At 69.7% G+C, this 43884-nt stretch carries 41 protein-coding genes; 22 read left to right on the forward strand and 19 right to left on the reverse strand.

All coding sequences use genetic code 11. The features are described 5' to 3' along the window. Window positions 1–187: 187 nt before the first annotated feature. The gene (locus tag GEV10_15645; GenBank protein MQA79890.1) at window positions 188–1237 is read left to right on the forward strand and encodes a hypothetical protein; all 1050 of its coding nucleotides are present in this window, start codon (window positions 188–190) and stop codon (window positions 1235–1237) included. 202 nt (window positions 1238–1439) lie between these two features. Here GEV10_15645 and GEV10_15650 read toward each other — a convergent pair whose 3' ends face one another. Beyond that, window positions 1440–2360, reverse strand: a complete 921-nt coding sequence (locus tag GEV10_15650; protein MQA79891.1) for a zinc-binding dehydrogenase — start codon at window positions 2358–2360, stop codon at window positions 1440–1442. 181 nt (window positions 2361–2541) lie between these two features. Here GEV10_15650 and GEV10_15655 point away from each other — a divergent pair, with 181 nt between their 5' ends. The 13 genes from GEV10_15655 (at window position 2542) to GEV10_15715 (ending at window position 14875) form a co-directional block, all read left to right on the forward strand. Continuing rightward, window positions 2542–4245: a histidinol-phosphatase gene (locus GEV10_15655; GenBank protein MQA79892.1), complete on the forward strand. Its 1704-nt coding sequence runs from the start codon at window positions 2542–2544 to the stop codon at window positions 4243–4245. Then, the gene (locus GEV10_15660; protein MQA79893.1) at window positions 4242–4850 is read left to right on the forward strand and encodes a hypothetical protein; all 609 of its coding nucleotides are present in this window, start codon (window positions 4242–4244) and stop codon (window positions 4848–4850) included. Before GEV10_15655 ends, GEV10_15660 begins: the two co-directional genes overlap by 4 nt. Window positions 4851–4906: 56 nt before the next feature. Further along, window positions 4907–5209 carry an urease subunit gamma gene (locus GEV10_15665; protein ID MQA79894.1) on the forward strand — a complete coding sequence of 101 codons (303 nt, stop codon included), beginning with the start codon at window positions 4907–4909 and terminating at the stop codon, window positions 5207–5209. Window positions 5210–5220: 11 nt separating this feature from the next. Continuing rightward, window positions 5221–5535 carry an urease subunit beta gene (locus GEV10_15670; protein ID MQA79895.1) on the forward strand — a complete coding sequence of 105 codons (315 nt, stop codon included), beginning with the start codon at window positions 5221–5223 and terminating at the stop codon, window positions 5533–5535. After that, window positions 5525–7246 (forward strand): urease subunit alpha, encoded by a 1722-nt coding sequence (locus GEV10_15675; protein ID MQA79896.1) that lies wholly within the window; start codon window positions 5525–5527, stop codon window positions 7244–7246. Before GEV10_15670 ends, GEV10_15675 begins: the two co-directional genes overlap by 11 nt. 2 nt (window positions 7247–7248) lie before the next feature. Next, complete coding sequence (locus tag GEV10_15680; GenBank protein ID MQA79897.1) at window positions 7249–7935, forward strand: urease accessory protein UreF; 687 nt, start codon at window positions 7249–7251, stop codon at window positions 7933–7935. After that, window positions 7932–8609 carry an urease accessory protein UreG gene (gene ureG / locus GEV10_15685; protein MQA79898.1) on the forward strand — a complete coding sequence of 226 codons (678 nt, stop codon included), beginning with the start codon at window positions 7932–7934 and terminating at the stop codon, window positions 8607–8609. The genes GEV10_15680 and ureG overlap by 4 nt, the downstream gene beginning before the upstream one ends. Next, window positions 8606–9352: an urease accessory protein UreD gene (locus GEV10_15690; GenBank protein ID MQA79899.1), complete on the forward strand. Its 747-nt coding sequence runs from the start codon at window positions 8606–8608 to the stop codon at window positions 9350–9352. The genes ureG and GEV10_15690 overlap by 4 nt, the downstream gene beginning before the upstream one ends. Window positions 9353–9495: 143 nt before the next feature. Further along, window positions 9496–10152, forward strand: a complete 657-nt coding sequence (locus tag GEV10_15695) for a hypothetical protein (GenBank protein MQA79900.1) — start codon at window positions 9496–9498, stop codon at window positions 10150–10152. Between the two features lie 32 nt (window positions 10153–10184). Continuing rightward, window positions 10185–11357 (forward strand): hypothetical protein, encoded by a 1173-nt coding sequence (locus tag GEV10_15700; protein MQA79901.1) that lies wholly within the window; start codon window positions 10185–10187, stop codon window positions 11355–11357. Window positions 11358–11409: 52 nt separating this feature from the next. Further along, window positions 11410–12750 (forward strand): MFS transporter, encoded by a 1341-nt coding sequence (locus tag GEV10_15705; GenBank protein ID MQA79902.1) that lies wholly within the window; start codon window positions 11410–11412, stop codon window positions 12748–12750. A gap of 119 nt (window positions 12751–12869) precedes the next feature. Beyond that, the gene (locus tag GEV10_15710) at window positions 12870–13574 is read left to right on the forward strand and encodes a biliverdin-producing heme oxygenase (GenBank protein MQA79903.1); all 705 of its coding nucleotides are present in this window, start codon (window positions 12870–12872) and stop codon (window positions 13572–13574) included. Next, window positions 13418–14875: an alcohol dehydrogenase catalytic domain-containing protein gene (locus tag GEV10_15715; protein MQA79904.1), complete on the forward strand. Its 1458-nt coding sequence runs from the start codon at window positions 13418–13420 to the stop codon at window positions 14873–14875. The genes GEV10_15710 and GEV10_15715 overlap by 157 nt, the downstream gene beginning before the upstream one ends. Here the strand turns inward: GEV10_15715 and GEV10_15720 are convergent. The 7 genes from GEV10_15720 to GEV10_15750 all read right to left on the reverse strand — a co-directional run bounded on the left by GEV10_15720 (window position 14641) and on the right by GEV10_15750 (window position 21317). Then, window positions 14641–15531, reverse strand: coding sequence for a cupin domain-containing protein (locus GEV10_15720; protein ID MQA79905.1), 891 nt, complete (start codon window positions 15529–15531; stop codon window positions 14641–14643). The two genes, GEV10_15715 and GEV10_15720, sit on opposite strands and share 235 nt — an antisense overlap. A gap of 24 nt (window positions 15532–15555) precedes the next feature. After that, window positions 15556–16602, reverse strand: coding sequence for a hypothetical protein (locus GEV10_15725; GenBank protein MQA79906.1), 1047 nt, complete (start codon window positions 16600–16602; stop codon window positions 15556–15558). 7 nt (window positions 16603–16609) lie between these two features. Beyond that, a complete protein-coding gene (locus GEV10_15730) occupies window positions 16610–17482 on the reverse strand; it encodes a hypothetical protein (protein ID MQA79907.1) in 873 nt (290 codons plus the stop codon). After that, the gene (locus GEV10_15735) at window positions 17479–18261 is read right to left on the reverse strand and encodes an ATP-binding cassette domain-containing protein (protein ID MQA79908.1); all 783 of its coding nucleotides are present in this window, start codon (window positions 18259–18261) and stop codon (window positions 17479–17481) included. The genes GEV10_15730 and GEV10_15735 overlap by 4 nt, the downstream gene beginning before the upstream one ends. Beyond that, a complete protein-coding gene (locus GEV10_15740; protein ID MQA79909.1) occupies window positions 18258–18995 on the reverse strand; it encodes an ATP-binding cassette domain-containing protein in 738 nt (245 codons plus the stop codon). The genes GEV10_15735 and GEV10_15740 overlap by 4 nt, the downstream gene beginning before the upstream one ends. A 23-nt stretch (window positions 18996–19018) precedes the next feature. Further along, complete coding sequence (locus tag GEV10_15745) at window positions 19019–20248, reverse strand: ABC transporter substrate-binding protein (protein ID MQA79910.1); 1230 nt, start codon at window positions 20246–20248, stop codon at window positions 19019–19021. Between the two features lie 268 nt (window positions 20249–20516). Further along, window positions 20517–21317, reverse strand: coding sequence for an FCD domain-containing protein (locus GEV10_15750; GenBank protein ID MQA79911.1), 801 nt, complete (start codon window positions 21315–21317; stop codon window positions 20517–20519). Between the two features lie 218 nt (window positions 21318–21535). Between GEV10_15750 and GEV10_15755 the strand changes: the two genes are divergently transcribed. The 3 genes from GEV10_15755 to GEV10_15765 all read left to right on the forward strand — a co-directional run bounded on the left by GEV10_15755 (window position 21536) and on the right by GEV10_15765 (window position 24627). Then, window positions 21536–22279, forward strand: coding sequence for a transketolase (locus tag GEV10_15755; protein ID MQA79912.1), 744 nt, complete (start codon window positions 21536–21538; stop codon window positions 22277–22279). Beyond that, window positions 22276–23289, forward strand: a complete 1014-nt coding sequence (locus GEV10_15760) for a transketolase (protein MQA79913.1) — start codon at window positions 22276–22278, stop codon at window positions 23287–23289. The genes GEV10_15755 and GEV10_15760 overlap by 4 nt, the downstream gene beginning before the upstream one ends. An 81-nt stretch (window positions 23290–23370) precedes the next feature. Then, entirely contained in the window at window positions 23371–24627 is a 1257-nt protein-coding gene (locus tag GEV10_15765) for a M24 family metallopeptidase (protein ID MQA79914.1), read from the forward strand. Window positions 24628–24718: 91 nt separating this feature from the next. Here GEV10_15765 and GEV10_15770 read toward each other — a convergent pair whose 3' ends face one another. Then, entirely contained in the window at window positions 24719–26299 is a 1581-nt protein-coding gene (locus tag GEV10_15770; protein MQA79915.1) for a cytosine permease, read from the reverse strand. A 104-nt stretch (window positions 26300–26403) separates the two neighbouring features. Here GEV10_15770 and GEV10_15775 point away from each other — a divergent pair, with 104 nt between their 5' ends. The 4 genes from GEV10_15775 to katG all read left to right on the forward strand — a co-directional run bounded on the left by GEV10_15775 (window position 26404) and on the right by katG (window position 30430). Further along, window positions 26404–27072: a cyclase family protein gene (locus GEV10_15775; protein ID MQA79916.1), complete on the forward strand. Its 669-nt coding sequence runs from the start codon at window positions 26404–26406 to the stop codon at window positions 27070–27072. 1 nt (window position 27073) lies between these two features. Next, window positions 27074–27640, forward strand: coding sequence for a cupin domain-containing protein (locus GEV10_15780; protein ID MQA79917.1), 567 nt, complete (start codon window positions 27074–27076; stop codon window positions 27638–27640). Between the two features lie 95 nt (window positions 27641–27735). Continuing rightward, window positions 27736–28179 (forward strand): transcriptional repressor, encoded by a 444-nt coding sequence (locus GEV10_15785; GenBank protein MQA79918.1) that lies wholly within the window; start codon window positions 27736–27738, stop codon window positions 28177–28179. A 16-nt stretch (window positions 28180–28195) separates the two neighbouring features. Continuing rightward, window positions 28196–30430 (forward strand): catalase/peroxidase HPI, encoded by a 2235-nt coding sequence (gene katG, locus GEV10_15790; GenBank protein ID MQA79919.1) that lies wholly within the window; start codon window positions 28196–28198, stop codon window positions 30428–30430. A 61-nt stretch (window positions 30431–30491) separates the two neighbouring features. Here katG and GEV10_15795 read toward each other — a convergent pair whose 3' ends face one another. From GEV10_15795 to GEV10_15820, 6 genes are read right to left on the reverse strand one after another with little or no spacing between them, the layout of a single operon-like run. Continuing rightward, entirely contained in the window at window positions 30492–31391 is a 900-nt protein-coding gene (locus tag GEV10_15795; GenBank protein MQA79920.1) for a DUF2510 domain-containing protein, read from the reverse strand. Between the two features lie 55 nt (window positions 31392–31446). Further along, the gene (locus GEV10_15800; protein MQA79921.1) at window positions 31447–32910 is read right to left on the reverse strand and encodes an aldehyde dehydrogenase family protein; all 1464 of its coding nucleotides are present in this window, start codon (window positions 32908–32910) and stop codon (window positions 31447–31449) included. Window positions 32911–32939: 29 nt separating this feature from the next. Further along, a complete protein-coding gene (locus GEV10_15805; protein ID MQA79922.1) occupies window positions 32940–33266 on the reverse strand; it encodes a ferredoxin in 327 nt (108 codons plus the stop codon). 54 nt (window positions 33267–33320) lie between these two features. Then, on the reverse strand, window positions 33321–34667 hold the full coding sequence (locus tag GEV10_15810) for an NADP oxidoreductase (protein MQA79923.1): 1347 nt from the start codon (window positions 34665–34667) through the stop codon (window positions 33321–33323). After that, window positions 34664–35755: an LLM class flavin-dependent oxidoreductase gene (locus tag GEV10_15815; protein MQA79924.1), complete on the reverse strand. Its 1092-nt coding sequence runs from the start codon at window positions 35753–35755 to the stop codon at window positions 34664–34666. The genes GEV10_15810 and GEV10_15815 overlap by 4 nt, the downstream gene beginning before the upstream one ends. Further along, window positions 35685–36485, reverse strand: coding sequence for a hypothetical protein (locus GEV10_15820; GenBank protein ID MQA79925.1), 801 nt, complete (start codon window positions 36483–36485; stop codon window positions 35685–35687). Before GEV10_15820 ends, GEV10_15815 begins: the two co-directional genes overlap by 71 nt. A gap of 568 nt (window positions 36486–37053) precedes the next feature. Here GEV10_15820 and GEV10_15825 point away from each other — a divergent pair. Beyond that, entirely contained in the window at window positions 37054–37935 is an 882-nt protein-coding gene (locus GEV10_15825) for a hypothetical protein (protein ID MQA79926.1), read from the forward strand. 481 nt (window positions 37936–38416) lie between these two features. Here GEV10_15825 and GEV10_15830 read toward each other — a convergent pair whose 3' ends face one another. The 4 genes from GEV10_15830 to GEV10_15845 form a co-directional block, all read right to left on the reverse strand. Next, complete coding sequence (locus GEV10_15830; protein MQA79927.1) at window positions 38417–39691, reverse strand: MFS transporter; 1275 nt, start codon at window positions 39689–39691, stop codon at window positions 38417–38419. Beyond that, a complete protein-coding gene (locus GEV10_15835; GenBank protein ID MQA79928.1) occupies window positions 39688–40905 on the reverse strand; it encodes a phospho-2-dehydro-3-deoxyheptonate aldolase in 1218 nt (405 codons plus the stop codon). The genes GEV10_15830 and GEV10_15835 overlap by 4 nt, the downstream gene beginning before the upstream one ends. 66 nt (window positions 40906–40971) lie before the next feature. Beyond that, the gene (locus GEV10_15840) at window positions 40972–42951 is read right to left on the reverse strand and encodes a phenazine-specific anthranilate synthase component I (GenBank protein MQA79929.1); all 1980 of its coding nucleotides are present in this window, start codon (window positions 42949–42951) and stop codon (window positions 40972–40974) included. Window positions 42952–43201: 250 nt separating this feature from the next. Next, entirely contained in the window at window positions 43202–43687 is a 486-nt protein-coding gene (locus tag GEV10_15845) for a DUF488 family protein (protein ID MQA79930.1), read from the reverse strand. Window positions 43688–43884 lie beyond the last annotated feature (197 nt).

Genomic DNA, 43884 nt, shown 5'->3' on the forward strand with positions numbered 1-43884 from the left:
ACTTCGCCCGCCGAGACCAGCCGATCAGTTGCTCCCGCTCGGCACCGGTCAACACCAACTCCGCCTTCGGACGCCCAGTTCTCGGCATGCCACCACCATACCGACTTAACCTACGAATTTCCGGCGGGCGACACTAGCGCGCCAGCATGCTGAGATCGAGCGCTTCAAGCAAGACTTCCATGCGGGAGTGCCAGCCGCGGTCACGCAGTACCTTGCCGATGTTCTGGAACTCAGCCAGTATCCAGAAGACTTCCCACAGAGGTTCCGTCTCGCCTACATGCCAGAGTCGCGCCAGCTCGTCGTCAAATATTACCTTCCACCATACGATCGCATTCCCACTGTCGCCGAACATAAGTATATACGTACCGGCGACAAGATTACGGAGAAATTGCGACCCGCGCGTGAGCGACAGGAGATGTACAAGACGTTGGTCGCGAAAGTGACCGTTCGCACATTGCACGAGATCTTCGAGGCGGACCGAGCGGCCATCGTCGATACAATAGCCTTCAACGGACACGTTGACACGATCAACGCCGCCACCGGCCGAGCCGAGGAGCCCTGCCTGATCACGCTACTCGCTACTCGAGACAGCTTCATGAACCGCGACTTTAGCCGCGTCGATGCTCTCGCCTGCTTGCTTGACCTCTCGGCAAGTGTGTCCAAGACACCGTCGGAACTGACTCCTGTCAGGCCGATCATCGACTTTGACATGGTGGATCCAAGGTTCGTCGAGGAGGCCGATGTTCTATCCGGCCTAGATCAGCGGCCGAACCTTATGGAACTAAAGTTCAGCGAATTCGAGTCGTTGATCACCAACCTCTTCACCCGCATGGGCCTCGAGACCCGCCAGACAAGGCCCTCACGTGATGGCGGTGTCGACTGTGTCGCCTTCGACAGCCGCCCCGTGTTCGGCGGCAAGGTTGTAATCCAAGCGAAGCTCTACAAGAACACCGTCCCCGTCAGTGCGGTGCGCGACCTGTTCGGCAGCGTCCACAACGAAGGCGCATCGAAAGGCATCCTCGTCACAACCTCCGGCTATGGCAGAGCTTCGTTCGACTTCGCCAAGAACAAGCCGCTCGAACTGCTTTCTGGGAGCAATTTGTTGTATTTACTGAAAACGCACGCGGACATTGATGCGAGAATCGAACCTCCTGATCATTGGGTGGAGCCGCCTGCGGACAGTGGGCCGCCACATTGGGACGAGCCGCCATCACAGGAACTGTCTCCTGCTCGGTGACGGGCGACGCCCAGTAGCACTCCGGAGGATCTTGACGGTCCTGAATCGTCAATAGGCTCGCCGCCCGCGCCGGTTGATCACGTTCCTTCGAAATGCGGCGGCGACCAGGCACCCCGTGAGCGGCACCCTCACCGCGTCGGGGCACGGTGAGGGTGCCGTTCACGTGCTGCGGCCGCGAGGTGACCGGCTGCCTTCCCGGAGATCAGGTCCGGCGCAGCACGGCCTTGCCGACGATCTCGCGGTGCGCGAGGGCCGCGAGGACGTCTGTGGTGCGGGTCCAGTCGTCGACGCGGCCGAGGCGTGGGTCGAGTGTCCGGTTCTGGATCTGGGTCACCAGGGTCGCCAGGTCGGCACCCTTCTGGTCCTCGGGAACGTAGTGGAAAAGGCCCATGAGCCTGGCGTTGGGTGCGGTGGCGAAGTCGCGGAGCCCGATGGTGGCTGGTCCGCCGAGGGCCCCGTAGGTCACGGCAGTGGCACCGGGCTCGAGGTGGTGGATCGCGGCGGTCAGGGTGTCGCCGCCGATGCCGTCGGCGACGAAGGCGAACGGTTCGAGGCCGTCGTCGTCCAGGTCGCAGATCACGCGGTGGGCACCCAGGGTGCGGGCCTCGTCGCGTCGGTGTGGTCCGCTGACGAGAGCGGTGACGTGGGCGCCGGCGGCCCGTGCGAGCTGGACGGCGAACTGCCCGACGCCGCCGGTGGCGCCGGTCACCAGGACACGGCGGCCCAACAGGGAACCGGCCTGGCGCAGCGCTCGCAGTGCGGTGAGGCCGGCGATGGGCAACGCCGCGGCCTGCTCGGTCTCGACACCGTCGGGGAGCCTCGCGCAGTGCGCCGCCGCGACCGCGACGCGTTCGGCCCAGCCGCCGCCCTGTGCGATCGCCACCACGCGCTCACCTGCCACCGGACCGGTGCCGTCGGCCGCGGCCGCGTGCACGACTCCGGCGACGTCCTGTCCTGGTTGCCAGCCCTCCGGGCGAGCCGGGATCAACGCGAGCTCGCCGCGGTTGACCGCGTAGGCACGGACGTCGACGACGAGCTCACCGTCGGCCGGGACCGGCTCGGGCAGATCCTCGGCCAGGCGCAGACCGCCTGGGTGGTCGGGGTCGGTGATGAATCCACGCATGCCCTCGACGGTAGCGCGGGCGACGGCCCGCGCGCCGCGAGGATGCGGTCGACCCGTCACGGCTGGTCACGACATCGAGTGGACACGCGGCGGTAGCTCGGCATTCCCGTCCGGTTCAGCCCCGGGGTCGACGCTCTGTCTCGCCATGACCGTCTGCCCGGGGGTTGGGAACGAGGCTGGGATGGGTCACCACGACCACGCGCACCACCATCACCACGGCGACCACCACGACCCCGGTGACACGGACGTGCCGCCCGTCCTGGACCTCGACGTCGCTGACGAGGAGCTGAGCCCCGACGAGCTGTCCAGGCGGTCACTGCTTCGCCGGGCCGGGCTGCTCGGCGCCGGACTGGCGGGCGGGACCGTTCTCGGCCACTCCGGCGCCGCCGCGGCGGCGCCCCTCGCCAAGGCGGGTGGCGACGTGCCGAGGCGTGGCTACCAGTGGCTCGCCGGCGACCACCACATCCACACCCAGTACAGCCCGGACGCGGTGTACCGGGTGATCGACCAGGTCCGGCACGCGAACGCGTACGGCCTCGACTGGATGGTGATCACCGACCACGGCAGCGAGCAGCACGCGAAGATCGGTGTGGAGAAGGTGAACCCCGACATCGTCGCCGCCCGGTCCGCCGTCCGCGACACCCTCGTCTTCCAGGGCCTGGAGTGGAACATTCCGGCGGCCGAGCACGGCACGGTGTTCGTGCACCCCGGCAGGAGAGAGGTCGGCGTCCTCAAGGAGTTCGAGAACTCCTTCGACGGGTCCGTGAAGGGCGCCGGCGCCAACACGCCAGCGAACGAGGCGCTCGCCATCGCCGGGGTGAACTTCCTCGCCGACGCCGTCAGGCGACGCAAGGTCACCGACGCCTTGTTCCTCGCCAACCACCCGGCCCGCAAGGGCCTCGACTCCCCGCACGAGATCCGTGCCTGGCGGGATGCGAACCCCCGCATCGCCGTGGGCATGGAGGGCGCGCCGGGTCACCAGGCCGCCGGCATCGCGAAGCCGAACGGTCCCGGCTCGGGTCGGGGCGCCTACGACAGCAGTCCAAGCGCGGACTCGTTCCCCGCCTATCCGCTGGAGAGCTACCGCACGTTCGGTGGCTACGACTGGATGACGGCAACGGTCGGCGGGCTGTGGGACAGCCTGCTCGCGGAGGGCAAGCCGTGGTGGATCAGCGCCAACTCCGACGCCCACTGGGTGTACACCGACACCGTGGCGCGCGGACCCGGCAGTGACTTCCCCGCCAACGGGTACTACGAGGACCCCGTGTACGGCGGTCAGCTCGGGCTGACCAACAGTGACTTCTGGCCCGGCTACTACAGCCGCACCCATGTCGGTGCGGCCGGCTTCGGCTACGCCGCGGTGATGGACGGCATCCGCGCCGGCCGCGTGTGGGTCGACCACGGCGGGCTCGTCAGCGGCCTCGACGTCCGGCTGCGGACCCGCAGTGGCCGTGACGACGTCACCCTGGGCGGGATGCTGCGGGTGCGCCGCGGCACGAAGGTCGACCTCGTCGTCACGATCGACCTGGCCAACGGCCCGAACTGGGCGCAGTTCGTGCCGACGCTCGCCCGGGTCGACGTCATCCAGGGCGACGTCACGGGAGAGGTGTCCGACCGCGATGCGTTCGCCGCACCGAAGACCAGGGTCGTGAAGTCCTTCGAGGTCGGTAGGTCGACCGGCACCGTACGGCTCACCTATCCGCTCGGCGAGGTCGGCACGCCGGTGTACGTCCGGTTGCGCGGCACCGACGGCAAGCGCACGGCCGTCGGCCTGCGCGGCGCCGCCGTCGACCCCACGGGACCGGCGATGGACGTGGTCGGCGACGCGGATCCGTGGCAGGACCTGTGGTTCTACACCAACCCGATGTGGGTGCTGCCCTCGTGACCGAGCCGGCACGAGCGTCGTCCACGGTGGTCGGCGTCGACGCCGGCACGCGAGGTCTCCGGGAGGCCGATCACCTGGTTCGCGACCTCGCGGACCGGCTCGGCCTCCCCGACGACACCCTCGCGTGCACGCACCTGATCCGCACCGAGGACGAACCGCACGTCGCACTCTCGTTCGGGCTGCCGCCGGACGCCGGCGACGCGACCGCCTGGACGACATGGAGCGACCTGGCCCGCGCCGACGGCGTCGGCGTCGCGGCGGGCGCGCGCCGCCTCGGCCCCGGCCACCGAAGCGACGCCGCCGCGGAGGCGGCGGCACGTCACGCGGCGGGGCGCAGCGGTCGGGCCGTGCTCTACGTCGGCGTCGCGACGCTGACCGGCACGGTCACCGTGGGCGACATGCTCGCCCGCACGGCGATCGACGCCATCTCCGTCCTCGCGCATCCGATCGAGCCGGTCGAGAGCGATCTCGTGGAGACGCGCGACCACGTACGGCCGGAGTGGCGCGATGGCGTGCTCACGTTGACCACCACCGCCGTGGCGAGGGACCGCTACGCGCCGTTCGAGATACCCGACCCCACTCCCTGCTGCGCCGACCACGACTGAGCCGTGCCCTGCTCCCGCCGCTGGCACGCCGGTCGGCGGAAGGGCAGACTTGGGCGATGCGACTGACGCCGCACGAACAGGAACGGCTGCTGATCCACGTCGCGGCGCGGCTCGCCGAGGAGCGCCGTGCCCGCGGGCTCCGGCTCAACCATCCCGAGGCGACCGCCGTGATCACCTCCTTCCTCCTCGAGGGCGCCCGCGACGGCAGGTCGGTGGCCGACCTGATGTCCGACGGGCGCACCGTGCTCGGCCGCGACGACGTCATGGACGGCGTACCCGAGATGCTCGACGAGGTGCAGGTGGAGGCCACCTTCCCCGACGGCACGAAGCTGATCACCGTGCATCGGCCGATCCCGTGACGGGCGGCCCGATTCCCGGGGAGGTGCTCGTCGGCACCGAGCCGATCCTGCTCAACGAGGGCCGGCCGACGGTGACGATGGTCGTGAACAACGCCGGTGACCGTCCCGTCCAGGTGGGCTCGCACTTCCACTTCGCGCAGGTCAACACCGCCCTGCTGTTCGACCGCGCCGCGGCCGCGGGGCACCGGCTCGACATCCCCGCGGGCACCGCCGTCAGGTTCGAGCCCGGCCTGAGCCGGGAGGTGACCCTGGTGCCGCTCGCCGGGCGGCGGCACGTACCTAGCCTGCAGGTCGACCGCGGCGAGGAGCCCGCCGATGAGTCATGAACTCGACCGTGAGCGGTACGCGACGCTGTACGGGCCCACGACGGGCGACCGGATCAGGCTTGCCGACACCGACCTGCTGATCGAGGTCGAGGACGACCTCGCCCGCGGTCCCGTACCGGGCGACGAGGTCGTGTTCGGTGGCGGCAAGGTGATCCGCGAGTCGATGGGACAGGCCACGGCGACCCGCGCGGAGGGGGCGCCCGACCTGGTGATCACCGGCGCGATCGTGCTCGACCACTGGGGCGTGGTCAAGGCCGACGTCGGCGTCCGCGACGGTCGCATCGTCGCGCTCGGCAAGGCGGGCAACCCCGACACGATGTCCGGCGTCCACCCCGACCTCGTCATCGGCCCGTCCACCGAGATCCTGGCCGGCAACGGCAAGATTCTCACCGCGGGTGCGGTCGACTGCCACGTCCACCTGATCTGCCCTCAGCTGGTCGACGAGGCGCTCGGCGCCGGCGTCACCACACTCGTCGGCGGCGGTACGGGCCCCGCCGAAGGCACCAGGGCGACGACCGTCACGCCGGGCGCCTGGCACCTCGCGCGCATGCTCGAGGCCATGGACGCGCTGCCGGTCAACGTAGCGTTGCTCGGCAAGGGCAACACGGTGTCCGCGGCCGCCATGTGGGAGCAGCTGCACGCCGGTGCCGCGGGGTTCAAGCTGCACGAGGACTGGGGCTCGACACCGGCGGCGATCGACGCCTGTCTTCGCGTCTGTGACGCCGCGGGCGTCCAGGCAGCGCTGCACAGCGACACCCTCAACGAGGCGGGCTTCGTCGAGAGCACCCTCGCGGCGATCGCCGGCCGCACGATCCACGCGTACCACACGGAGGGCGCGGGTGGCGGCCACGCACCCGACATCATCACCGTCGCGTCGCAGCCGAACGTGCTGCCGTCCTCGACGAACCCGACCCGGCCGCACACGGTGAACACCCTGGACGAGCATCTCGACATGCTGATGGTGTGCCATCACCTCAACCCCGCGGTCCCCGAGGACCTCGCGTTCGCCGAGAGCCGCATCCGCCCGTCCACCATCGCGGCCGAGGACGTCCTGCACGACGTCGGCGCGATCTCGATGATCGGCTCGGACTCCCAGGCGATGGGACGCATCGGCGAGGTCGTGATCCGTACGTGGCAGACCGCGCACGCCATGAAGGTCCGACGCGGCTCGCTGCCGGGAGACGACGCCGCCGACAACCACAGGGCCAGGCGCTACGTCGCGAAGTACACGATCTGTCCCGCCGTCGCGCACGGGCTGCAGGACGAGATCGGCTCCGTCGAGGCCGGCAAGCTCGCCGACCTCGTGCTGTGGGAGCCGGCGTTCTTCGGGATCCGTCCACATGTCGTGCTCAAGGGCGGCATGGCCGCGTGGGCGGCGATGGGTGACGCGAACGCGTCGATCCCGACACCGCAACCCGTGCTTCCGCGCCCGATGTGGGGAGCGACGCCGACCGTCGCGGCGCGCACCTCGGTGTCGTTCGTCGCACCCGCGGCGATCGAGGCCGGCCTGCCGGAACGTCTCGGGCTTGCCAGGCGTCTCGCTCCGGTCACCGACGTCCGTCGGGTGACGAAGGCCGACCTGCCGGAGAACGTCGCGCTGCCGCGGATCGAGGTCGAGCCCGACACGTTCACCGTCCGCATCGACGGCGACGTCGTCGAACCCGCGCCGGCCGCCGAGCTGCCGATGGCGCAGCGCTACTTCCTCTTCTGACCATGGACGCATCCGCCGTCGCGCTGCTGATGCTCGCGGACTCGCGGCTGCCCTCGGGCGGACACGCCCATTCGGGCGGCGTCGAGCCCGCGATGACGACCGGGACCGTGCGCGACCTCGACGACCTGGACGTGTTCCTCCGCGGACGGCTGCGCACTGTCGGAACGGTCTCCGCCGCCGTCGCGGCGGCGACCTGCCACCGGTTACCGCGGCTCGCGTCCGACGAGCTGTGGCGGCGTCTCGACGCCGAGACCGACGCCCGTACGGCCTCTCCCGCGCAGCGTGCCGCGTCTCGTCACCAGGGACGTGCGCTGCTGCGGACGGGATGCGTGGCGTGGCCCGCACGGTCGCTCACGTCGCTGGCCGCGTACGCGGCGGACCCGCATCACGCCGTCGTCCTCGGCGCGGTTGGCGCGGCGGCCGGGTGCCCACCGGCCGGGGTCGCGCGCGTCGCGGCGTACCTGGCGGTGTCGGGCCCGGCCTCGGCCGCACTCCGGCTGCGTGGCCTCGATCCGCTCGCCGTCCAGGCCCTGCTCGCCACACTCGCGGGACCGATCGAGAACGTCGCGGCGGCGGTCGCGGCCGCCGCGGCAGCGCCGCTCGACGACCTGCCCTGTCCCACCGCCCCGCGGCTCGACCTGCTCGCGGAGATCCATCGCTGCACGGAGGTGCGTCTCTTTGCTTCCTGACCACGACCACGGCCACGGCCACGGCCACGGAGCCCGACCAACCGGCCGCGCCCACGGGCCGGGCGCTGCGCATCGGCATCGGCGGACCCGTCGGCAGCGGCAAGACCGCGCTGGTCGCGGCGCTGTGCCGCACGCTCGGCCCGACGTTCTCGCTCGCCGTCGTGACCAACGACATCTACACGACCGAGGACGCCGACTTCCTGCGCGCCGCCGGGGTCCTCGACCCCGACCGGATCACGGCCGTCGAGACCGGCTGCTGCCCGCACACCGCGATCAGGGACGACATCTCCGCCAACCTGGACGCGATCGAGGCGCTGGAGGCGCGGTTCCCCGGACTCGACCTCGTCCTCGTCGAGAGCGGCGGCGACAACCTCACCGCGACGTTCAGCTACGGGCTCGTCGACCGGCAGATCTTCGTCCTCGACGTCTCGGGCGGCGACAAGGTGCCGCGCAAGGGCGGCCCGGGCGTGACCCGTGCCGACCTGCTCGTCGTCAACAAGACCGACCTCGCCGCGCTGGTGGGCGCCGACCTCGGCGTGATGACCCGCGACGCCGCGGCCATGCGCGGCGAGCTGCCCACGATGCTCCTCTCGTTGCGCGAGCGGCCGGACGCCGACGACGTCGCGGCCTGGGTGTCCGGCCTCGTCCTGGACCGGACCGCGACGGCGTCGTGAGAGCGCGCGCGGTCGTACGGGCCGAGGCGGACGCGGAGGGGCACACGCGACTCACCGCGCTCCACTCCGAGCCGCCGCTCGTGCTCCGACCGACCCGCGACGCCGTCTACGTCGCCGCCGGCGCCGCCGGCCCGATCGGCGGCGACGACCTCGAGCTGTCCGTGACGGTCGGCGAGGGCACGCTGCTCCACGTCCGCACGGTCGCCGCCACCGTCGCCCTGCCCGGTGCCGGGGAGTCGTCGATGACGTGGCGCCTGCACGTCGCCGCCGGTGCGCGTCTTGTGGTCGCACCCGAACCGACGGTCGTCGCCACCGGCGCACGCCACTGCACGCGCATCGAGGCCGACGTCGACGCCACCGGCTTCCTGACGGTGCGCGAGGAGGTTCAGCTCGGCCGGTACGGCGAGCCCGGCGGCGTCCACCGCGGCCGGATCCGCGTCGACGTCGCGGGCACCCCGCTGCTGCGGCACGAGCTGACGCTGGACGGCACCGATCCCGTGACGGTGGGACGTGCCTCGGCGATCGGCGCCCGTGCGTACGGCTCGCTGCTCACCATCGACCCGACGTGGACGGACGAGCGACGCCGCAAGGCCGCTCTCGCGGAACCCGGCCTCGCCGTCCTGCCGCTCGCCGGCCCCGGCGTCCTCGTCACGGCACTCGACGCGGACGCCCGCCTGCTGCGCGACCGGCTCGACAGGTTCGCGTGCCGCGACCCGGGCAGAGCGCAGCCACCGGCACCCTGAGCTTCTCGATCTTGCTCCGTCACGGTACGACAAGTATCATGCATTATGCGTGATACAGACGGTGCCCGCCTCGATCAAGGGAGATTCGGTCCATGCCACCTGCGGTGCTGAGAGCGTCCTGGTTCGTCGCGGAGGACCCGGAGGTGACTCGACCGGAGATCGAAGAGTTCCACCGCGACGTCCAGGTCCTTCCGGGCGTGGCGGCGTCGGCGGTCTACCGACTGAACGCGGGTGGCCCTGGGATGCAGGCGTTCGCGCAGCGCCTCCAGCGCCTCGAGCACGGGGCGGAGCTGGGCGCAGCGACGTGGGTCGCGCTCACCGAGTTCGGCTCGCTGGACGAGGCGTTGGATGCCGAGGCGAAGATCCGCGGGTTTCCGGCGGAGAGCGAGGATGGTCGCCTGCGGCACCACACGCGCGCCTTGTACACGACCATCACCGATGTTCCGGGGAACAGTCGTCGCGACGACCTCGGCTTCGCGCCGGCCGTCCAGTTCGGCACGTTCGACATGGATTCCGTCGACGCCGAGTGGATGCTCAGCGACTGGTACCAGCACAACCGTATTCCGCGCTTCCTGGGTATGCCGAGCGGTATCCGCTTCCGCCGCTTCGTCTCGATATCGGGCCCTGCCAAGTACGCCGTGCTGTACGAGTTCCCCTCGCTGGACGCGCGCATGAACGAGTTCGAGGTCCCGGTCGAGGCGCACGAGCTCGATGCGAGCAGCCCCTCCCAGCCCGTCCTGTCACGAACCGTGCACCTGTCCGCGTCGCCCGGCATCGGAAGCCTGGAATTCTCCGTCTGACCGATTCGACTCCGGCTCGCAGGAGGTGCACGATGCGGCGCAGTGACGAACGGATCATGGTCACCCATTCCGGGAGTCTGCCGAGATCCCAGGATCTGGCGCGGCTCTACGGCGCGCGATCTCGCGGTGAGGACGTCTCGGAGACCGAGCTCGAGGAGCTCGGGAGACAGGCGCAGCACGCCAGCGTGCGACGCCAGCTCGCGGTAGGCGTCGACATCGGCAACGACGGCGAGGCGCGGCGGGAGAGCTACTTCACGTTCGTCCAGAACCGGCTCTCCGGGTTCGGCGGGAGTTGGGAGCGACCGCCCACGGCCGACGCGGACCGCTACCCGCTCTACGCGCGCGCGTACCGACGTTTCATCGGGGCGATCGAGGGTGTCACGAACATCACCGGCGTGCCGATGGCCGTCGGTCCCGTGCGGCATGTGACGAGCCGCCCGATCGAGGACGAGTGTGCCCAGTTGCGCGCATGTCTCGACGGCGCCACGGAGGGGGCGTTCACCGAGGCCTTCATGACCGCGCCGTCACCGGGGATCGTGGTCGCTGCCATGAAGAACGCCCACTACGCGAGTGACATGGAGTACCTCGCGGCCGTCGGTGCCGCGATGCGCGTGGAGTACGAGACCATCGTGGACAACGGCTTCGTGCTGCAGCTGGACTGTCCTGACCTCGCTCTCGAACGTCACCGCACGTACAAGGACCGGAGCCTGTCCGAGTTCCTGGCGTTCGCCTCGTCGGTCGTGCGGACGATCAACGAGGCGATCGAGAACATCCCCAGGGACCGGGTGCGCATGCACGTGTGCTGGGGAAACTACGAGGGCCCGCACGACTGCGATCTGGAGCTCGAGGCGATCGTCCCGGTGTTGCGCGAGGCCGACGTCGGAGGTTTCGTCCTGCCGTTCGCGAACCCACGTCACGCACACGAGCACAAGGTGCTGTCCGACTGGAAACCCGACGACGACCAGATCGTCGTCGCCGGGGTCATCGACACCCAGACCAACTACGTGGAGCATCCCGAAGGCGTCGCCGACCGCCTGGTGCGGATCGCCGAGTCTCTCGGTGACCCGACCCGCGTGCTCGCGGGCACCGACTGCGGGTTCGAGTCCGCCGCCGGAGGAGGTCGGGTCGCCGACGACGTCGTGTGGGCGAAGCTCAGCGCGCTCAGCGACGGTGCGCGAATCGCCAGCACGCGCCTGTTCGGATAGACCACGCCCAACCGGCGGGAGCCTGTCGACACCTCCCGAGAGGATTCCGTCGATGACCACACCGAGAAGCACAGGACAGACGACCACGAGGTTGGTGTACACGCGGCTCCTGCCGATTCTCTTCCTCGGCCAGCTGCTCGTCTGTATCGACCGGACGAACATCTCCTTCGCCGCACTCCAGATGAACGACGATCTCGGCGTCAGCGCCGAGATGTTCGGCCTGGCGGCCGGGATCTTCTTCCTTGGCTACGCTCTGGCGGAGGTGCCGAGCAACCTGCTCCTCCAGCGAGTCGGCGCCCGGCGCTGGCTCGGGACACTCGTGCTCGCCTGGGGTCTGGTCACCGTCGTCCAGGCGTTCGTGCCCAACCCGGTGACGTTCGTGCTGCTCCGGTTCCTGCTCGGGCTGACCGAGGGCGGCTTCCTCCCGGGCGTGTTCTTGTTCCTCACCTATTGGCTTCCGGCGGACAGTCGCGCTCGGGCCGCCATCGTCATCACCGCCGCAACCCCGATCGCCGCGGTCATCGGCGGCCCGCTCGCCGGACTGCTGATGCACCTGGAGGTCGCCGGGCTCGCCGGCTGGCAATGGCTCTTCCTCGTCGAAGGCATCGCTCCGGTGGCCCTGGCGCTGGTGTGGTTCCGTGTCGTCCCCTCCAGCCCGGCAGCGGCCCGATGGCTTCCCCAGGTCAACCGCGACAGTCTGCTGGAGCGGTTGGCGGCAGAACGCGACGTCGCCGCGCGGGAGTCACACGGGCTCAGCGACCTCGTCGAGGCGCTACGGCAGAAGACCGTGTGGGTGTACAGCCTGGCCTACTTCGTGCTCCTGCTCGGGTACTACGGCATCTTCCTGTGGCTGCCACAGATCATCGAGGCCGGCTTCAGCGGCATCAGCACGCTCCACAACGGCCTTCTCTCGGCCGTTCCGTTCATCGTCGGTCTCGCCGCGCTCGCCTTCTTCGGACGTACCGCTTCTCGAACGGGTGACCGCCGATGGCACCTCATCACGTTCGGCCTCGTCTCGGGAGCAGCGCTCGTCCTGGGCGTACTGATCGACGTGCCGATCCTCGCGTTCGTCGCCACCTGCGTCGCCATGGGATGCGGCACCGCCTACATCGGGCTCTTCTGGGCATCGCCGATGGCGATCCTCTCGGGCTCGGCAGCGGCGGTCGGATTCGCGCTGGTGAACGGGATCGGCAACCTCGGCAGCTTCCTCGGACCGTACTTCGCGGGTCTCCTCAGGGGCGCCTCGGGCAGCTTCACCCTGACGACGCTCATGTTCGCGGCATTCCTGTTCGCGTCGGCCGTGGTCCCGCTGACCTTCAGGAGGCTCTTCCCGAATCTGCTGCGCCTCCAGGAGAGTGTGGAGACCCTTCGGACCGAGCGGACGAAGCCCTAACCATCCCGCGCGGTCATGACCCACGCCGTCGCCGCCCCGGGATCGACGACGACCCGAGCGACCACCCACACGCTGCGGACGGCATTGACTTAGGGTAGCCTTACTCGATAGTGGAACGCATGGAGCAGCTGTCGGCGCGGCTCGCCGCGGCCACCCGCGAGGTGCATGCGCGCGCCGAGAGCTCTGCGTTCATCACCGAGTTGCTGGCCGGGCGGCTGCCCGCGTCCGCGTACGCCGGCATGCTCGCGCAGCACTACTACATCTATGCGGCCCTGGAGCGCACCGCGGACCAGCTGCGCTCGCATCCGGTCGCCGGACAGTTCGTCTTCGACGACCTCGCCAGGTTGCCCGCACTCGACGTCGACCTGCCCTGGCTGCTCGGGCACGACTGGCGCCTCGAGCACGCGCCCACGGTCGGCACCCAGGCCTATGCGGACCGGATCGTCGACGCGTGCACCCGGTGGCCGACGGCGTTCATCGCGCACCACTACACCCGCTACATCGGCGACCTCTCGGGCGGCAGGATCATCAAGACCCTGGTCAGCCGCACGTACGGCTTCGCCGAGGACGGCGTACGGTTCTACAGCTTCTCCGGCATCGCCAAGCCCAAGCGGTTCAAGGACGCCTACCGGCGGCGGCTCGACGCCATCGACCTCACCGACGCCGAATGCGACGAGCTGACCGACGAGGCGATCACGGCGTTCCGGCACAACATCACGGTCTTCGAGGAGCTCGAGCAGTGCCTACCCCGGCAACGCGACGACGTGATCGGCCGCGGTCACCGCACCGCATCGAGACGTTCCGACGGACGGCCGGGACGATGAGGGCTCTCGTCTTCCACGGTCGCGGTGACCTGCGGCTGGAGGACCGGTCGGTGCCGACACCCGCGGCGGGTGAGCTGCTGCTCGAGGTGCACGCTGTCGGGGTCTGCGGCACCGACGCGCACGAGTTCGCCTCCGGTCCGCACCTGGTCCCCCTCGCCTCGCGACACGAGGTGACCGGGCACGTCGGCCCGTTGATCCCCGGCCACGAGCTGACCGGTCGGGTCGTCGACGCCGGAGCCGGGGTCGTGGGTTTCCGCGCCGGCACCGTGGTCGCGTGCGGCGCCGGCATCAGCTGTGGCACCTGCGACCGGTGCCTGGCCGGGCGCACGAACCTGTGTCGGCGGTACGCGACGGTCGGTCTGCAGCGCCACGGCGGACTCGCGCAGTACTGCGCCGTCCCTGCAGAGATCTGCCTCGACGCCGACGGGTACGGCCTGTCGGAGGATCTCGCCGCGCTGGCACAACCGATGTCGATCGCCGTGCACGCCTTCCGTCGCGGCCAAGCGCGCCCAGACGTCCCCGTGGCCGTGGTCGGTGTCGGTGGCATCGGCGCGTTCCTGACCTTCACCGCCGCGGAGCGCGGCGAGGTCACGGTCGTCGACCTCGACCCCGGCCGGCTGGACGTGGCCTCCGGGCTCGGCGCCACCACGGTCTGCCGTCCCGGCGAGAGCGCGGCGCTCGGCCCGGTGTTCCCCGTGGTCTTCGAGGTCACCGGCACCGCCGGCGGACTCACCACCGCGCTCGACCTGCTCGCGCCGGGAGGGCGGCTCGTCCTGGTGGGGCTGCACGACACACACCGTCCGGTCGATCTCACCCGAGCATCGCTTCGCGAGCTCGAGCTCGTGGGCACCAACGCGCACGTGGTGACAGCCGACCTGCCGGAGTCGTTGCGCCTGCTGGGCACCCGGCGCACGTCGTGGGCCGACATCGCGCCAACGGCACTCAGCCTCGACAGAGTCGTCGACGACGCACTGCGACCGATGATCGACGGCGGCAGCCGCGTGATCAAGGCACTCGTCGACCCGTGGGCCGACGCCCCGGCGCGACGAGACTGGCGACGGAGTGATCAACCGGGCGTGGGCGGCGTTCCCAGACGCGCGGCGGACCAGTCGTCGGGGAAGAAGAACGCGTTCGACGTCGGCGGTGTCGGGCTCTGCACCTCGAGCCAGCGGACGGGTTCCGTGCCCTCGTTGACGAAGCCGTGCGTGGAGTTCACGCCCGTCCACACGATGTCGCCGGCACGCACGCACACTCGCTCGCCGTCGAGCGTGCCGATCGCCTCACCCGCCAGCAGGAAGTAGATCTCCTCGAACGGGTGGTAGTGCTCGCTCGCGGCCCTGCCCTTCGTGGCGCCCTGCGCGAACTCCACCATGAACAGCGTGTGATGCTGCGCGCCGAGGAGCCGGTCGACCAGCATCCGCACCGAGATGTTGCGGATGTTCGGTCCGTGGTACCCGGGCATGGACAACGGCCCGTACGGCGCCATGTCGTCGTCGCGGAAGCGACCGACATGCCTGTGCCGGGGATCGGTCTCGCTCGGAGGTCCCGCCATCGCGGGGAACCCGTGACCGTCCGCGAGCACCGTCCCGGTGGAGTGGGCGGTGGCCAGGGGCTGAGGGGCACGCACCTCCAGCCACCGCACCGGTCCTGAGCCGTCGCCTCGCCACGCGTGCGTGGTGGCCACCGGCGCGAAGCCGTAGTCGCCCGGCCCCACCTCATACGCCGACTCGCCCACACACACGGTCGCCGAGCCTGCCAACACGTAGAACGACTCCTCGAACGCGTGGAAGTGCGCGGGGAGCGTCGCGTCCGCGGGCAGCTCGCACAGCCGTATCTCCAGGTGGACCGAGGAGTCGCGCGCTCCTACCAGCGGCAGCACGCGTAACCCGGCGCCGGCGAACGGCGGTTCCGGCTCCCGCCACTCCTCGTCCGTCGACGTGCGCACGACATGTGGCATTGCGTCTCCCCTTCCGCTCTTCCCTCACACCGACAGCCGGCGGCCGCGCGCCGAGGAGAACAGCCCCACGACACCGCGCCTGGCGTACAACGCGAACAGCACGAGCAGCAGCCCGAGCACGACTCGGTTGGACTCGACGGGTATCTCCCAGCCGAACGGGTGGAACCCCGCCAATGCGGTTCGCAGCCACTGCTCGAGCAACACGACGATGCCCGCGCCGATCAACGGGCCCTGCCACGTACCGAGCCCACCGATCACGCAGATGAGCACGATGTCGAGCGAGGTGCTCAGGCTGAACGTGCCCACCGGTTCGATGTAGCCGGTCTGGAACGCGTACAGTCCCCCGGCCACCCCGGCGACCGCCCCACCGAGGAGCAGAGCGCCCAACTTCACGGTCGTCGTGCGCACGCCGAGGACGGCCGCGGCGTCCTCGTCCTCGCGTATCGCACGTAACGCGTAGCCGAGGTTCGAGTGCTGCACGACGAACGCGAGAGCGGTGGCGACGACGACGAGGGCGAGGAACGCGTAGAAGAAGAGAGCGGCGATCGGCCGGGTACCGGTCACGGGCGCGGTCGTGTAGAGCCCGTTGGCACCGCGCGTGATGCTCAGGTTGGCCGCGGCCGACAGCATGAGGAACGTGATGACCAGCGTGAAGATGGCGAAGTAGTGGCCACGTAGTCGCAGGGTCGCCAGGCCCACGGGCAACGCGAGGATCGCGGCGACCAGGCCGGCGATCGGCAGCGTCGTCCAGACGCTCCAGCCGAGCTGGTTGTCGAGGATCGCGGAGGTGTAGACGCCCGTACCGAAGAACACGACCATGCCGAAGTTGAGGTATCCCCCGAACCCGCCGAGCAGGTTCCAGCCCTGTGCGACGGCCGCGAACATGAGGACCGTGGTGAGGGTCGTCACCACCCCCAGCTTCAGCGTGTACGCCATGGGCGTGAGTGATGCGAAGGCGACGAGCGCGACGGTCGGTCCGACCCACCGGGGCAGCCGACGCGTCCGCTTCCTGGTCGACCGGGCGACGTGCGCGCCCGAGGCCCCGCTCGGCTCTTCCTCCTGCACGGTCATCGCCGCCTCACATCGCCCGCACTGCTCTACCGCGCAGCCCCTCGCGGCGCACGATCAAGGCGAGGGCGAGCAGCGCATACACCGCGAGATAGACGTACCGGAAGGGCAGCAGCGCACCCATCAACGCTTCGGCGATGCCGAGCACGAGGCCGGCCAGCAGGGTGTTCCACACGCTGCCCAGGCCGCCGATGATCACGACGAGGAATGCCCAGGCCAGCCACCGCACGTGACCCTGCGGGCTGAACGGCACGCTGTAGGCGAGCACCACCCCACCGAACCCGGCGAGCGCGACGCCTCCCACGAACACCCATGCCGACAACCGGCGGACACGTATCCCGAGCATCGAGGCGACGTCGCGGTTCTGCGCCAGGCCCCGCATCGCCGTCCCCGTCAGCGTACGGGTGAGGAACAGATGCAGGCCGATCATCAGGACGAGCGTGAGGACGGCACCCACCAGACGTGCGACCGGCACGTTGACCGGCCCGAGGTGGATCACGTCGGACAGGTAACCGAGCGGCACGGTGTAGGTGTCGGTGCTGAAGCGCAGGATCGCGACGCTCTCCACGATCACCATCAGACCGAAGAACACGAGGAGCACGGTGAGGTCGGCCTCACGCGTGAGGCGCCGAACGACGGTGCGCTCGATGCCCGCACCCAAGGCGACGAACAGGCCCACGACGAGCACCACGGTCACGAGCGGGTCGACGTTCCACCCACTCACGAACTGCCAGGCGAGGAGGGACCCCAGGACGAGCAGCGCGCTGTGCGCGATGTTGACGACGCCAAGGATGCCGAGCACCAGGCTGAGCCCGACCGCGACGGCCGCATAGATCATGCCGAGCAGCAGGCCGGTCACCATCGCCTGCGCAAGGGTGCTCACGAGGCCCTCCCCCCGGTCGCGTCGAGCTGGAGCCAGCTCTTGATCAGCTGATCCAACCGGTCACCGAACTGCGCGCGCTCGCCGTCGAGATGGTTGCGCCCGTAGGCGAGCGTGTAGACGTAGTCGGCGAGCTCGACGGCTGCCTGGACGTTCTGCTCGACGAGCAGGACGGTGCGCCCCTCACGCTTGATCCGTCCCAGCTCGTCGTACACGGTGTCGACGAGGACGGGCGACAGGCCGACCGAAGGCTCGTCGATCAGGATCACCGCGGGATCCAGCACGAGGGTGCGGCCGAACTCGAGGAGGCGCGCCTGACCTCCGGAGAGGCTGCCCGCAGGTTTGTCGCGCACCTGGCGCAGCGTCGGGTACCGGTCGAACATCGCATCCACGGCCGCGGTCAGCGCCGATCGTCGCCTGCGCAGGTGCCATGCACCGAGCCTGAGGTTGTCCAGCACGGTCAGCTGGGGGAAGACCGAGCGGCCCTGAGGCAGCAAGGCCATGCCGAGCGCCGTGCGCGCGTCGACGGGGACTCGCGTCACGTCGGCACCGGCGAGAGTGATCCTTCCGGTGCGCGGCTGCAGGAAACCGTAGAGCACGCGTAGCGCCGTGGACTTGCCCGACCCGTTCGGCCCGAGCACCGCCGTCACCTGGCCCGTGCGTGCCCACAGGGACACGTCGTCCAGCACGATGTCGTGGCTCAGGTAGCCGGCCGTCACATGCTCCATGACCAGTCCGGCCGTGGCGGAGCCCACTGCCGTCTGCGCAGCGTCGGGCGTCATGATGCCTTCCGTGACGTGCCGCGGGTACCCAGGTACGCCGTGATGACCTTGGCGTCGTCGGAGACAACGGCCGGAGTGCCCTGGCAGATGACCGCGCCGTCGCCCAGGCAGGTCACCTCGTCGGAGAGCCGCATCAGGTCGGGGATCTCGTGGCTCACGACCACGAACGACGTGCGCTGCCTGTTCCGCTCGCGGATGCGCTCGTGCATCACCTGCTTGAGACTGGGATGCACGCCCGCGAACGGCTCGTCCATGAGCACCGTGCTCGGCTCGGTCATCAGGGCCCGCACGAACTCGAGCAGCTTCTGTTGTCCGCCGGACAGCTCGCTCGCCGGTGTGTCGCGATGTGCGGTGAGCCCCACGAACTCGAGCAGCTCCTCGGCCCTGCGATGCAACACGCGGCGCGGCTCCCGGTGGTGCAGGGTCGGGACGAGCAGGTTCTCGAATGCGGTGACGGTGGTGAACACCCGTGCCGTCTGGAAGGTACGAGTGACGCCGTGGCGGACGAACTCCCTGCTCGAGCGTCCGGCCAGCTCTGTTCCGCCGACGAGGATCGACCCGCCATCGGGCCGGAGCGCCCCGTTGAGCAGGTTGAGCGTCGTGGTCTTGCCTGATCCGTTCGGCCCGATCAGCCCGACGATCGTGCCCGGGGGTACGCGAAGCGAGACATCACGCACGACGTGCTGACCGCCGAAGGACTTGTTCAGCCCGGTGGCGACGACGCCGGATGCCATGTCGGCCTCCCCTGGCTGATGGCTCACCTCGACGGGACGACCGCTCGACCGGTGGCATCGCGCTTCGGCCAGATCACCTCGTTGTGGTCCTTCTGGTACTGGACGAGCAGCGCACCGAACTTGATCGTGCCGTCGGAGTTGTACCTGATGTTCCCGACCGCCGTCCGGAACGTCTTGCCCTCCATGTAGTCGCGGATCTTCTGCTGGTCGAGCGTCTTCGCACCGTTCACGGCCTGCTGCATCACCTGGAGGATGGCGAGCGCCACGGCGCCGTAGGCCGGCATCTCCTCGTAGTCGAACTTCTTCTCGAGCATCGAGAACAGTTCCTTCTGCATCGGGTATCCCTGGGTGGGCCACGCCGTCGTCGTCGCCATGACTCCGCTGCCCGCCGCACCCAAGTCGCCCCACGTCGGCAGCGTCGTGACCTGGGAGCCGCACGAGCAGTAGAAGCGCGGCCGGAAGTCCTGCTCGTGAGCGGTCTTCGCCAGGAGTGCCGCATCGTCGGGCAGGCTCAGCTGGATGAACGCGTCCGGCTTCTTCGCCTTCGCCCGCTGGATCAGGCCGTTGACATCGGACGCCGTCTGCTCGTACTCCTCGTCGAAGACGACCTTGATGCCCAGCTGCTTGGCGTAGTTCAGCACCCCGTCCTTGCCGTCGTAGCCCGAACGTACGGCGAGCGGGAACGGGTTCTGTGCCGTGACGATGGCCAGCGTCTTCGGCCGTTGGCTCGACGGAAGCGACTTGAAGTACTCGAACAGCGGCAACGCATACTGCGTGTCCTGGTACGGGTAGCTGTTCACGATCAGCTTGTTCCTCGCGTGCAGCTCCTGGCTGACGAACCCGCCGTTCCACAGGACCTTGCCGGCACGTTCGGTGATCGGCACGATCGCTCCCCCGACGGCTGTCGCATAAGGCGCGAGCAGCAGATCGGCGTTGTCCTCGTTGATGAGTTTCTGGTAGAGCTGCTGCGCGGTGGTGGGGTTGCTCTCGTCGTCGTAGATGACGAGCTTCACCTTGCGTCCGAGCAGACCGCCATGCTTGTTGACGTCAGCGACCCAGAAGTCGTATGCGGCTCGGTAGGCGGCCGACGACGTGGCGTACACGCCGGAGAGTCCGAGCGTCCCGCCGACGACGATCGGTGTGTTCTTGTCGCCGGCGCCCTCATCGTCCTCACCCGTGGCGCATGCCGAGATCAGGAGGCCGAGTACGAGCAGCAACGCTGCGGTCAGGTGCACGTTTCTTCTCGGTCGCATGCCTACGGCCGCTCCTTTGCGTGCCACCCCTGTCGGTCAGTCCGGCGGGCTGATACGCCCTCGGCGATCGGCGGCCGCACCTGCTGTTGCTGCAACGGTTGCGGCAACATGCCTTCAACGAGATGACGGGGCGGCAGTCGATCGATCATCGGATCAGGGGTCTGGAAAGTGGCTTAGCCAGTTTGACACCCGCCCGGAGACTCGTCAACGGGTCAACAGGAAGGCGCACCCCTGCACACGGTCCGCCGCCCAGACCTGCGCGCTTGGACTACTTCCTGGCCCGACGGCGACCCCGGGCCTTACTCCGGAGCCGCGCGTCGACGTGACGGTGCATCGTCTCGTGATGACGCAGCACCGCCTGCTCGACCGCCACGACATCCCGCATGGCGACAGCCTCGAGGATGGGCTCGTGCAGCGCGAGGAGATCTTCGCCACCGGCCTCGCGAAGCCAGTCCGGTTCAGCCTGCGTCTTGACCCAGTGCTCGTACTCGAAGGACAGGATCGACGTGTGCACGCTCTCGTACATGGCCGTGAGGTACGGATTCCTGGCCGCGCCGACGATCGCCGCGTGGAAGACGGTGTCCGCCGCGATCCAGGCCGAGGTGTTGCCCGCGGCGTCGGCCAGGCGGCCCAGAGCGGCCCGGATCGTGGCCAGCTCCTTCTTGGTCACCGGCGGCGCCCGTCTGGCCGCCTCCTGGACGCCGACCGTCTCGAGCCACAGCCGCAGTTGCATGAGATCGTGGATGGACTTGTGATCCTCGGCGAGCATGAGACTCATCGATGCGGTGACCATCGTCGCCGGCCTGCGCAGGACGTACGCTCCGGACCCGCGTCGAATCTCGACCATCCCCATCAACGACAACGTGCGCAGTGCCTGACTGACCGTCGGGCGGCTCGTGTCGAACCTGATGGCGAGCTCACGCTCCGACGGGAGACGCGATCCCTCGGGGAGATCCTCGCGCACGATGAACTGCCGGATCTGCTCGGAGACCGCGTCGGACAGTCGCGTGACAGACGCGGCGCCGACACCGGTCATGTCGACGGCCCGACTCGGCTTCTGCTGGGTCAACTCGCGAATCCCCCTCCGGTACGTCGCTTCGCGCCACTCCTCGCTACGAGGATAGTGCCTTGACAGCCGCGCGGACCGCGGTGATGATGAAGTGGCTTAGCCAATTAGCCACCGGTTAGGACTCCTCTATTCCTCCCCCGGTCACACCTCCCTCGGCCGCCGACGGCGCCCACGATCCGCGGCGGGTCGCCATCGGGATCCGCCTGCGCGCGGTACGCATGGTCGCGAAGCAGGGGTTCGGCTACCTGGGTCAGGCACTGTCGTCGGCCGAGCAGTTCGCCGCACTCTACGCCGCCGTGCTGCGGCCGGGAGTGGACCGCGTGGTCTGCTCGCCGGGACACTACGTCGTCGCCGCCTTCGCGGCCGCCGTGGAGATCGGCCTCGCCGACGAGGAGACGCTCGCGACGTACGGTGAGAACGGATCATCCGTCGAAGCCATCGGCTCGGAGCGGACAAAGGTGCTCGACCACACCTGCGGGTCGCTCGGCCAGGGACTGTCGGCGGCCGCGGGCTTCGCGTTGTCGGATCGGCTCACGGGAGCGACGGAGCGGCGCACGTTCGCGTTCGTGAGCGACGGTGAGCTGGAGGAGGGACAGCTCTGGGAGGCCGCGATGTTCGCCGGCCACCACCGCCTCGGTCGCATCACTGTGCTGCTCGACGCGAACAACTCGCAGGTCGACGGCCCGGTCGACACCATCACCACCCTCGAACCCATCGCCGACAAGTGGACCTCGTTCGGCTGGGACGCCGTCGAGGTCGACGGGCACGATGTCGCCGCCGTGATCCGGGCACTCGAGGCCGCGGTCGACGCCGCCCGTCCGCACGTCATCGTCTGCCGGACGTCGACGAGACACGGCCTGCGTTGCCTGCCGCCGGACGCCGACGGCCACTTCGTCAAGTTGCCCGGCGAGCTCGCCACGCGCGCGGTCGCAGAGCTCACCACGGAGCTGGAGCGGACATGAGCAGCGCACTCGAGGCTCCGTACCGCACCATGCTCAAACCGTATGGCCGGGCACTGGTCGAGGTCGCGAAGGAGCGCGACGAGATCGTCTGCCTGAGTGGTGACCTCACCCGCCAGTGCGAGGTCGATCTCTTCCAGGACGAGCTGCCCGACCGGTTCGTGCAGGCCGGCATGGCGGAGGCGAACATGATGGGCGTCGCCGCCGCGTTGGCTCGCTCGGGACACCTGCCCTTCGTGCACACCTTCGGCGTCTTCGCGACCCGTCGGGCGTACGACCAGGTCGCCAACGCGATCGCGTACCCACGCCTGCCGGTGCGGATCGTCGGGTTCATGCCGGGTGTCTCGAGTCCCGGCGGGCCGAGCCACCAGGCCATCGACGACGTCGCGCTGATGCGTGCGTTACCGGGCATGACCGTCATCGACGTCGCCGACGCCGTCGAGACACGGCAGGTCGTCCGCGCCGTCGTCGACCTCCCGGGTCCGGCCTACATCAGGCTCAAGCGCGGCGAGATCCCCGTCATCTTCGGCGACGACCATCGCCTCCGCCTCGATCGCGCACAGGTTCTCACCGAGGGTACGGACGTCGCGCTGTTCGCCAGCGGGATGTTGCTCGCCTCCGCACTCGCCGCGGAACGGCTGTTGCGCGCGCACGAGGTCTCGGTGTCCGTCGTCAACGTGCCGGTGACGAAGCCCCTGGACGTCGCGACCGTGCGAGGCGTCGCGGCCGAGGCACAGGTGGTGGTGACCGCCGAGAACCATTCGGTCATCGGCGGCCTCGGCTCCGCGGTGGCCGAGGCCTGTGCAGAGGCGGGGATCGGACGTCCGCTGCACCGGATCGGACTCCAGGACGTGTTCGCGGAGGGGGCACAGACGGCTGCGTACCTGTTCGAGAGGTACGGGCTGACGACACAGCATCTGGTGACGACGGTGTGGCAGGCCTTGCGCCGCGCGGATCCGGTACCGCGAGCCGCGACGATGACAAGCGAACCGGGCGAGTACGCACCGGTCTGACCGTCCCTCGAGGAGCGCATGATGGTCAAGAACTTCTCCGCGGCGACGCAGAGCACGCCGGTAGCGTCACCCGGTGCCACCATGGCGACCGACTGGGAGCAACGGGTCGACTTCACCCGGTTGCGCACCGAGCGTTTCGCGAAGGTTCGTGACGCGCTCGAACGTTCCGAGCTCGGCGCGTTGATCCTCTTCGACATGAACAACATCCGCTACGCCACCGCGACGCACATCGGAAACTGGGCGCGGGACAAGCTCTTCCGATGCGCCCTGGTGGTTCGCGGTCACGATCCGATCCTGTGGGACATCGGCTCGGCGGCCCGCACGCATCAGACCTTCGCGCCGTGGAACGACCGAGAGAACTGGCGGGCCGGCATATCGAGCTGGCGCGGCGCCATTCCCGAGGACGTCGGTGTCGAGCGGGGCAATGCGAAGCGGATCGCCGACATCCTGCGCGAGCACGGGGTGGCGGGCGAGCCGATCGGCGTCGACGTCGTGGAGATACCCGTGCTCAAGGCACTCGAGCGCGAGGGCCTGCACATCGAGGACGGCCACGGCCTCATGCAGGATGTCCGGGCGATCAAGACCGCTGACGAGATCGCCCTGCTCGACCACTCCGCCGCGTTGGTGGACGGCGCGTACGACGAGCTCTACCGGTACCTGCGCGCGGGCGTGCGGGAGAACGACTGCGTGGCCCTGGTCAACCACTACCTCTACGAGAACGGCTCCGAGGAGGTCGAGGCCGTCAACTCCATCTCGGGAGAACGCTGCAGCCCGCACCCGCATGTCTTCTCGGACCGGATGCTCCGACCAGGCGACACCGCGTACTTCGACATCATCCACTCCTTCAACGGCTACCGCACGTGCTACTACCGCACCTTGAACGTGGGCAGCGCCAACCGTCAGCAACGCGACGCCTACGGCCGGGCGCGGGAGTTCATGGACAACGCGATCGCGGAGATCCGGCCGGGCGCGACGTCCGCCGACGTCGTGCGGCACTTCCCCGCGGCGCAGGAGTTCGGCTTCGCGACCGAGGAGGAGGCGTTCGGCCTGCAGTACTGCCACGGCCTCGGCCTGTCCAACTGGGAGCGGCCGTTGATGAGCCGGTACCACTCCTTCGAGCACCCGGTGCGGCTCGAGGAAGGCATGGTGTTCGCGATCGAGACCTACTGGCCGACGCCGGACGGATCGGCGGCCGCCCGGATCGAGGAAGAGGTCGTCGTCACCCGACACGGCTGCGACCTGCTCACCCGCTTCCCGGCCGACCAGCTCTACGTGGCGGGCACGCGCATGTACACAGGAGCAGACCTACCCTCCCCGAACGGTCAGGGCTCCCGTTGATCACGTGAACGTGATCAGCGAGGACTTCACCTCATGCCGGGACGAGGTGAAGCCCATGTCGGTGAGGTGAAGCAGGACTGACCATCACGGCCTACGGCCGACGGGACGTCGCTCTCGCCGCGGCGGCCTGTCGGTGCCGCAGCCGGTGGGCCGAGGCGCGTGGGTCGTCCACGACCGGCGGGATGTCCGCATCGACGACGCGTGTTCCGCGTGGCCCCGCAGGGCCGAACACGTACCGCGGCTCGGGTACGAGACCGAGGAGCGCGAGGTACACCACCGCGGCGAGCCCGATCGTGACGAACAGGCTGATGTCGACGCCACCCGCGACGTTGCGCAACGGACCCTCGATCAGCGGCGGATAGTTCGCGAACAGCAACCCGCCGACGGCCGCCGGCACCCACGCCGCGATTCCCCGCCAGTTGACGCCGGCACGGAACCAGTACCGGCCGCCGATCCGCCCCTCGTTGAACACCTGCACGTCGGCCGGTGAGTAGTAGCCGCGGCGCACGATGTACCCGAGCGTCATGATGATCATCCAGGGGGTGGTGCAGATGACGATCGCGCCGACGAACGCGTTGACACTGTCGATCAGGTTGAAGACCAGCCGGCCGATGAGGATGAAGAGGAAGGCGAGCGCACCGATGAGCAGCGACGCCTGCACCCGGGTGAAGCGGGGGAACACCGACGAGAAGTCGAGACCGGTGCCGTAGAGCGACGTCACGCCGGTGGACATCCCACCGAGGAATGCCACGACCATGAGCAGCAGCGCGTACCACAACGGCGAGATCTGGATCAGAGCGAATACGTAGTCCTCCTCCCCCGCGACGAGGGTGGCGGTCGCGACGCCGAAGAAGAACGGCACGAGCGTTGCGAGCTGCGCGAGGAAGGTCGCTGCGAGCAGGCGGGAGGGCCTGGTCGCGGCGGGGATGTACCGGGTCCAGTCGCCGAGGAATGCACCGAAGGACACCGGGTTGCCCATCACGATGAGCGCCGAGAGCACGAAGGTCGGCCAGAACTCGCCGAGTGCGTACGCCTGCGGACCAGGATCGTAGCCGGCGTCGAAGCGCGACGCGTACGCCACGATGCCGACCAGCATCAGCACGGTGTTGCCGATGACGACGACCTTGTTGACCAGCAGCATGAACTGGTAGCCGTAGACCACCACGACGATCACGAGTGCGCCGAGCACCGCGTAGGCGAGTCCACGGGTCAGGTCGGAGTCGGGCACGTCGAAGAGTCGGGCTGCCGCGCCGACGAGTGCGTCGCCGCTGACCCACACCGAGATCGAGTAGAACGCGAGCGCGGTGAGCAGCGAGAGGAACGAGCCCACCACCCGACCGCGGACGCCGAGATGGGCGCCGGAGGAGACCGCGTTGTTCGTGCCGGTCGCCGGCCCGAACAGCCCCATCGGCATGAGGATCACGGCGCCCGCGACGACACCGACGACCGTCGCCGCTACGGCCTGCCACCACGACAGGCCGAGCAGTACGGGGAACGTCCCGAGGATGATGGTAGCGAAGGTGTTCGCGCCGCCGAACTGGATGCGGAACAGGTCGAACGGTCGTGCGGTGCGGTGCTCGTCGGGGATGGTGTCGATGCCGTGCTGCTCGATCTCGGTGGCCCTCGGTGAGCGTCGCTGCGCCGCGCCGTCGGCCCGCTCCGACCCGTTCATGCCGGTCTCCTCGGTTCAAGGACGCTGCCCCCGACGAGCGGTACCCTAGACGGATGTTTCGTGATAGGCAACATCTGTTTACCAGTACAGACAGAGGAGCAGTGATGCACGTCCGCCGGATCGTCGACCTGTCCGTCCCCGTCGGGCAGCACACTCAGGTCTATCCGGGCGATCCCGTCCCTCGGTTCACGACCCACTCGACGATCGCCGAGCACGGCTTCAACCTCCTGCGCGTCGAGATGGGATCACAGTCCGGCACCCATGCCGACGCGCCCTACCACTTCGAGGCCGACGCACCGACGATCGACCGAGTGCCGCTCGAACGGTTCGTCGGCACCGGCGTCGTCGCCGACGTACGTGGGGTACCCGCTCGCGCGCCGATCGGCTGGGACTCCCTCGCCCCGTACGCCGGCTCCCTCGGGCCTGACCACATCCTGTTGCTGCACACGGGCTGGTCGGCGCACTTCGGTAGCGCGCGCTACTTCGACCATCCCTACCTCGATGCCGACGCCTGCCGTCGCGTCCTCGAGCTCGGCGTCCGCACGATCGGGATCGACGCCATCAACATCGACGAGACACCGGACGCCGACCACCCCGGCTGCGGATACCCCGTGCACCATCTGCTCGCAGCTGCCCGCGGCATCATCATCGAGAACCTGCGCAACCTCGAGGCCGTCGACTTTCCCGACCCGCTGGTGTCCGCACTGCCGGTGGCGTTCGAGAACGCCGACGGCGCACCTGTCCGCGCGGTCGCCATGCAGTGGGGGGCGTAGCGTGCCGAGACGGTCGAACGGTCCGCCGGACGTGCGCATCGGTGGGCGGCTACGTGCGGCGCGGCGGGCCCGCGGGCTGACACTGGAGAAGGTCGCCGGCAAGACCGGAGTCACCAAGGGATTCCTCAGCCGGCTCGAGCGCGACGACGTCTCCCCGTCCGTCGCCTCGCTCGTCGCGGTCTGCAACGTGCTCGGGCTCCGCGTCGGTGACCTGTTCGAGCCCGCCGAGACGTCGCTGGTTCGGGCCGGCGAGGGACCGCCGATCAACTTCGGCGGTCGCGACGTCGCCGAGGTGCTCCTCACCCCCGGCACGCAGAGTCAGCTGCGCGTGATCCACTCGCTCATCGCACCCGGTGGCGGCAGCGGTGACGAGGAGTACTCCCTCGACTGCGACGCCGAGTTCGTCTATGTCATCGCGGGCGAGCTGGAACTCGTCCACGACGGACAGGCAGCCCGGCTGTCGACAGGCGATGCCTTCACCTTCCCCGGAAGAGCGCCGCACACCTGGCACAACCCGTCACCCGACGAGACCTGCAGCGTCCTCTGGGTTCTCTCACCCGCTCCATGAGGCGCGCGACGCGAGTCGGCTGACGCGCGACCGAAGGGTCGCCCGTCGCCAGCCGATTCTTGATTGATTCCAGAAAATGCGGCACACTTCGGAGGGTGCCAACGACCGCGGAGTTCGAGCGCAGGCTGCGCGCGGCTGCTCTGCGCGTGACGCGTCCTCGGCTCGCGGTGCTGTCCGCGGTGCACGACCATCCGCACGCCGACACGGACTCGATCATCGGCGTCGTGCGCACCGATCTCGGCGAGGTGTCCCACCAGGCCGTCTACGACGTGCTGCGCGCGCTGACTGCCGCGCGGCTGCTGCGGCGCATCCAGCCGCCCGGCTCCGTGGCGCGCTACGAGGCGCGGATCGGGGACAACCACCACCACGTCGTGTGCCGGTCGTGCGGTGCCATCGCCGATGTCGACTGCGCCGTTGGCGCCGCACCCTGCTTGACCGCATCCGCCGACCACGGTTTCGCGATCGACGAGGCCGAGGTCGTCTACCGGGGCCTGTGCCCCGACTGCACACCCACATCAGTTCCCGAGCACACACCCTGATCCCGGAAGGATTCCTGTGTCTGACAGCCCGGACGCCGTTGTTGGCGAGATGAACGAGGAGAGCGCAGGCGGATGCCCGGTCGCCGTCGGGCGCTTCAAGCACCCGACCGAGGGTGGGAGCAACCGTGAGTGGTGGCCGAACCAGCTCAACCTGAGGATCCTCAGGAAGCACCCCGCCGTGGCCGACCCCATGGACGACGACTTCGACTACGCCGCGGAGTTCCAGACCGTGGATCTCGACGCACTGGCGAGGGACGTCGACGAGGTGATGACGACCTCGCAGGACTGGTGGCCCGCCGACTTCGGCCACTACGGGCCGCTCTTCATCCGGATGGCGTGGCACAGCGCCGGCACGTACCGCATCGAGGACGGTCGTGGCGGCGCCGGCGCCGGCATGCAGCGCTTCGCGCCGTTGAACAGCTGGCCCGACAACGCGAGCCTCGACAAGGCGCGCAGGCTGCTCTGGCCGGTGAAGAAGAAGTACGGCCGCAAGATCTCGTGGGCCGACCTCATGGTCTTCGCGGGCAACCGCGCCCTGGAGACGATGGGCTTCAAGACCTTCGGCTTCGCCGGCGGTCGGGCGGACGTCTGGGAGCCCGACGAGGACGTCTACTGGGGTCCCGAGCGCACCTGGCTCGACGACGAGCGCTACACCGGCGACCGCGAGCTCGAGAACCCCCTGGCCGCCGTCCAGATGGGCCTCATCTACGTCAACCCGGAGGGCCCGAACGGCAACCCTGACCCACTCGCCGCGGCGCGGGACATCCGCGAGACGTTCCGGCGCATGGCGATGAACGACGAGGAGACCATCGCGCTGATCGCGGGCGGCCACTCGTTCGGCAAGACCCACGGTGCGGCCGACCCGGATCAGTACGTCGGCCCCGAGCCCGAGGGCGCCCCGCTCCAGGAGCAGGGCCTGGGCTGGAAGAACACCTTCGGCAGTGGCAAGGGCCGGGACGCGATCACCAGTGGCCTCGAGGTCACCTGGACGGCCACGCCGACGAAGTGGAGCAACAGCTTCTTCGGGAACCTGTTCGGCTACGAGTGGGAGCTGACCAGCAGCCCTGCCGGCGCCCACCAGTGGCAGCCGAAGGGCGGCGCCGGAGCCGGCACCGTGCCAGACCCCGAGGACGGCTCGCTGTCGCGCCCCCCGACGATGCTCACGACCGACCTCGCGCTGCGGTTCGACCCGATCTACGAGCCGATCTCGCGGCGCTTCTTCGAGAACCCCGACGCGTTCGCCGACGCGTTCGCCCGGGCGTGGTTCAAGCTCACCCACCGCGACATGGGCCCGATCCAGCGCTACCTCGGGCCGCTGGTCCCGCAGGAGACGCTGATCTGGCAGGATCCCGTCCCCGCTGTGGACCACGAGCTGATCGGGGCGGCGGAGATCGCCACCCTCAAGGAGCAGCTCCTCACCTCGGGGCTGTCCGTCTCCCAGCTCGTCTCGACCGCCTGGGCGTCCGCCTCGACGTTCCGTGGGAGCGACAAGCGCGGCGGGGCGAACGGGGCCCGCATCCGCCTCGAGCCCCAGCGGGGCTGGGAGGTCAACGACCCCGACGCGCTGGCGACAGCGCTGCGCACGCTGGAGGGGATCCAGGAGGCGTTCAACAGCTCCCAGACCGGCGGCACGCGGGTCTCGCTCGCCGACGTCATCGTGCTCGGTGGGTGCGCCGCCGTCGAGCAGGCCGCCAAGAACGCCGGCCACGATATCCAGGTGCCCTTCGCCCCGGGACGCACGGACGCGTCGCAGGAGCAGACCGACATCGAGTCCTTCGTCCCGCTCGAGCCGGCTGCGGACGGGTTCCGCAACTACCTCGGGAAGGGAAACCGGCTGCCGGCCGAGTACCTCCTGATCGACCGCGCGAACCTGCTGACCCTGAGCGCGCTCGAGATGACCGTCCTCGTGGGTGGCCTGCGTGTACTGGGCGCGAACCTCAAGCAGTCCCCGCTTGGCGTCCTCACCTCGACGCCCGAGTCGCTGACCAACGACTTCTTCGCGAACCTGCTCGACATGGGCACGGAGTGGAAGGCGACGTCCGAGGACGCGGAGACCTTCGAGGGCCACGACCGCGCCACGAGCACGGTCTCGTGGACCGGCAGCCGCGTCGACCTTCTCTTCGGCTCGAACTCCGAGCTACGCGCCGTCGCCGAGGTCTACGCGAGCGACGACTCACGGGAGAAGTTCGTGCGCGACTTCGTGGCCGCGTGGGACAAGGTCATGAACCTCGACCGGTTCGACCTCGCCTGACCGAGCACCCGGGTCCAGGTCGGCCGCACGCCGGCCGACCTGGGCGACTCCGGCGTGGTGGCTAGTGTCCGGTGATCGTACGACCGAGCGACCGTTGACCTGCCTGGGTGACGCTGAAGGCGAGGTCGATCGCCAAGGGTGCAGCGACCACCAGGGAGTGCATCGGCTGGGCCGGGCGGCTCTCCAGCCGGAGGACGTAGCAGCCCACCACCTTGCGCGGCCCCAGGACCCCCGGCTGGGCGTACCGGCCGAGCTTGATCACGCGGCCGATCGGGTTCTTGGTGACGTCGGTGATCGTGAACCCGAGTAGCTGGGTGTTGTCGGAGATGATCTCCCCGAGATCCTGACCGCCTGCCTCGAGCCCGAGTCTGACCTTGCCAAGCACGTTCTCCTGCTGGAGAACCCCGATCTCCCGGCCGGCGGCGTCGGTCATCGTGACCTTGCTCTTCCACACCTTCTTGTGCGCCAGCCGTGCCCAGGGCGCCCCGGACGGATCGACGAGCGCGATCCGGTCGGTGTTGGCATCGTTCATCAGCTCGCCGAAGGATGCCTCGGCCGGGTCCAGCTTGTCGACGAGCATCTCGTGGCACCGCCCGACGACCGTTCCGGCCGGGCTGAGGATGCTGTATCGGAACCCCTCGGCAAGATCCGTGACCCACTGGTAGACGATCAGCACCGGCTCGTCGAACAGCGTCCCGCCACCGGCACCGACCGGCTGGACCCCCGCTTCGGCGAGGATTCCCTGGATCTGCGCCTCCTGAAGGCGATCGTCCTCGACGACCGCGGACCGGGCAGGATCTCCCTGCGCGGCATGGGCCGTGGCCGGCGGCTGGGGAGGCATCGGATCGGTCGAGGTGGCACCGTTGCTGCCGACGTGCTCGGTCCAGCTCCGACCGTCCCAGTAGCGGTGCTGGTGACGTCGGATCGGGTCGGGATACCAGCCAGCTGGGTGCTCGGACATGCCCGCATCGTACCCGGCGGCGGCCGTCGCAAGCTGACGCGAGACGACGAGGAGGCTAGCGTGGAAGGTGCCAGGGGTTGTCGTCGCGCAGAGCCGGCGGCAGGGCGGCCTGGGGGACGTTCTGGAATGCGACCGGCCGGGTGAAGCGATTCAGGGCACGCGCCCCCACGCTCGTCGCACTCGGGACGCTCGTCGACGGCCACGGTCCGCCGTGGTGCATCGCGTCGATGCACGCGACCCCCGTCGGCGGGCCGTCGATGACGACCCGGCCCACCTGGCCCGCGAGCTGTGTCACCAGCGCAGGCGTGTCGGAGTCGTCGTCGCCCGCGCCGTACACCGAGCCGGCCAGCGACGGTTGCATGCGCCGCAGGACGGCCAGCGCGTCGTCCGTGCCGGTGTACTCCGCCAGCAGGGCGACGGGACCGAAGCACTCCTCGAGGAGACGGGAGCCCGCGATCAGCTCCGCCGGCGTCACCTGGAGCAGCGTCGGCCGGGCGGCGTACCCGTCGTCGAGGGTCTCGCCCTCCGCTGCCACGCGTCCGCCCGCGGCGCGCAGGGCGGCGACACCGTCGCGATAGGCCCGCGTGATTCCGTCCGACAGGAGCCACACGCCGGGAGCGCGGGTGGTGTGCGCGGCGATCGCCTCGACCGCGCCGCATCCGGCCGGCGCGAGCATCAGGCCGGGCTTGGTGCAGAACTGCCCGGCGCCCAGGGTGAACGACGCGACGAAGTCCCGGGCGATCTCGTCGATCCGCCCGCCCGCCGCCGGGGTGACGACCACCGGGTTGACGGTGCCCATCTCCGCGTAGACGGGAATCGGGACCGGACGCAGCCGGGCTCGCTCGACGAGCGCCATGCCGCCGGCCTGCGAGCCGGTGAACGCCACGGCCGCGATGTCGGGTGCGTCGACGAGCGCGCTGCCGGCATCGAACCCGACGACGAGGGCGAACACCCCATCGGGAGCACCGGCGGACGCGAACGCGCTCCGCGCGACCTCGGCCAGCCGCAGGCTGAGCCGCGGATGGGCGGGATGCGCCTTGACGACGACGGGACAGCCGGCAGCGACGGCCGAGCACGAGTCGTGGCCGAGCACACCGAACATGAACGGGAAGTTGCTCGCGCCGAACACCGCGACGGGCCCGACCGGCAGGTCGGCACGGCGCAGGTCGAGTGGTGGAGGTCCGGCGACCGTCTCGATGCACGCATGCATCCACCCACCGCTCTCCCCTACCGCGGCGTAGTAGCGCATGTTCGACACAGTGCGTCCGAGCTCGTTGAGGAGCCGCGGCGTGCCGAGCGCCGTCTCCTCGTCGGCCACTGCCACGAGCTCGTCCGCATGCGCCTCGACGGCGTCGGCCACCGCCTCCAGCCAGCCGCGACGTCGCGCCGGCGTCGCCATGCTCACCTGCGCGAACGCGGACGCCGCCGCGCGTACGAGGCTCGCCACCTCGTCTGCACCGGAGTGCGGCGGACCGTCGACGGCGTCGCCGGTCCGCGGGTCGTGGCTCAGGTCGAGCATCATGTCGGCTCCGCTCGGTCGGCCGGGCATCAGTCGGAGCCCGTGAGTTGAGGCAACGCCCTGACGAGGGCGTGATCCTCGTCGATCCTACCGATCTTCGCCGAACCGCCAGGCGTCCCGATCCCGGCGAAGAACTCGGCGTTGATCCGCGTGTACGTACTCCACTGGTCGGGGACGTCATCCTCGTAGTAGATCGCCTCGACGGGGCACACGGGCTCGCATGCCCCGCAGTCGATGCACTCATCCGGCTGGATGTAGAGCATTCGGCCGCCCTCGTAGATGCAGTCGACGGGACACTCGTCGATGCATGCCCTGTCGAGCAGGTCCACGCACGGCTGTGCGACGACGTACATCATGCCTTCGCCTCCTGGTGTTCGGCAGAGGAAACAGCGGAAGAAGAGTCGGACGGCCTACGGCGTCGCGTCGTCCGAGACGTCGAGCATGAGCTGACGGTCCGCGACGCGCACGCGTTCACGGGCCTGGGCTCGGCCGAGCTCCCTCTCGTACGCATCGAGGCGCAGCCATCCGGGCCAGGTGGTGAACCTGACACCACGCCGGGCCAGGGCCAGTCGCAGATGTTCCCTGGCCTGGTACGGGGGCGGCACGAGACGTGGGGCGTCCTCCAGGATGCTCGCGACGGTCTCGGCCGCGTCGGACTTGTTGGTGCCGATCACGCCGGTCGGCCCGCGCTTCGCCCAACCGACGACGTAGTCGCCCGGCACCGGCCTACCGGTCTCGTCGAGCACACGACCGCGCGCATGGGGCACCGTCGAGGTCACCGGATCGAACTGCACGTCGGGCAGCGGATGCGCACGGTACCCGACCGCACGGAGTACCAGACCCGCCTCCACCGACTCGCGCTCGCCCGTTCCCACGACGCGACCGTCGTCGCCCGGCTCGTTGCGCTCGACGACGAGACCGGCCACCGCCTGCGCACCGAGGATGCGCACCGGGCTGCGCAGGAACCGAAGGTGGACCCGCCGCGGCCGACCCTCGGGCGTGCGGCTCGACCAGTCCCGCAGCATCTCGACGTTCTGCCGAACCTGGCGGCTCGCGGCCATCCTCGCCTCGCCGTCGGCGTCGACGACGAGCTCGTCGGGGCGGACGAGGACGTCGGCGTTGACGAGCTTGCCCATCTCGCGCAGCTCGATGGGGGTGTACTTCGCGTGGGCGGCGCCACGACGGGCAAAGACGTGGATGTCGGTGACCTCGCTGGTGCGCAACGCGCGAAGCACCCGGTCGGGGACGTCGGTGGTGGCGATCTCCGGGTAGCCCTTGGCGAGCATCCTCGCCACGTCGAGTGCCACGTTGCCCGCGCCGACGACCGCCACCTGCCCGATATGCAGGTCGAAGTCGCGGTCGGCTGTGTCGGGATGACCGCAGTACCAGTCGACGAACTCCCGGGCGCTGCAACTGCCGGCCAGGTCCTCCCCCGGGATGTCGAGCGTGCGATCGGCCTGTGTGCCCGTCGCGTAGACCACGGTGTGGTAGTGGTCGCGCAGATCACGATGGGTCAGGTCACGACCGAATGCCACGTTGCCGAAGAAGCCCACGTCGTTGGAGTCGTGGAACGACTCCCGCAGCACGCGAATCACGGTGCGCATCTTCGGATGGTCGGGCGCGACTCCGTACCTCACCAGCCCGTACGGCGCGGGCAGGCGGTCGAACACGTCGATGCTGACCGTCGTGGACGACTCCAGCAGTGACCGCACAGCGTAGAGTCCCGACGGCCCCGATCCGACGATGGCGACTCTCATCGCGGCACTCCCCGCACCACCGGCCAGACGTCGTCGATGAAGCTACTGACCGTGGACGCCAGCGTATCGCCCTCGGCCGCCAGCGGGCGGATCGTGACCTTGGCGACCTCCGGGCTCAGCAGGCTGTGCAACTGCTCCACCACCGTCGCCGCCGATCCCACCAGCCCGGTGGCACGGACGTCCTCGGCGGAGAGCCCGCTGGCGACCGCGTCGACGTCGCCGGCCTCGGCCGCTCGGCAGGTGTCCTCCGTCGGCGTGACACCCAACCCCTCGAGATAGCTCCACCTCGGGTACGTGGTGCACAACCGCGCGGCGAACCTGCGGCGCATGACCTCGAGTGCCCTGTCCTCGTCGTCACCGATGCAGGTCTCCAGGCGGAGGTGGACGGCGACGGATCCCGGCTTCCTGCCGGCGACGCGCTCGCCGTCCCGAAGAGACTCGATCGCGGTGTCGATGGCGGGACGCCTGGCCAGGTTGGCGAGCAGCACTCCGTCGGCGAGCTTCCCCGACAGGCGCAGCACCTGCGCGCTGTGCGTGGCGACGAAGACAGGGACGTCGCGCCGCAGTGGTGTGAAGCCCAGGCCGGTCCCCTGGAGCCGGTAGAGCTCCCCCGTGTAGTCGACGGGTGAGCCCTCGAACATCGCCCTGATCAGCTCGATGGCCTCGCGTAACGCGCGGACCGGACGGTCCTTGCGCACCCCCATCTCCGCGAGGCCGCTCCCGCCCGTCCCGAGGCCGATCTGCACGCGGCCCTGGCTGAGCTCGTCGAGGGTGGCCATCGCCATCGCGACGACAGCGGGATGCCTGCTGTACGGATCGCTGACGCCCGGCCCGAGCAGGAGGCGACGACTGTGTCGCGCGGCGAGCGCGAGTCCCATGTAGCACTCGTGCTGGAAGCGGATGTCGGTGTACCACAGCTCCGAGTAGCCGCTGTCGTCGGCGAGCTCGACCAGCTCGATGAGCTCCTTCGCCGGACCCGTCGACCAGAGCAGCAGGCCGGGTGCCGCCGCCGGCGGCCTATCGTGCACGGTCGGGGAGGACGTCGAACGAGCCCAGCGGATCGCGGTCGTGGAGCAACGGACGGACACGGGCCTTCAGCATGTCGTGCGCCGGGCTGGAGGCGTAGGCCTCGGCGTGCTCCCGGCTCAGCCAGTGGTTCACCACGAAGAACGACGAACCCGACGGCAGCTGGCGCAACCGGTCGCTGGAGACGAAGCCGCTGCATCGGTTCATCTCGGGATGGACGGCCAGCCGCATCAGCTGCAGGTACTCGTCGACCGTGTCCTCGCGAACGTGGTGGGTGCCGATCGTCAGATGGAGCGGCAACCGGTTCTGGCCGCGGAGACCACCGAGTGGCAGATCGGCGCGCAGGCAACGCATGACCTTGCCGTCGGCGACCGACGTCTCCGCGAGGAACCCGTCCCACGCGTCCTGCGCGTCCTGACCGGGTGAGCAGGCGCCGAGGACGAGGGCAGCCGGGGTGGCGTCCGAGTCGCAGTTGACCCCTTGCCTGATGCCGAGGAGACCGTTGGACGGCAACGCGGGGACCTTCTCCGCTGTGCTGCCCGTCTGCAGCACCATGACCACGTCGCCCGAGTCGACGCCAGGGATCACCTCGGAGTCCTGGCGCGGCGGACGGTCGGAGTTGAGCAGCGCGCCGCGCCCCCAGTTCTCCCGCGTCCTCTCCTCGAGGAGCACGTGGACGCCGTCCGCGTCGACCTGACACGTACGTGCCACCGTCTCCGTGATGCCCTGGACGAGCTCACGCTTCTTCTCGATGGGTCGTCCCTCGAAGAACTCGACATGGACGATGGGCATGGAATCCTCCTGGTGCTCGGGAACCTTCGACGTCACCGAACGCGCTGCGGCGCGCGGCGCATCGCTTCGAGCACGCGCGCGGGCGTCGCCGGCATCTCGAAGACGCGGGCTCCGATCGCGTGCGCGATGCCGTTGGCGACCGCGGCCATGCCGCAGGCCGCGGTGATCTCCGCGGATCCCTTCGCGCCGACCGGGCGCGGGTGGCCAAGGAGGAGGACACCAGGAAGGCGCTCGCCGCGGGTGAGCTCGGGCTCGACAGGTACGGCCTCCGCGCCGTCCTGGCCGGTCTCGGGGTGGAGTACGTCCGGGCCGACGATGCGACGAGCTGACCGACCCGACAACCGTTGCAGATGGTTCGCGATTCTTAGCGACAATCCTGTTGGAGACCGTGCCGGTCTGTCTTCGTTACGGCATCGGAGTCACGCCGTACTTCCCGCTCGCGCACGGCCTGCTCGCCGGCGGATGACCACCGAGGACACGACCGCACTGGACGAGATCGCGCGGCCGCGGAAGTACGTGCCACTCGGCAGCCGTACCGGACACCTGCGCTAGAGAGAGGGACACAACGATGCCCGAGACCCTGCGGATGGCGGTAGGCAGCTACCCGCACACCGAGGCGTTGCAGGACGGTCGGGTGCGACTGGCCGGGCTGTCCATCGAGCATGTCGTCCCCGAGCCGGCGCACCGGGCGTTCCGGCCGATGGCCAACGCCCTCGCGTACGACGTCGCCGAGATGGCCATCGTCACGTACCTGCTCGCGAAGGACCTGGGCCGGCCGCTCGTGCTCCTCCCCATCGTGTTGATGCGGCAGCCCGAGCTGCCGCTGCTGGTGTGTCCCGTCGACTCCGACCTGCACACCGCGCAGGACCTCGCCGGGCGCACGGTCGGCGTGCGCGCGTACACCCAGACGACGGCCACCTGGGTACGCGGGATCCTGCAGGACACCGCGGGCCTCGACCCGGACACAGTGCGCTGGCGGACGTTCGACCCCGCCCATCTCGACGAGTTCACCGATCCCGCGACGGTCACCAGGATGCCGGCAGGAACCGACCTGCTCGGCAGTCTCCGTACCGGCGAGCTGGACGCGGCGATCGTCGCGTGGGACGCGCGGAACGCACCGGGGCTCCGGCCCGTGCTCGACGCCCCGATGGCCATGGAGACGCAGTGGATCGCCCGCTCGGGCGTGACTCCGGTGAACCACCTCGTGTGCGTGAAGGCCGAGCTGTTGCGGGACATACCGTCGCTGGGGAACCGGCTCGTCGGGATCTTCGCCGAGGCCAAGAGCGCAGCCGGCAGCTCGCCCGACTCCGGGCAGGACGCGGGACCTTCAGGCATCGACGAGATCCGCCCCGCCCTCGACACGATTGCGGAGTACGCGCACCGCCAGGGGATTACGAGGAGGCGGTTCACCGTGGACGAGCTCTTCGAACATCAGGACGACAAAGAATAGTTGAAGGGGTCATCGACGGCCTCGATGCATGACCTTCCTCACCGTCCGCTCCGTTGAGCTTCATTCGAAAATACGGCGGCGACCAGGCACCCCGTGAGCGGCACCCTCACCGTGTCCAGGCACGGTGAGGGTGCCCCTGACGGGTCCTGGCACGACCCCCGCGGTCGTGCCGCGATGCGCAGCGGTGCCTCACCTCAAACGGACGTGACCGGTTCCCCGCGGGGGACCCCAGCCGGGTGGTCACCTTTCACCAGTAGGGGATGGCCCGCCAGGGTCCTCCAGTGGTTCACGTGATCAACGTGGACTGCACCTCGTGCCGGGACGAGGTGAAGTCCACGTCGGTGAGGTGAAGCTCCGCCGACGACTCTCGGAGTGCACCCGTGAACGGCACCCTCACCGTGCCCCGACGCGGTGAGGGTGCCCCTCACGGGTTGCGGCCGCGAGGTGACCGGCACAGATGCCGGTCGCGTGCCTGTGCCGGTCATGGAGCATGGGGGGCAGTGTCGGCGGCGGGGAGCGGTGGGACGACGGCGGCGGCGACGGCCACGCCGGCGATGACGATGACGATGGCGAGTCCGGTGACCGTTCCGGCGTCGCCGGTTGCCTGCCAGGCGAGTACGGCGAGGGCGGGGCCGAGCGCGAAACCTGCGGTACGGGCGAGGCCGGCGAGCGAACCGATGCTGCCGGCGAGGTTCGGGGGTGCGGCAGACATCAACATTGCACCATTGGGCCCGAGGATCAGACCGGAACCGGCACCGACCAGGACCAGTGTCACGAACACCCTCACCAGGTCGGCCGTGTCACCACCGCGCGTGGCGCCGACCACGGTGGCGAACAGGGCGCCGGCACCGGCGACGAGCGTGAGCGTCCCCGCCAGCTGGATGCGCCAGGGACCCCACCTGTCGGCGAGCATGCCGCCGCCGGGAGCCAGCAACGCCATCGTCGCGGGCGGCACGAGCAGCAGCATCCCCGCCACCGCGGCCGAGTGGTGCCACGAGCGCTGGAGCAGGAACGGCAACAGTGCGTTGTACGCCCCGGTCACGGTGGTGCCCGCGAGCAGTACGGCGAGGGTCGGCGCGACCGCGCGTCCGCGCGCCATCTCGGCCACCCCGCGCAGCCACTGCGCGGGCCTGCCGCCACCACCGCGGATCCGCGGCACGGCGCGTGCACCGAGCACGGCGGCCAGGAGACACACCGGGAGGTTGACGAGGAACGCAGCGCGCCAGCCGTACGCGGAGACGAGCAGCCCACCGACGCCCGGGCCCGCCACGCTGCCCAAGGGACCGAGCATCGCGACCAGGCCCTGCGCCCTGCCGCGGTGCTCGGGCCGGACCACGGCCGCGACGACCGCGAAGCTCAACGCGCCCACCGTCGCTCCGAACAACCCCTGCACGGCGCGGGCGGCGAGCACGAGGCCCAGCGAGCCCGCCACCGCGACCAGAGCGCTACTGCCACCGAAGCCGGCGACCGCGACGAGGAACGCCCGGCGCCGGCCCGTCCTGTCGACCCAGCCACCGGCCGGCAGCATGAACGCGATCACCGGCACCAGGTACGCCAGCACGGCGAGCTGAGCCAGACCCGGCCCGACACCGAGGTCGGTGCTGAGGTCCGGCAACGCGACGGCGACGACAGTCATGTCCAGGCCGGTCATGAACACCATCACCGCGACCGCGACGACGGCCGACCACCGTGTACGGTCCGGCACGGGCGGCCGACCACCGACGTCGCGTTCCCTCCCCTTCTCCACCGAGGTCATGTCCACGCCTCGACCAGCTCGTGCGCCTGCTCAGGGTTCAACCGCGGGTCGCACAACGTCGTGTACCGGCGCTGCACCATCTCCTCACCGCTGACCTTCCCGCCGACGCACTCCGTGACATCGTCGGCTGCCACCTCGAGGTGCAGGCCGGCCGGGTGCACACCGGACCGCTCGAGGATCGCCCGGCATGCCAGCACCTCGTCGACCAGGTCCGACAGGTGCCGGGTCTTCACACCGTCCCCGGTGCGCACGGTGTTCCCGTGCATCGGGTCGCTCAGCCACACCGCCGGGTGGCCGGCGCGGCGTACCGCCGTCACGAGCGGGGGCAACGTCTCCGCGATGTGGGCGACACCCATCCGCGCGATCAGGACGAGTCGGCCGGGCACCCGGTCCGGGTCGAGCAGCTCGCACAGGCGGAGCAGGTCGGTCACCTGCGTGCTCGGACCGAGCTTGCAGCCCACCGGGTTGTCCATCGCGGACAGCAGTCGCACGTGGGCCGAGTTCGGCTGTCTGGTGCGCTCCCCGATCCAGGGGAGGTGGGTCGAGCCGAGGAAGCTGCCGCCACCGGGTCCGGTACGGATCGCGCTTCCCTCGTAGTCGATGACGAGCGCCTCGTGGCTCGCCCACGGACCGCTGCCGATCCCGGCGGTCGCCACAGCCGTGCCGGCGGTACGCCGCAGCCGGTCCTCGCGCAGCATCCGCAGCACGCGTGCACTCGCCTGGTACCCGAGCAGCATGCGGCTGGGATCGTGCTCGCGCGCGGCACGGGTGGGCACATCGGAGTTCACCAGGTGACCGCGGAACACCGGCAACTCGCGTCCGTCGTGCCACTCCACGGGTTGTGACCGCGGCTTCGCGAACTGACCGCCGATCCGCCCGATCCGGACGACCGGAGCCTCCGCGCCCGCGGCGAGCCGGTCAGCCAGACCGTTCAGGACGGCGAGCTTCGCAGCGGTGTGGTCGGACATGCATTCCGCGAGGCTCTCCGCGCAGTCGCCGGCCTGCAGCAGGAGTGCCCGGCCGGCCGCGACCGTCGCGAGGTTCCGCCGCAGCGTGTCCAGCTCCGCCACGGTCACCAGGGATGGCGCCGCCGCGAGCGCCTCCCTGGTACGCAGGTACTCGGCGTGATAGCGCCAGTGCGGTTGCTGTTCCGCCGGCAGTCCTTCCCACGCGGCCGGTCCGGCGACCGACCGCGGCAGAGTCCGTTCCTGCATCACAGACATGCGGGCACTCCTTCTGCTCTGACTTTGGCGACCGTTGTTGCCGTGGATTCGTACGCGTCATCCCGATCGCTGCAGCGGCAGGTGCCCGCGCCGACCGGTGAGCGTGGACGCGAGCAGCTCCGCAAGGATCGCCACACCGTGCTGGGTGAGCAGCGACTCCGGATGGAACTGCGTCGACGCGAAACCCGGACCCCGCAGCGCGTGCACCTCTCTCGTGCGCGGATCTCGGCACACGCGGATCGGGCCGGGGATGTCCGGCCGATGAAGCACGTCGCTCTCCGACAAGGCCACGTACGTGTTGTAGAAGCCCACCCGCTCACGCCGGCCGAACAGCTCGATGTCGAGCTGCACGCCCTGGTTCGGCACCGGCTTGCGTACCAGATCCAGTCCCAGAGCGGACGCGAGCACCTGGTGGGAGAGACACACACAGAGCAACGGGATGTCCTGGCGCTTGGCGCACCCGATCACCCGCCACAGCGCATCGACGCGGCTGTCGTCGCGGTCCCGCGGATCTCCTGGTCCAGGGCCGGCGACCACGAGGTCGTACGACTCCATGACACCGTCGACGAGTGCCTCGCCGCATGGCCGGATCGTCACGGCCGTCCCCAGTGAGCGCAGCTGCTGCCCGAGCATCGCGGTGAAGGTGTCCTCTGCGTCGAGCACGAGCACCCGCCGCCCGGCGAGGTACGGATCCGGCCGATCTCGTTCGTCCTCGGGATCGAACCAGTACCGGGAGAGCGTCGCGTTGCGTCGCCGCAGCGCGGCGTCGACCCGTTCGTCGCCGGGCAACCCGCGTGCACTCGACCAGTTGGCCCCGGCAGGTCGTGTGGTCGCGATGGTCCCGCCCGCGGTGACGCCGGCCGCCGCGAGCAGTCCGGCGACCTTCGCCTCGGTCTCGGCCACCTCGGCATCGGGGTCGGAGTCGCGCACCAGCGTGGCACCGACGCCGACCTCGATCCCACCGGTCTGGTCGATGTCCGCGGTCCTGATGAGGATCGCGGAATCCATGAGGCGCCGGCCGGACCCGTCCCGTCCGACGAGGGCGATAACGCCGCTGTAGTACCCACGCCCGACACGTTCGCGACGCGCGATCACTCGACAGGCGTTCTCCACGGGACTGCCCGTCACCGTCGGCGCCAGCAGGGTGCGGCGCAGCACCTCGCGGACATCGAGACTGCTGCGCCCGCGTAGCAGGTACTCCGTGTGCGCGAGCCGCGCCATCTCCTTGAGGTACGGACCGAGCACCTGCCCACCCACCTCGCAGATGCCCGCCATCATCTTCAGCTCCTCGTCGACGACCATGACGAGCTCGCCGGCCTCCTTGCGGTCGGCGAGGAACGCGAGCGTTCCCGTCAGGTCCGGGCCCGTCACCGGGTAGCGGTACGTCCCGCTTATCGGGTTCATCACGACCTCGCCGGCCCGCACGCTGACCTGACGCTCCGGTGTGGCGCCGACGAAGGTCCGGGTTCCGGTGTGCACCAGGAACGTCCAGTACGCCCCCACCTCGCCGGCCAGCAACTCGCGGAACAGGGCGAGCGCGGCGCGGTGCGAGTCGCCGGGCATCCGGCCACGGAACGTCCGCTTCACCACGAAGTTCGATCCCGCCCCGGTGCCGATCTCTTCGGCGAGCACCGCGCGAACCAGCCGGGTGTACGACTCGTCGTCACCCTCGAAGCCCGCGTCGGCGAGCTCGACCGGCCCTACGGGCAGCCACTCGAGGATGTCGTCCAGCGGCACGGTGGACTGCCGCGACACCGTCATCGCCAGGATCGGTTCCTGGTCGTCGCGACAGACGTAGCCGCGTTCGACCACCTGACGGTACGGAACGAGGGCGAGCACCTCGTGCCGTGGGACCGTGTCGCTGCTGTCGCCGCCGGTGACGGCGTCGTCCGGCACCGGCAGATCCGCCAGCCGGTGCACCGCCGAGACGTCGCCGACGAGCAGCTCCACCCTGGCCGGATCCGCCGACTCCGGCCGGTACAGCAGCGCGAACGGCGGAGGCGTGGGCCCTACCAGCCGAGCGAGCTCGTCTGCCATGTCGGTCTCAGCGCGTCGATCCGTGTGCTGCACGGCGCCTCCGTCCGGGTCGGACCTGACCAGCGTCTGGGCTGGAACGGCCTGGTGACTCCGGAATCAGCATCGGCGCCTGGCAGGCGGCACGGCATCACGTCTTCGCGCGATCAATCCGGCTCTTCACAGTTGAAGGGTGTACGGCGGGTCGGCGCGTCGGTGGCAGGGTCGGGGTCGAGGTCTTCCGGTGAGGAGGGTTCCTACTCCGCTTCCCGCGTCACAAGGGGCGCAGGTGCTCGATCGTGACGCGGTGCCGCTCGGTCAACCGCTGGGCGATCAACGAGCGGTGGCAGGCCTCCGGGTCGCGCTCGACACAGAGCAGCGCTGCGGTCCCACTACTCGACAGCGCCGAGACGATCGGCGTGAGGTCGGCGCGGTCGAGGATCTCGGTGGTGTAGCGGCGGGTGTACTCGGCGGCGAGCTCGCGGCGCGAGCGCTTGCCGACCCCGCGGCGGTCATCCTCGGCGTACTGGAGCTGACGTAGCTCGGTGGTCGGGGCGAGGTCAGGGTGGTGCTCGTAGGCGATGCGGGCATGGGCGAGGGCCGCCTGCAGCCGGCGCGAGTTCGCCCAGGCGTACTCAGGTCCGCGGACGCCGCGGCGCTGGCGTACGTCGAGCAGCAGGCGAACGTTCGCCTGCTGCAGTCGTTGCAGGAAGGACTCGACGTCGAAGCCATAGACGCCGACTGTCGCCATCCTGAGCATCGGAAATCACCCGCCTGCCTCCTACTCGTGCCGGTCCATGGTGGCCCCGGGCAATGACGCTAGGAGCGTGGGTCCGTATTGGCGAATCCGCCGCGCCGCGGCGCTGATGGGGCTGCTGGGCGGTTAGCGTGGCGGGCCGTGTGCCGGCATGAGTGAGGTGGTCGTGCTCGTCGTTGATGCTCAGCGATCAGCGATCA

The sequence above is a fragment of the Streptosporangiales bacterium genome (assembly GCA_009379955.1).
Taxonomy (GTDB): domain Bacteria; phylum Actinomycetota; class Actinomycetes; order Streptosporangiales; family WHST01; genus WHST01.

Bases quoted from the DNA above. Each gene is read 5' to 3' on its own strand.
- GEV10_15680 (MQA79897.1), top strand. From the start codon at position 7,249: ATGGACGCATCCGCCGTCGCGCTGCTGATGCTCGCGGACTCGCGGCTG.
- GEV10_15770 (MQA79915.1), bottom strand. From the start codon at position 26,299: ATGAACGGGTCGGAGCGGGCCGACGGCGCGGCGCAGCGACGCTCACCG.
- GEV10_15760 (MQA79913.1), top strand. From the start codon at position 22,276: ATGAGCAGCGCACTCGAGGCTCCGTACCGCACCATGCTCAAACCGTAT.
- GEV10_15740 (MQA79909.1), bottom strand. From the start codon at position 18,995: ATGGCATCCGGCGTCGTCGCCACCGGGCTGAACAAGTCCTTCGGCGGT.
- GEV10_15710 (MQA79903.1), top strand. From the start codon at position 12,870: ATGGAGCAGCTGTCGGCGCGGCTCGCCGCGGCCACCCGCGAGGTGCAT.
- GEV10_15810 (MQA79923.1), bottom strand. From the start codon at position 34,667: ATGAGAGTCGCCATCGTCGGATCGGGGCCGTCGGGACTCTACGCTGTG.
- GEV10_15745 (MQA79910.1), bottom strand. From the start codon at position 20,248: ATGCGACCGAGAAGAAACGTGCACCTGACCGCAGCGTTGCTGCTCGTA.
- GEV10_15650 (MQA79891.1), bottom strand. From the start codon at position 2,360: ATGCGTGGATTCATCACCGACCCCGACCACCCAGGCGGTCTGCGCCTG.
- GEV10_15665 (MQA79894.1), top strand. From the start codon at position 4,907: ATGCGACTGACGCCGCACGAACAGGAACGGCTGCTGATCCACGTCGCG.
- GEV10_15835 (MQA79928.1), bottom strand. From the start codon at position 40,905: ATGCAGGAACGGACTCTGCCGCGGTCGGTCGCCGGACCGGCCGCGTGG.
- GEV10_15820 (MQA79925.1), bottom strand. From the start codon at position 36,485: ATGCCCATCGTCCATGTCGAGTTCTTCGAGGGACGACCCATCGAGAAG.
- GEV10_15800 (MQA79921.1), bottom strand. From the start codon at position 32,910: ATGCTCGACCTGAGCCACGACCCGCGGACCGGCGACGCCGTCGACGGT.
- GEV10_15675 (MQA79896.1), top strand. From the start codon at position 5,525: ATGAGTCATGAACTCGACCGTGAGCGGTACGCGACGCTGTACGGGCCC.
- GEV10_15840 (MQA79929.1), bottom strand. From the start codon at position 42,951: ATGGCAGACGAGCTCGCTCGGCTGGTAGGGCCCACGCCTCCGCCGTTC.
- GEV10_15795 (MQA79920.1), bottom strand. From the start codon at position 31,391: ATGTCCGAGCACCCAGCTGGCTGGTATCCCGACCCGATCCGACGTCAC.
- GEV10_15655 (MQA79892.1), top strand. From the start codon at position 2,542: ATGGGTCACCACGACCACGCGCACCACCATCACCACGGCGACCACCAC.
- GEV10_15845 (MQA79930.1), bottom strand. From the start codon at position 43,687: ATGCTCAGGATGGCGACAGTCGGCGTCTATGGCTTCGACGTCGAGTCC.
- GEV10_15705 (MQA79902.1), top strand. From the start codon at position 11,410: ATGACCACACCGAGAAGCACAGGACAGACGACCACGAGGTTGGTGTAC.
- GEV10_15700 (MQA79901.1), top strand. From the start codon at position 10,185: ATGCGGCGCAGTGACGAACGGATCATGGTCACCCATTCCGGGAGTCTG.
- GEV10_15825 (MQA79926.1), top strand. From the start codon at position 37,054: ATGCCCGAGACCCTGCGGATGGCGGTAGGCAGCTACCCGCACACCGAG.
- GEV10_15805 (MQA79922.1), bottom strand. From the start codon at position 33,266: ATGATGTACGTCGTCGCACAGCCGTGCGTGGACCTGCTCGACAGGGCA.
- GEV10_15735 (MQA79908.1), bottom strand. From the start codon at position 18,261: ATGACGCCCGACGCTGCGCAGACGGCAGTGGGCTCCGCCACGGCCGGA.
- GEV10_15830 (MQA79927.1), bottom strand. From the start codon at position 39,691: ATGACCTCGGTGGAGAAGGGGAGGGAACGCGACGTCGGTGGTCGGCCG.
- GEV10_15725 (MQA79906.1), bottom strand. From the start codon at position 16,602: ATGACCGTGCAGGAGGAAGAGCCGAGCGGGGCCTCGGGCGCGCACGTC.
- GEV10_15720 (MQA79905.1), bottom strand. From the start codon at position 15,531: ATGCCACATGTCGTGCGCACGTCGACGGACGAGGAGTGGCGGGAGCCG.
- GEV10_15715 (MQA79904.1), top strand. From the start codon at position 13,418: ATGCGACGAGCTGACCGACGAGGCGATCACGGCGTTCCGGCACAACAT.
- GEV10_15775 (MQA79916.1), top strand. From the start codon at position 26,404: ATGCACGTCCGCCGGATCGTCGACCTGTCCGTCCCCGTCGGGCAGCAC.
- GEV10_15765 (MQA79914.1), top strand. From the start codon at position 23,371: ATGGCGACCGACTGGGAGCAACGGGTCGACTTCACCCGGTTGCGCACC.
- GEV10_15755 (MQA79912.1), top strand. From the start codon at position 21,536: ATGGTCGCGAAGCAGGGGTTCGGCTACCTGGGTCAGGCACTGTCGTCG.